We start from the raw sequence: 55,065 nt of genomic DNA on the forward strand, positions 1-55,065 counted from the left end.
GCAGCCGGTTCTTGTCGAGCTTGCGAAACACGCCGGCCTGGATCTGCGTGGCCATGAAGTCGTTGGTCGGCCACACGAGGTCGTAGCCGCTGTTGCCGGTCAGCAGCTTCGACTGCAGCGTCTCGTCGCTGTCGTATGCGTCGTAGCGCACCTTGATGCCGGTTTCCTTCTCGAAGCCGGCCAGCGTGTCGGGCGCGAAGTAATTGCTCCAGTTGTACAGGTTCAGCACCTTCTCTTCATCGGCGCGGGCCGTGCCGGCCAGCACGCACAGTGCGAGGCCCGGCACCGCGAAGCGCAACCATCCCTTCCGTTTCATCGGGCCTCCCTCATCGATAACAGGACGATACGCCGTCGCTGGTCAGCAGCGTGCGGTACATCTCCGGGCGGCGATCGCGGAAAAAGCCCCACGATTGCCGGTCGGCGCGGATCGCGTCGAGATCGAACGTGTGCACGAGCACGGCTTCGTCGGTTCGGTTCGCCTCGGCCCGCTTCTCGCCGGTGTGATCCGCGATGAAGCTCGACCCGTAGAACACGCCCGTGAGCCCCTGCTGCTGCGAATTGCCGTTGCCGAAGCCGACTTCGCGGCCGATCCGGTTCGCCGCCACCACCGGCACCATGTTGGCGGCCGCGTGCCCCTGCATCGTGCGCTGCCAGTGGCCGGACGAATCGAACGCACTGCTGAACGGCTCCGAGCCGATGATGGTCGGAAAGCACAGGATCTCGGCTCCCATCAGCGCAAGGCTGCGCGCCGTTTCCGGATACCACTGGTCCCAGCAGATGCCGATGCCGATCCGGCCGAAGCGCGTGTCCCACACCTTGAAGCCGGTGTCGCCCGGCGTGAAATAGAACTTCTCCGTATAGCCCGGCCCGTCCGGGATATGCGTCTTGCGATAGACGCCGAGCACGCAGCCGTCCGCGTCCGCCACGGCGATCGAGTTGTACGCGGCATTGCCCGCGCGCTCGAAGAAGCCGATCGGCAGCACGATGCCGAGTTCGCCGGCCAGCGCCGCGAAACGGGCGATCTGCGCGTTGCCCTCGAACGGCTGCGCGAGTTCGAGATGGCGCACGTTCTGGTCGAGGCAGAAGTACGGCATCGCGAACAGCTCCGGGCACAGCACGAGATTCGCGCCCTGTGCGGCGGCCGCACGGATCAGGCGCTCCGCGGTGGCCATGTTGTCTTCGAGATTCCAGTTGCCCGACGCCATCTGGACGGCGGCGACGGTGATGTGTTTGGACGGCATTGCGATTGCTCCTCGGTAGGGCCGGAAACCGCTGACGAAACGTCGCTCAGCGTGCGACGGACGGCTGCTGCTGCGTCGAACAGTGGATGCTGCCGCCACCCATCGACAGCGTCGGAATCGGCAGCATCTCCACGTTGCGCCCCGGGAACGCGCGACTGAATGCCTCGCGCGCGGCCTGATCCTGCTCGACGCCGAACGCGGACACGATCACCGCGCCGTTCACCAGAATGTAGTTCGCATAGCAATCGCAGTAGCGTTCGGAGCCGAAGCGTTCGGTCACGATCGGCGACGGCAGGTCGAGCAGCTCGAAGCGGCGCCCCGCCGCGTCGGTGGCGAGTTCCAGCGCGCGGCGGTTTTCCCGCATCACGTGGAAATAGTCGCCCTGCTCCGGCAGCGCGGTCTGGCACAGCATCCGGCCGGGTGCGATGAACGACGCGATGCCGTCCACGTGCCCGTTCGTCTCCACTTCGTCGGGATTGCCCGGCAGCCACACGATCTTCTCGACGCCCAGCATGCGGCGCAGCTCCGCCTCGATCTCCGCGCGGCTCAGGTGCGGATTGCGATTCGAATGCAGCAGACAGCTCTCGGTGGTGACCAGCGTGCCCTGCCCGTCGACGTAGAACGAGCCGCCCTCCAGCACCATGGGCGAATTGAAGATCTCCGCGCCGGCCGCGCGCGCAATGTCCTGCCCGGCCTGCTGGCAGCCGTCGTACGGCTGATACTTCTCGCCCCAGCAGTTGAAACGGAACACGGCCGCGCCCAGCCCGCGCTGTTCGCTCACGAGGAAGACCGGCCCGCAGTCGCGCAGCCAGTTGTCTTCGGCCGCGACCGGCAGCACGTCGACGCTCGCGCCGACCAGCTCGCGCGCGGCGTCGGCCTGGCTGTGGTGCGCAGCCACCACGCAGCGCTGGTAGCGGGCGATCGTCCGCGCGACCAGCGCGAATTCGCGGCACACCTGCGCGTAATGGCTCCCCCACAGATCCTCGCGATCGTGGAGAACCGGCCATCCGAGCCACGTGGCATCCATGGATTCCCATTCCGCGGGCATCCGGTAACCGCGCTGGCGAGCATCAAAGCGACCCATCGTTCAGCCTCCGTTGTGATTGATGGCCGATTGTGCGTCAGGTTAAACTTGATGAATATTGATATTTCTTGGCCAAATTAATCAATTCATCTCATACCTCGATGCAACGCGTTCCGTCCCTGAAACTGCTGACCGGCTTCGAAGCCGCGGCCCGATTGGGCAATTTCTCGCGCGCGGCCGACGAGTTGCACCTGTCGCAATCGGCGATCAGCCATCAGATCCAGCAGCTCGAAGCACAGCTCGGGCAGCCGCTGTTCCGCCGGCGCGGCCGCGGCGTCGAACTGACGATCGCCGGCGAGGTCCTGCAGCGCAGCGTGCAGCGCGCGATGGACACGTTGCGCGGCGGCCTCGACCGCATCGCGACCTACCTGAACCCGGGGCTCGTCGTGCTGGTGTGTCCCGCACCGTTGCTGCACGGCTGGCTGCAGCCGCGCCTCGAGCAATTGCAGCAGGTCCTGCCCGACCTGTGCCCGCTGCTGTCGACCGACGAAACCGCGCGCTACGTCGACGAGATCGACGTCGACATGACGATCGGCACGCGGCCGATGCTGCAGCCCGGCCTGCTCGATATCCCGTTCATGCGCGACGAATGGGTAACGGTGTGCGCCACGCCGCTGGCGGAGCAACTCGAACGCGTGCCGCGCGACGAACACCCGCGGCACGCGGGGGTCATCTGTCTCGAAGCCAGTCTGACCGACGAGCGCCTGGCGACCGTGTTCCGCGAGCGGCTGTCGGCGTTCCGGATGCATGCGATCTACGACGACCAGCGGCTCGTGCTGGACGCCGTGCTGCGCGGCCGCGGCATTGCCTGCCTGCCGCGCCTCGTCGCGCAGGCGGGCATCGACCAGCGCACGCTGACCGTGCTCGGCGGCTACCCGCGCCTGCCCGGCACCACGTGGTGGCTGTCGCGCATGGAAGGCCCGTCGCGCTCGCCGATCGTCGAGCGGATGTTCGAATGGCTGGTCGAGCAAGGCAGCCTGTCGAGTGCATCCGATCCGGCGCCCGACCAAGCGCCTCCGCCCACGTAATCGCACGCCGCAAAAAAAAAACGTCCCGCCGGCTGGCGGGACGTTCGTCATGAGGTGAGCGCACACGGCGCAGCCGATCACGGCTCGTGACGCAGATACCCTTCCTTGCTCGGGTCGCGCATCAGCCACGACACGATCAGCGAGATCCCGCACAGCACGGTCACGTACCAGTAGAAGGTTTCCTCGCTACCGATCGACTTGAACCACAGCGCGACGTACTCGGCCGAGCCGCCGAAGATCGCGTTCGCGACCGCGTACGACAGGCCGACACCCATCGCGCGCACTTCCGGCGGGAACATCTCGGCCTTGATCAGGCCGCTGATCGACGTGTAGAAGCTGACGATCGCGAGCGCGATCGTAATCAGCACGAACGCGGCCACCGGGCTCGTCACGTCCTTCAGCGCATGCATCAGCGGCACCGTGCCGATCACCGCGAATGCGCCGAACAGGATCATCGACGTGCGGCGGCCGATCCTGTCGGACAGCGCGCCGAACACCGGCTGCATCAGCATGTAGACGAGCAGCGCGACGGTCATCACGTTGCTGGCCGTCTTCGCATGCATGCCGGCCGTGTTCACGAGGTACTTCTGCATGTACGTCGTGAACGTGTAGAAGATCAGCGAGCCGCCGGCCGTGAAGCCGACCACCGTGAAGAACGCGCCCTTGTGCTGCCACACGCCGCGGATCGTGCCCGCGTCTTTCTTGTCGCGCGACGCGGTCGTCGACGTCTCGTCGAGCGATTTGCGCAGGTACAGCGAAATCAGCGCGGCCGCCGCGCCGACCACGAACGGAATGCGCCAGCCCCACGCCTTCAGTTCGTCGGCCGACAGCGTCTGCTGCAGGATCACGAGCACGAGCAGCGCGCACAGCTGGCCGCCGATCAGCGTCACATACTGGAACGACGCAAAAAAGCCGCGGCGGCCCTTCAGCGCCACCTCGCTCATGTAGGTCGCGCTCGTGCCGTATTCGCCGCCCACCGACAGCCCCTGGAACAGCCGCGCGACCAGCAGCAACGCCGGCGCGAGCGAACCGATCTGCGCATAGGTCGGCAGCACGGCGATCACGAGCGAGCCGCCGCACATCATCAGCACCGAGATCATCATCGCGTTGCGGCGGCCGTGGCGGTCGGCGATGCGGCCGAACAGCCAGCCGCCGATCGGACGCATCAGGAAGCCGGCCGCGAACACGCCCGCCGTGTTCAGCAGCTGCGTCGTCGTGTTGCCGCTCGGGAAGAACGCCGGCGCGAAGTACAGCGCGCAGAACGAGTAGATGTAGAAGTCGAACCACTCGACGAGGTTGCCCGACGAGGCGCCGACGATGGCGAACACGCGCCGCCGGGTGTCATGCGCGGACAGCGCAGCTTGGTCGGTCTGGACGTCCATGGATTGGTCAGTTCCTTTTAGTGCTTTCTGGGCGAGACGGCTGGGGGCCGCCGCGTGCGATCGCACGTGGCACCGGTTCCGGCGCACGGCGCTACGGGATTTTAGCGAAATGTAAAGTAACAGGCTCTCCGGGTTCGTCCGGATGTAGAAGATTTTTCTCCTGCCACGCGTTCGTCATATGAAAACGCCAGCCGCAAGGCTGGCGTCCGATGCAAACTTTCCGCCTGCGAGGTTCAGATCCGGACCTCCGGCGGCACGTAGCGGCACTCGTAGCGCTTGCGCACGGTGCCGGCTTCGTCGACGCTTTCCAGGAACACGTCGAACTGCCAGAGCCGCGCCATGTGCTTGAGTACCTCGTCGCTGTCGTTCGACAGGTGGCGGTTGTCGGTCATGAAGTGGCGCAGCGTGAGGCTGCGGTCGCCGCGCGTGTTCACCGCCCACACCTGGATGTTCGGCTCGCGGTGATGGATGTCGTACTGCCTCGACAGCGCCTGCCGCACGTACTGGTAGCCCGAATCGTCGTGGATCGCCGACACCTCGAGCGAATCGCGCATGTCGTCGTCGAGCACCGAGAACAGCCGCATGTCGCGGATCAGGCTCGGCGACAGGTACTGCGCGATGAAGCTCTCGTCCTTGAAGTTGCGCATCGCGTAGTGCATCGCCGGCAGCCACGGGGTGCCCGCGATCTCCGGAAACCACTTGTAGTCTTCTTCCGTCGGCGCTTCGCAGATCCGCCGGATGTCGCTCATCATCGAGAAACCGAGCGCATACGGGTTGATCCCGCTGTAGTACGGCTTCGTGACGGGCGGCTGATAGACCACGTTGCTGTGCGAATGCAGGAACTCCATCATGAAGCCGTCTTCCAGCTTCCCCTGGTTGTACAGCGTGTTCAGCAGCGTGTAGTGCCAGAACGTCGCCCAGCCTTCGTTCATCACCTGCGTCTGCCGCTGCGGGTAGAAATACTGGCCGATCTTGCGCACGATGCGGATCACTTCCCGCTCCCACGGCTCGAGCAGCGGCGCATTCTTCTCCGCGAAATACAGCAGGTTCTCCTGCGGCTCGGGCGGATAGCGGCCTTCCTGCTCTTCCATCTGCTCGGGCTTCTTGCCCGGCAGCGTGCGCCACAGTTCGTTGACCTGCGACTGCAGGTACGCCTCGCGCTCGCGCCGCAGCGCGGCTTCCTTCGACAGCGACGGCTTCTGCGGCCGCTTGTAGCGGTCGACGCCGTAGTTCATCAGCGCATGGCACGAATCGAGCAGTTCCTCGACGCGGTCGAGCCCGTAACGCTCCTCGCATTCCGCGACGTAGTTCTTCGCGTACACGAGATAGTCGATGATCGCGTGCGCGTCGGTCCACAGCCGGAACAGGTAGTTGCCCTTGAAGAACGAGTTGTGCCCGTACGCCGCGTGCGCGATGACGAGCGCCTGCATCGTCATCGTGTTCTCTTCCATCAGGTACGCGATGCACGGGTTCGAGTTGATGACGATTTCGTACGCGAGCCCCATCTGGCCGCGACGGTAGCTCTTCTCGGTCGACAGGAAGTGCTTGCCGAACGACCAGTGACGGTAGTTGACGGGCATCCCGACCGACGCATACGCGTCCATCATCTGTTCGGCGCTGATCAGTTCGAGCTGGATCGGGTAGATGTCGAGCTCGTATTGTTCGGCGACCTGCGAGATGTGCGTGTCGTATTCCTCGAGCAGTTCGAACGTCCAGTCGGACGGGCACGGCAGCGGCTTGCGTTCGGCAACGTTCATACGCGCTTCCTTTTGCCCTGGGCCGGGCAAGTCGGCGGCCGGCGGCGACGGTTCGGCCTGCCCGCGTTGCTGCGATGCGGCAGGGCCGGCCGGGTCGCCACCGGAGGGGCGCGGCGCATAGCCGCGCGACTCGTTGTGCAGATGGCGGGTCGTCATGACATTTCCACCTGCTTTTCGAACAATTCGCGAAACACCGGGTAAATGTCGGCAGCCGATTCCACTTTTTTCATCGCGAGATGCGGCTGAGACAGGGCCAGTTGCGCGTATTCCAGCCACAGGTTCTGCTCTTCCGGCGCGACCTGGATATACGCGAAGTAACGCGTCTTCGTGAGGATATCCTCTTCCAGGATTTTGCGACACTTGGGCGAATCGTCCGTCCAGTTGTCACCGTCGGACGCCTGCGCGCCGTAGATGTTCCACTCGGTCGGCGAGTAGCGCTCGTTCATCACCTTGCGCATCAGCTCGAGCGCGCTCGACACCACCGTGCCGCCGCTCTCGGTCGAATGGAAGAAGGTGTCTTCGTCGACTTCCTCAGCGCGCGTGTGGTGACGGATGAACACGACCTCGATGCGCTCGTAGTTCCGCTTGAGGAACAGGTAAAGCAGGATGAAGAAGCGCTTCGACAGATCCTTGCGCTGCTCGTCCATCGAGCCCGACACGTCCATCAGGCAGAACATCACGGCCTGGCTCGACGGTTGCGGCTGCTTCACGCGGTTGATGTAGCGCAGGTCGAACGGATCGATGAACGGAATCCGCCAGATGCGCCCCTTCAGGTGATGGATCTCGGCTTCGAGCACCGCGATCTCCGCGCGCCGGTCTTCCGGATCGCTCTTCATCGCCTCGAGCTGCGCCTCGAGTTCGCGCAACTCGTTGACGAGCGGCGAGCCGAGCGCGATGCGGCGACCGAGCGCGCTGCGCAGCGAACGCACGACGTCGATGTTGTTCGGCGTGCCTTCCGCCGACCAGCCCGCGCGTACGTTCTTCCAGCTCGGCACCGTCAGCAGGTGCGTCTTCACGAGGCGCGGCAGTTCGAGATCGTCGAAGAAGTACTGCATGAACTCGTCGCGCGACAACTCGAACACGAAGTCGTCCTGCCCTTCGCCCTCGTTGCTCGCCTGACTGCCTCCGCCGCCCGAGCCGCCCTGCGGACGCGGGATCTTGTCGCCGCGCACGTAGTCCTCGTTGCCGGGGTGCACGTATTCACGACGTCCGCCAGGGCCGTGCCGAAAATTCGGCTCCGCGATGTCCTTGCGCGGGATCGTGATGCTCTGCGTGCTCTGGATATCCTTGATGCTACGGTCGCGCACCGCGTCGGACACGGCACGACGAATGTAGTTCTTGACGCGACGCAGAAAGCGTTCGCGGTTGGCGATACTCTTGTTCTTGCCGGCCAGCCTGCGGTCGATGATTTGATGAAGCACTCCCGGTCTCCCGCTCGAAAGTCGATACGCCGGGACGCTCGCCGCACATGCCGTATCCCGTCATGCGGGCGGCGTCTCTGAAAACACCCGTACGGCGACGCCGTACGGGCGCGGTACCACGCGCGTCATGACGACTTGCGCACGCGCAGGTACCAGTCGCAAAGCAGCCTCACCTGCTTCGGCGTATAGCCCTTCGCGACCATCCGGTTCACAAAGTCCTCATGCTTGCGCTGTTCCTCCGCCGAACCCTTTGCGTTGAACGAAATCACCGGCAACAGTTCCTCGGTGTTCGAGAACATCTTCTTCTCGATCACGACGCGCAACTTCTCGTAGCTCGTCCACACGGGGTTCTTGCCGGCATTCGCCGCCCGTGCACGCAACACGAAGTTCACGATCTCGTTGCGGTAATCCTTCGGATTACTGATGCCGGCCGGCTTCTCGATCTTCTCCAGCTCCGCATTCAGCGCGGCGCGGTCGAAGCTCTCGCCCGTGTCGTGATCGCGGAATTCCTGATCCTGGATCCAGAAGTCCGCATACGTGACGTAGCGGTCGAAGATGTTCTGGCCGTACTCCGAATACGACTCGAGGTAGGCCGTCTGGATCTCCTTGCCGATGAATTCCGCGTAGCGCGACGCGAGCACGTCCTTCACGAAGGACAGGTACTTCTGCTCGGTTTCCGGCGGGAACTGCTCGCGCTCGATCTGCTGTTCGAGCACGTACATCAGGTGCACGGGGTTGGCCGCGACCTCGCTCGAATCGAAGTTGAACACGCGCGACAGGATCTTGAACGCGAAGCGTGTCGACACGCCCGTCATCCCTTCGTCCACGCCCGCGTAGTCGCGGTATTCCTGGTACGACTTCGCCTTAGGATCGGTGTCCTTGAGATTCTCGCCGTCATACACCTGCATCTTCGAGAACAGGCTCGAATTCTCCGGCTCGTGCAGGCGCGACAGCACCGAGAACTGCGACATCATCTTCAGCGTGCCCGGCGCGCACACGGCCTCGGCCAGCGACGAGTTGCGGATCAGCTTCTCGTAGATCTTGGTCTCTTCCGATACGCGCAGGCAGTACGGCACCTTCACGACGAAGATCCGGTCGAGCAGTGCCTCGTTGTTGCGGTTGTTGCGGAACGCCTTCCACTCCGACTCGTTCGAGTGCGCGAGGATGATCCCGTCGAACGGAATCGCGCCGAAGCCCTCTGTGCCCTTGAAGTTGCCTTCCTGCGTGGCGGTGAGCAGCGGGTGCAACACCTTGATCGGCGCCTTGAACATTTCGACGAACTCGAGCAGGCCCTGGTTCGCCAGGCACAGGCCACCGGAGTAGCTGTATGCGTCGGCGTCGTCCTGCGCGTACTGTTCGAGCTTGCGGATATCGACCTTGCCGACCAGCGACGAGATGTCCTGGTTGTTCTCGTCGCCCGGTTCCGTCTTCGCGATGCCGACCTGCCGCAGGATCGACGGATAGCGGCGCACCACGCGGAACTGGCGGATGTCGCCGTTGTATTCGTGCAGGCGCTTGACGGCCCACGGACTCAGGATGTTCTTCAGGTAGCGGCGCGGAATGCCGTACTGTTCCTCGAGGATCGGGCCGTCTTCGTCGTAGTCGAACAGCCCGAGCGGCGATTCGTTGACGGGCGAACCCTTCAGCGAATAGAACGGCACGCGCTCCATCAGTTGCTTCAGACGCTCGGCGATCGACGACTTGCCGCCGCCCACCGGGCCAAGCAGATAGAGGATCTGCTTCTTCTCTTCGAGCCCTTGCGCAGCGTGACGGAAATACGCGACCACTTGCTCGATCACTTCCTCCATTCCGTAGAACTCACGGAATGCCGGATAGACCTTGATGACCTTGTTCGCAAAGATCCGCGACAGGCGCGGCTCGTTGCGGGTATCGATGTGTTCAGGTTCCCCGATTGCTGCCAGCATGCGTTCACCAGCCGTCGCGTACGCGGATGGATCGTTCTTGCAGAGCGCGAGATACTCCTCCAGCGAGAGCTCTTCCTCTCGCGTTTTTTCGAAGCGGTTCGCGAAGCTGCTGTAAATATCCATGCTACCTCCCTCGCCTGAGTCTGAAGACGTGCCTGCCTTCGTACGACTGCGCAGAAGCAAGCGCGTTCGAATTCATCCTAAACCCTTTCTGTTTTTTTTTCACGAACTCTTCGTATGAAGTTCGTTATTCTCGACAACACCGCTTGGACAACACATTTCGTCGTTTTACAATCGATCTCCCGAGCCGCAGAAACTGCATCCGTCACGTCTCGTCGAACGACGGAACGTCTTGTGCGTTGGACACATCCGACGTTGTCACTTCTCCCCTTCATCTCTATACGTTCGAGCAGCCGTTTGCGACGACACGTTGCGCGCGCCGTTACAAATTTTTTTCGAAGCGCCCTTACGGAGATACCCGTACAACGGATGCGGGAACGTCACCTGTACCCACCTGTGCACGCATCCGTCGATGCAGGTCACGCGATGCGCGCGACGATGCACGATCGTCATTCATGCACATCGCGTGTCACATTTTTCCGCCGCAGAAACGACGACGCCCGCATGTCGCGGGCGTCGTTCGTCACCAAATGGGGATAGATGCGCGGCACGCGCGAATCAGAAGGTCTCCCAGTCGTCCGCGGTAGCGGCAGTCTGCGCGGACGCAGCAGAAGCAGCAGAAACAGCGACGGGCTTGCGCAGCGGCGCCACTGCGGCCGCGCGTTTCGGCGGCGCATCGCGATCATCGCGCGCAGCAGCCTGGACGGGCACGGCAACCGCCGCGGAGGGCGCACGCGGCGCGTGACGCACCGCAACCGGCGCCGCGGCGCCCGGGCGTGACGTGTCGCCGTCGAGCTGGAATACCGCTGCCGTTTCACGCAGGCGCCCGGCCTGTTCGTCGAGCGATTGCGCGGCGGCCGCGGCTTCCTCGACGAGCGCCGCATTCTGCTGCGTGACCTCGTCCATCTGCGCGACCGCGCGCGCCACCTGGTCGATCCCGCCGCTCTGTTCCTCGGACGCCGCCGCGATCTCGCCCATGATGTCCGTCACGCGCTGTACCGCACCGATCACGTCGCTCATCGTGCGACCCGCTTCGTCGACCAGCGTGGAACCCGACCGGATGCGCTCCACCGACGCATCGATCAGCACCTTGATCTCCTTGGCCGCAGCCGACGAACGCTGGGCCAGGCTGCGCACCTCGCCCGCGACGACCGCGAAACCGCGCCCTTCCTCGCCTGCCCGCGCGGCTTCGACCGCTGCATTCAGCGCAAGAATGTTGGTCTGGAACGCGATTCCCTCGATGATCGCAATGATGTCCGCGATCTTCGCCGAGCTGTCGTTGATCTCGCCCATCGTGCCGACCACCTGGCCGACCACCGTATTGCCCTTGTTTGCAATCTCCGACGCATTCGCGGCCAGCGAGCTGGCCTGGCGTGCATTGTCCGCGTTCTGTTTCACGGTGCCGGTCAGCTGTTCCATGCTCGACGCGGTTTCCTGCAGCGCCGCGGCCTGCTCCTCGGTGCGCGACGACAGGTCGATGTTGCCGGCCGCGATCTGGCGCGCCGCGGTCGCGATCGACTCGCTGCCGCCGCGCACGGTGCGCACCGTGTCGACGAGCCCGCGCTGCATCTTGCCCAGGCCCTCGAGAAGCTGGCCCATCTCGTCATGCCGGTCCACGACGATCGGCCGGCGCAGGTCGCCGGCGGCAATCGCGTCGAAATGCGCGAGCGCGTCGGCAATCGGGCGGCCGATCGCGCGGCTCAGCGTCAGCCACGACACTACCGCGGCGGCAAGGCCGGCCACCAGCGCGGCGATCGCCAGCACGCGCAGTGTGTCGTACGCCGATTCCGCGTGATCGAAGCCGGCTTGTGCATCGGTGAACTGGAAATTGCGCAGCGCCTCGCTCGCCGTCGACAGGTCGCTATAGCTCGCCTGGAGCTGCTTCGCGCCGTTGCCGATCTGGTCGGCCTGATTCGCTCCCACCACGTTCGCGAACGCGTCGCACACGCGCTGCAATGCCAACCGCTTCGCGGCGACGTCCTGGGCGAGCCGGTCTTCCTCCGGGCCGCGCGGCAACGCGAGATACTTCTGCCACCACGCGTCGGACTGCGTACGCATCGCGCGGCTTCGCGCGACGGCGTCCGCCGCATCGGGCGTGCCGGCCAGGAGCGCCGCCCGGTCGAGCGCCAGGCGTTCGCGCGCGGAGAATATCTCGGCCACCGATACATCGACCGCGCTTGGCATCTGGTTCGTGAAAATATCGCGCGTCGTATCGTTCGCGCGTGTCATACCGTACACGCCGAGCGCGCCGATCACCCCCAGGAGCACCGCCAGAAACGCCATCGTGAGACCGATGCGCGCACGAATCGTCAGGTTTTTGAACACCATCATCCTTCCTGTGTTGCGTCGTGATGGACGGGACAGGCCCGTCGCTTCGAAGCATTGCTTCACCCGGTGCATTTACGACCTTGCACCGCACAACTTGATGGTGATTCCGCTATTTTTTCGAATTATTTGTCTGTTTATTACAAATAGCTGAATGAAAAATGCGAGCTTCAGCGGGTGCTGGAAGCCAGACGATGGAAGGCGCTCCGCTGCCGGCGAGCGTCGGAGACTCGCGGCCGGCCGTCGTTGGCGACGAGCCGGCCGCGATGCGTGATCAGGCCCTATCCGGCCAGTTCGGCAAGCGTTGGAATCGACGGCTGCGCGCCCGCTCGCGTGACCGACAGTGCCGCTGCGCGTTGCGCGAAGCGGATGGCCGTGTCGACGTCCGCACCGGCCGCGAGCCGCGCGGAAAAGCCGCCGATGAAGGTATCGCCGGCCGCCGTCGTGTCGATGGCCTGCACGGCTGGCGCCGGATAGTGCCGTGCCGCGCCATCGGCCGTCAGCGCGAGCACGCCGCGCGCGCCCAGCGTGACCAGCACGTTGCGCGCGCCGCCTGCCTGCAGCACGCGCGCGGCGGCTTCCGCCTCCGCCGGGTCGCGCACAGGCAGCGCGGTCAGCGCGGCCGCCTCGACCTCGTTCGGGATCAGGTAATCGACGAGCGGCAGCCAGCCGTCCGGCAGCGGTGCGACGGCCGGGGCCGGATTGAGCACCACCGTGCGGCCGAGCCGACGCCCGGCCGACAGCGCCGCGAACACCGCGTCCGGCGGCGTCTCGAGCTGGCAGATCAGCACGTCGGCCGACGCCAGTGCGGCCTCGTGCCGTGCGACCGTATCGGTCGTGACCTCACCGTTGCCGCCCGCGACGATCACAATTGCATTCTGGCTCGCATCGTCGACGACGATCAGCGCAACGCCGGTCGATGCCGACGCGCTCGTCGCGAGCCCCGCGCAATCGATCCCCTCGGCTTCGAGGCCCGTGCGCAAGGCCGCGCCGTGCGCATCCGCGCCGACGCAGCCGATCATCGCGACCTGAGCGCCGAGCCGCGCGGCGGCGACGGCCTGGTTGCCGCCCTTGCCGCCCGCCGCCTGCGCGAACGCGTGACCGGCGAGCGTTTCGCCTGGCAACGGCAGACGCGGCGCACGCACGACGAGATCCATGTTGAGGCTGCCGACCACCGTCACGCGGCCGGTGCCTGCTGCGGGCGCCGTCATGCGCGCCCGCCGGAGGCCGGCGGCTCGCGGTAGACCGCAGTCGATTCGCGCAGCACGAGGCGCGGCGACACGACGCGGCGGCGGCTCGGCACGGCGGTCGAACCGCCGCCGATCCGCTCGATCAGCGTCTGCGCGGCCATTTCGCCGAGCGCGCGCACCGACTGGCCGACCGTCGACAGTGCCGGATACGTGTAGCGGGAGAATTCGATGTCGTCGAACCCGATGATCGAACAGTCGTCAGGCACGCGCATGCCGCGCTCGGCCGCCGCGCGCAGCGCGCCGACGCCCATCAGGTCGTTGCCTGCGAAGATCGCGCTCGGCCGCACCGATTCGAACAGCCGCGACGCCGCGTGATAGCCGCCGAGGCACGAGAAGTCGCTTTCCGCGATCGCGCCCGGCACGATGTCGACACCGCGCTCGGCCATCGCACGGATGAAGCCGTGCACGCGCATTGCGCTGACCGCCGTGTCGGTCGGCCCCGTGATGCAGCCGATCTTCGCGTGCCCGAGCTCGAGCAGGTGGCGCGTCGCCAGGTACGCGCCGCGCTCGTGGTCGATCTGCACGAGATCGGCCGCGAGCCCCTCGATGTTGCGGTCGACGACGACGAGCGGCGCGTGAATATCCGCAAGCGTCTGCGCGAGCACCGCATCCTCGCCCGCCGATGCGACGATCAGCCCGTCGATGCGCTTTTCCTGCAGCACGCGCAGGTAGTTGCGCTGCTTGACGGGATCGTCGTCCGAATTGCAGAAGAACACGCAATAGCCATTGGCCGCGCACTGATCCTCAATGCCGCGCGCAAGCTCCGCGAAGTACGGATTCGTGCTGTTCGGCACGACGAGGCCGATGGTCGCCGTCGAGCGTGCCTTCAGCGAGCGCGCCACAGCCGACGGCACGTAATTCAGCTCGCGGATCGCGCCCTCGACCTTCGCACGCACATCCGCGGACACCGGCCGCGAATTGTTCACCACATGCGAGACGGTCGTAAACGACACGCCCGCCATGGCTGCCACATCCTTGATCGTCGCCATTTCCCGTTTCTCTCTGCTCTCTGGTCTGTTTTGTGTGTTGCTTACCGCACGCGCATGCGCCGGCTGCGATACGTATCGAGCACGACCGCCACCACGATTACCGCGCCGGTGATGATCCGCTTCGTCGGTTCGTTCGCGCCGATCTGCGCAAGCCCCGCGGCCAGCACGGAGATGATCAACACGCCGAAGAACGTGCTGATCACCGAGCCGCGCCCACCCATCAGGCTCGTGCCGCCGATCACGACGGCCGCGATCACCTGCAGTTCGAGGCCCACGCCCGCATTCGGGTCGGCCGCCTCGAGCCGCGAAATCTGGAACAGCGACGCGAGCCCCGCGAGCGCGCCCATCAGTGCGAATACGAGAATTTTATACGGCCGGGGGTTAACCCCTGCAAGTCGGACGGCTTCTTCGTTCGTGCCGATCCCGACGAGATAGCGTCCGAACACGGTGCGCGTCAGTACGAACTGGGCCGCGATCATCACCGCGACCGCGATCAGGAATGCCGGCGAGATGCCGAGCGCGATCGGGTTCGACAGGAAATCGAACGCGTCGCCGATATAGGCCGTGCGCGAATTCGTCAGCTGGTACGCGAGGCCGCGCGCAGCTTCCAGCACGCCGAGCGATACGATGAACGACGGGATCCGCCAGCCGACCGTGACCGCGCCCGTCAGCGCGCCCGTGACGGTCGCGACCGCGATGCCGATCAGCGCGGCCGGCAGCGGGCCCCACTGCCATTTCAGCGCGGCGACGCTGACCATCGACGCGGCGAGCGCGAGCACCGAGCCGACCGACAGGTCGATCCCGGCGATGATCAGCACGAAGGTCATCCCGACCGACATCACGACGAGATCGGGAATCTGGTTCGCGATCGTGCTGAACGTGTCGTAGGTCAGGAAATGCGAGCTCAGCACCGAAAACAGCGCAATCATCGCGGCGAGCGCGCCGGCAAGCCCGAGGTAGTTGGACAGGCCCAGCCGCGTGCCGGACAGCGTGCGCGCACGGTGCCCCGTCACGTCCTGCTGCGCGCCTGCGTCGGTCGGGGTTACGGGAGGCTGGGTCATGGCTGTCGTCCTGTCGTCGAAGTGCCCGGCGCGGCGCCTGGCGCCTGCCCTGCGTCCGGATGCCGCACGCCGCCCGGCCGCGTCTCGCGGCCGAAGCCGGCGAACGCCGCGGCCAGCAGTGCATCCTGGGTCCAGTTGCCGCGCTCGAACACGGCGGTCATGCGGCCGGCCGACATCACGCCGATCCGGTCGCAGATCAGCATCAGCTCGCGCAGGTCGCTCGACACGACGACGAGCGCGCGGCCTTCGCGCGCGAGCGCGCCCATCAAAGTGTAGATCTCGAACTTTGCGCCGACGTCGATCCCGCGGGTCGGCTCGTCGAACAGCAGCACGCCCATGTCGCGCGCGAGCCAGCGGCCGATCACGACCTTCTGCTGATTGCCGCCCGACAGTTCGCCGACCGCCTGCGTCGCGCCGTGCATGCGGATCCGCAGCGCGTCTATCTGCTGCTCGGCGAGCGCCGTTTCGCGCGCGCTGTCGACGATGCCGCCGCGCGCGAGCCGGTCGAGCTGGCCGAGCGACACGTTCGCGGTGATCGACTGCGTCAGCAGCAGCCCTTCGCCCTTGCGATCCTCGGTGATCAGCGCGATGCCGTGCTTCACCGCGTCGACGGGCGAACCGATTCGCGCCGGCTTCAGCGGCTGGCCCACCGCGATCGTCCCCGCATCCGGCGTATCGGCGCCGTAGATCAGCCGCAGCAACTCGGTGCGCCCCGCACCGATCAGCCCGGAGATGCCGAAAATCTCGCCCGCGCGGACTTCGAGCGACACGTCGCGCACCGCCGTCCCACGGGTGAGACCCGACACGACGAGGCGCGGCGCGCCAAAATGGCGCTCGCCGAGATCGATGTGCTCGCCGACCTCGCGCCCGACCATCAGCGTGACGAGTCCGTCGGACGTCGTCGCCGCCATGTCGCCCGCATGGACGAGCCGGCCGTCGCGCAGCACCGCGACGCGCTCGGCGACGCGCGCGAGTTCCTCGAGCCGGTGCGAGATGTAGACGATCGCGACGCCGCGCGCCTTCAGCCGGTCGATCTGCTCGAACAGCAGCTCGACTTCGCGCGCGGTCAGCATCGCGGTCGGTTCGTCGAGAATCAGCACGCGGCAATCGCCGATCAGGTTACGCGCGATCTCGACCATCTGCTGGTGGCCGATGCCGAGCGCGCCCACCGGCGTATCGGGATCGACCGTGTCGAGCCCGACCTGTGCCATCGCGGCCCGCGCATCGTCGCGCAGCCGCGCGCGATCGATGATCCCGAAGCGCCGCGGCAGGCGATTCAGGAACAGGTTTTCGGCCACCGTCAGTGTCGGCAGCAGGTTCAGCTCCTGCATCACCATGCGCACGCCGAGCGCTTCGGCCTGGGTCCGGCTCGCCGGTGCATACGGCTGGCCGCCGAGCAGCATCGTGCCGGCGGTCGGTTCGACGAGCCCGCCGATGATCTTCGACAACGTGCTCTTGCCTGCGCCGTTCTCGCCCGTCAACGCAAGCGCGTGGCCCGGCTCGAGCGTCAGCGTGACGTCGGCGAGCACGGGTTCGGCATAGGTCTTGCCGATGCCGGATACGGACAGCACGGGAGGGGCTGCGCGGGAGGGTTGGAAGGTCGGGTCCATCGCGATCCTGGTTGCGGCCGCGCGCACGCGGCGCGCGGGTGTGACGCTCACAAGTGCATGTGCATGCAGTGGCCGTGATCGCGCTCACCCCGGATAACGGCCGCCGCGCCAAATTCTTGAGGGCGGCGGCCGCATCGGGGCCGCGTCACTTCGTCACGAGATCCACCGGCGTCTCGACCACGCCCGACATGTCGGCCTGCTTGCGATGCTCGGCGATCGCCTTGAGCGCCGTGTCGATGCCGAACACCGCCTGCTTCGCCGCGTACTGATCGGCGGTCGCGAGCACGCGGCCGTCCTTCAGCATCGGCTTGATCGCGTTGATGTTGTCGTAGCCGACCACGAGCACCTTGCCCTGCTTGCCAGCCGCACGCACGGCCGACACGGCGCCGATCGCCATGTTGTCGTTGCCGCACAGCAGCGCCTTCAGGTTCGGATATTCGTTGAGCATCGCGGCAGCGACCGCATTGCCCTTGTCGATTTCCCATTCGCCGGACTGCACCGACACGACCTTCATTCCGCCCGCCTTCATCGCGTCCTGGAAGCCGGCCGTGCGCTGCTGCGCGTTGGTCGTCGTCGACACGCCTTCGACGATGCCGACCTGGTCGCCCGCCTTCAGCCGCTTCGCGAGGTAATCGCCGATCTTGCGCGCGCCCTTGCGGTTGTCCGGCCCGACGAACGGCACGTTCAGGTTCTTCGACTTCAGCACGTCGGGGTCGAGCCGGTTGTCGATGTTCACGACGATGATGCCCGCGTCGACCGCCTTCTTCACGACTGGCACGAGCGCCTTCGAATCGGCCGGTGCGAGCACGATCGCGTCGACCTTCGACACGATCATCTGCTCGACGATGCGGATCTGGTTCGCGGTGTCGGTCTCGTCCTTGATGCCGTTGGTAATCAGGTCGAACTGGCTCGCGTTGTGTTTCTGGTATTCCTTCGCGCCCGTTTCCATCGTCAGGAAGAACTCGTTGGCGAGCGACTTCATCACGAGTGCGACCTTCGGCTTGGCCGTCGATTGCGCGTGGACGGCCGGTGCGGCGGCGACCGCGACGGCGGCGAGTGCGGCAGTCAGGAAGCGACGGCGAAAGAGGACATTCATACACATCTCCTGGCGACTGGCCCCAAGGGCCGGACGATTGTTTGACTGTTGTTTTAATGTGAGCAAACGTTTGCGCCACACTACCCGGACAACGGCCATCGATGCTGCTGTCGGTACCACGGAATGGAAGCGAGGCAGACGGCCGACTGCCTGACGCGTGCTGTCGATGACGCGCCGCCGCCGGCGGGACGCCGGCGGAGTGAAGGCTATGCTGTACCGATTCGTGTCGGCGCGCAACCTGTCTGATCAATATTTAAGGGTTTATTCGGAGCGCGCGTCACGCCGGGTCCTGCGGTGCCGGCTCGTCTTCATCAACCGACGGCGGCTCGCCGAACCGGTTCGCATCCGGCGTGCCGGCGATGAAGCCGTTCATCACGAACAACGCGAGCGCGCCAACGATCGGCACGAACAGCAACAGCATCCACCATCCCGACTTGTCGATGTCGTGCAGCCGCTTCACGCCCACCGCAATCGACGACCACACCGCGATGACCCCGATGGCGACGAGCACCGCCATCACCAGCGGCGGCAGATCGTCATTCGACGAACCGCGCGAACCCGCATCGAAAAACGCGCTGAGCAAAGCGTAAAACAGCGCGTAGATCCACCACGGCAGGCGCCCGATCCGGCCTTCGAAGGAAAAGAGAAACCATCTCAGATTCATTGTTTACCTCTTCGTCACGCGTGTTGCGTACTGCACAATATGTCGCGGAGTGTGTCGGAACCGGCGATCCGCGTGCGGGCTTCAGTGAATGCGAACCGACTGTCGGTCATGCGTCCCGCGGCTCGTTCCGGTGCTGTGCATTGCGCCGCTGTGTGGGCCTACCGGTCAGGTGGTGGTCGAAGGGCCGCGTCAACGCCCGCCCGCAGGCATTCACGCGCATTGAATCACATCGATGGGGAAACGGGTCGCCCGGTATGGCGGATGACGGCACCCGAAACGGGGTGCTCGCACGTGCTGCCTTGATGGTGTGCCGGCAGGCGACCGCATCGCGTTCGCCGCGTGTGGTGATGAATCGGACTGGAAACCGCGATGGCGGTCGATGATTCGGTGAATCGAACAACCTAGGCGGCGGCAGATCGCCTGCCGCCGCCCAATGCATGACAACCCCCGCGCAGGTACGTCGCGCCATCCGCTGCAATGGCGCGGACGGCGCGCGACGCGTTGTCGTCAGACGGCTTCGCGCAACAGCCCCGCGATTTCCGCTTCGTTCAGGTGCGGCGCGAACATCTCGATCAGCCGGTACGCATAGGCGCGCAGGAACGCGCCCTTGCGCAGCCCGACCCGCGTCGTGCTCGCTTCGAACAGGTGCTGCGTGTCGAGCGCGACGAGCCCCGTGTCGCGTTGCGGATCGTAGGCCATCGCCGCGACGACGCCGATCCCCATCCCGAGTTCGACGTAGGTCTTGATCACGTCCGCGTCGATCGCGGTCAGCACGACGTCGGGCACGGCACCCGCCTGCGTGAACGCCTGGTCGATGTGCGAGCGGCCCGTGAAGTCCTGGTCGTACGTGATGATCGGGTACTCGGCGATTTCCTCGAGCGTCAGGTTCTCGCGGCCGACGAGCGGATGGTCCTTCGGCACGACCACCGTGTGGTGCCACGAATAGCACGGGAACGTGACGATGTCCGGGTAGCGGTCGAGCGCCTCGGTCGAGATGCCGAGATCGGCCTCGCCGTTCAGGATCATCTGCGCGATCTGCTGCGGGCTGCCCTGGCGCAGCGCGAGGTGCACCTTCGGGAACACGTCGGTGAACTGCCGGATCACCTTGGGCAGCGCATAGCGCGCCTGCGTGTGGGTCGTTGCGACGACGAGGTGGCCGCTGTCCTGGTCGGCGAACTGGCGTGCGACACGGCGCAGGTTCTCGGCATCGAGCAGCATCCGCTCGATCAGCTGGTGCACGGCCTTGCCGGGCTCGGTGAGCCCCGTCAGCCGCTTGCCGCGGCGGATGAAGATGTCGACGCCGAGCTCGTCCTCGAGATCCTTGATCTGCTTCGACACGCCCGACTGCGACGTGTACAGCACGTTCGCGACTTCCGTCAGGTTCATGTTCTGGCGTACCGCTTCGCGCACGAAGCGCAGTTGCTGAAAATTCATGGGTATGCCTCTTAGGCTGTCGTTGTTTGCTTGTGTAATCGGAGCGGCACCCGCCCCCTCCTGCCCTGCACCCGCGCGTCAGCGCGCGGGGAATACGCGCACCGCGCGCGGCACGGCCGTCGCACCGTCGCCGACCTGCAGCGACAGCGCACGCCACGCGTCGCGGTCGAGTTCGGCTTCGAGCGCGCCGCCTGCGCGCGCCTCGAGCTCCACGCGCACCGAACCGCCGAGCGGAATCACGCGGCGCACGTCCACTGCGATGCCGTCGCGGTGCCCTTCGCCCGCCGGCCACAGCTGCAGGTCGTGCGGCCGCACGTACGCATTCGCGGGGCCCGCGAAATCGGCGTCGACCTCGATCGGCGCGGCCGCCCCCTCGGCGACGAAGCCGCGCCCGGCGACCGTGCCCGGCAACCGGTTGGCCGCGCCGAGGAACTCGTAGACGAACGCGCTCTGCGGATGATCGTAGACGTCCTGCGGGCTGCCGACCTGCTCGACGTGGCCGCGGTTCAGCACGACGATGCGGTCCGCGACTTCCAGCGCCTCCTCCTGGTCGTGCGTGACGAAGATCGTCGAAATGTGCAGGTCGTCGTGCAGACGACGCAGCCAGCCGCGCAGTTCCTTGCGGACTTTCGCGTCAAGTGCGCCGAACGGTTCGTCGAGCAGCAACACTTTCGGTTCGACCGCGAGCGCGCGGGCCAGCGCGATCCGCTGGCGCTGGCCGCCCGACAGCTCGGACGGATAGCGCTGCGAAAGCCAGTCGAGCTGCACGAGCTTCAGCAGCTCGTGCACCTTGTCGCGGATCACGCTTTCCGACGGCCGCTCGCGGCGCGGCTTCACGCGCAGCCCGAACGCGACGTTCTCGAATACCGTCATGTGGCGGAACAGCGCGTAGTGCTGGAACACGAAACCGACCTGGCGCTCGCGCGCGCCGACCGACGCGACGTCGAGCCCCTGCAGCACGACCTGCCCCGCATCCGCGTGCTCGAGGCCCGCGATCACGCGCAGCAGCGTGGTCTTGCCGCAGCCGGACGGCCCGAGCAGCGCGACGAGTTCGCCGGGCGGGAAGTCGAGCGATACGTTGTCGAGCGCAGTGAAATCGCCGAAGCGCTTCTGAAGGTGACGGACGGTGATACCCATTCTGGTTGCCTCTTTACGATTTCGACGAAACGGCGGCGACGGGGCCGGCATGTGCGGGAACGGCGTCGCGCGAGCCGGCCAGTTCGGCGGCCAGGTGGCGCTCGGCGAGCAGCTTCAGCGCGAGCGTGACGAGCGCGAGCAGCGCCAGCACCGACGCCACCGCGAACGCCGCCGCGAAGTTGTATTCGTTGTACAGGATCTCGACGTGCAGCGGCATCGTGTCGGTCACGCCGCGGATGTGGCCGGACACGACCGACACCGCGCCGAACTCGCCCATCGCGCGCGCGTTGCAGAGAATCACGCCGTACAGCAGGCCCCACTTCACGTTCGGCAGCGTCACGCGGCGGAAGATCTGCCAGCCGGACGCACCGAGCACGCGCGCGGCTTCTTCCTCGTCGGTGCCTTGCGCCTGCATCAGCGGAATCAGCTCGCGCGCGACGAACGGGAACGTGACGAAGACCGTCGCGAGCACGATGCCCGGCACCGCGAAGATGATCTGCACGTCGTGATCCTGCAACCACGGCCCGAACCAGCCCTGCGCGCCGAACAGCAGCACGTACACGAGGCCGGAGATCACCGGCGACACCGAGAACGGCAGGTCGATCAGCGTCGTCAGCAGCGCCTTGCCGCGGAATTCGAATTTCGCGATCGCCCACGATGCGCACACGCCGAACACGAGGTTCAGCGGCACGGCGATCGCGGCGACGGTCAACGTCAGCTTGATCGCCGACCACGCGTCGGGATCGGCGAGCGATTCGAGATAGAAGCCGACGCCCTTTCTCAACGCCTCGACGAACACCGCGGCAAGCGGCACGACGAGGAAGAATGCAAGAAACGCCAGCGCGATGCCCGTGAGCAGCCAGCGCACGACGCGCGACTCGCTGACGGGGTCGAGCCGCTTCGCGGCGCGCGCCTGCGCGGCGGACGGGTTTTTCAGCACGGCGGTAGCCTCCTGGCTCATTGCTGGCCTCCTGCTGCGACGGCGGTGACGGTGGCGGGCGCGGGGCCGCTCGCGCCCTTGCTGGTGCGGCGCTGCAGATACCACTGCAGCGTGTTGATCAGCAGCAGCATCAGGAACGACACGACGAGCATCACGACCGCGAGCGCGGTCGCGCCCGCGTAGTCGTACTGCTCGAGCTTGGTGATGATGAGCAGCGACGTGATCTCGGATTTCATCGGCACGTTGCCGGCGATGAAGATCACCGAGCCGTACTCGCCGAGCGCGCGCGCGAACGCAAGCGCGAAACCGGTGAGCAGCGCCGGCAGCACCGACGGCAGCACGACGCGGCGGAACGTCAGCCAGCGCGACGCGCCGAGGCACGCGGCGGCCTCTTCCTGCTCGCGCTCGAAATCCTCGAGCACCGGCTGCACGGTGCGCACCACGAACGGCAGCCCGATGAAGGTCAGCGCGACCAGCACGCCGGCCGGCGTGAACGCGATCTTGATGCCGAGCGGCGCAAGATACTGGCCGACCCAGCCGTTGGTCGCATAGACGGCCGCGAGCGAGATGCCGGCGACCGACGTCGGCAGCGCGAACGGCAGGTCGACGATCGCATCGACGAGGCGCTTGAACGGAAACGTGTAGCGCACGAGCACCCACGCGACGAGGAAGCCGAACACGGCGTTGATCAGCGCACCGCCGAGGGCGGACGCGAACGTCAGCCGGTACGACGCGAGCACGCGCGGCGACGTGACGGCAGTGACGAACTGGTCCCACGACAGCGTCGCGGTCTTCAGGAACGTGGCGGCGAGCGGTATCAGCACCACGAGGCTCAAATAGGCCACCGTGATGCCTAGCGTCACGCCGAAACCGGGCAGCGCGCTCGGCTTGCGAAAGGTGTACGTCGTCATCGGATGCTCTTGCTGGGTCGTTGCTGCTCATGGGTCCGACGCAAACGCCGGCGCGATGCATTGCGCCGGCGAGCCGTCGGGGATGCGGCGCGCTGTCGTGGCGCACCGCTGTCGTTATGGCGTTACTGCGGCTTGTAGATCGAATCGAACACGCCGCCGTCCGCGAAATGCGTCTTCTGCGCATTCGTCCAGCCGCCGAAGGTATCGTCGACCGTGTACAGCTTCAGCTTCGGGAACTGCTTCGTCAGCTCCGCCGGCACGTTCTTCGAACGCGGCCGGTAGTAGTTGCGCGCCGCGATCTCCTGGCCCTGCGGGCTATACAGGAAGTTCAGGTACGCGTCGGCCAGCTTGCGCGTGCCCTTCTTGTCGACCACCTTGTCGACCACCGCGACGGGCGGTTCGGCCAGGATGCTCACCGACGGCACGACGATCTCGAACTTGTCGGTGCCAAATTCCTTGACCGACAGGAACGCCTCGTTCTCCCATGCGATCAGCACGTCGCCGATCCCGCGCTGCACGAAGCTCGTCGTCGCGCCGCGCGCGCCCGAGTCGAGCACGCCCGCGTTCTTGTAGAGCTTCGTGACGAATTCCTTCGCCGTCTGCTCATTGCCGCCCGGCTTGTGCACCGCGTACGCCCAGGCGGCCAGGTAGTTCCAGCGCGCGCCACCGGACGTCTTCGGATTCGGCGTGACGATCGAGATGCCCGGCTTGGTCAGGTCGTCCCAGTCCTTGATCCCCTTCGGATTGCCCTTGCGCACCAGGAACACGATCGTCGACGTATACGGCGATGCGTTGTCGGGCAGGCGCTTCTGCCAGTCCTTGTTGACGAGCCCCTTGTTCGCGAGCGCGTCGATGTCGTACGCCAGCGCCAGCGTGACGACGTCGGCCTGCAGGCCGTCGAGCACCGAGCGCGCCTGCGCGCCCGAACCGCCGTGCGACTGCTTGAAGTTGACCGTCTCGCCCGTCTTGGCCTTCCACTCCTTGCCGAACGCCTGGTTGAAGTCCTGATACAGCTCGCGCGTCGGGTCGTACGACACGTTCAGGAAGGTCGTATCGGCCTGCGCGTGCGTCGCGACGCCCAGCGCCGCCGCCGCGCCCAGCGCGAGTGTTGCGATCAGGCGGCCCACTCCGCCCACCAGCCCCGTATTGCGCTTGCCCATCCTTGGTTCTCCAGTGTTGTCGGTATTGCGATGTCGGGCCAGTCTAACGAACGGGTTACATGATTAAAAATAATCGTTCCTCATTTTTTAATACCCAAAAGTGCTAACGCAGACGGGATGGACGGTTGCGGCAGATGAACCGGCGTCCGGACGCCGTGAAATCACGCCGGAACCGGCGCGATCGCGTCGAACCTCACGTAACACTTGAAATTCCCGAACTACTGTATAAAAATACAGCTCACTGTCTATCCATACAGTTCAGCCATGACCAAACTCACCGCCCGTCAGCAGCAAGTGTTCGACTTGATCCGCCGCGCGATCGAGCGCTCCGGATTCCCGCCCACCCGTGCCGAGATCGCGGCCGAACTGGGCTTCAGCTCGCCGAATGCGGCCGAGGAGCACCTGCGTGCGCTGGCACGCAAAGGCGTGATCGAGCTGGCCGCCGGCGCGTCGCGCGGCATCCGCCTGCTCGGCATCGAAGACGCCCCGTACCAGTTCACGCTGCCGCACGCCGGTCTGATGCAACTGTCGCTGCCACTCGTCGGCCGCGTCGCCGCCGGTAGCCCGATCCTCGCGCAGGAGCACATCTCGCAGCATTACGCATGCGATCCCGCGCTGTTCACCAGCAAGCCCGACTACCTGCTGAAAGTGCGCGGCCTGTCGATGCGCGACGCCGGCATTCTCGACGGCGACCTCCTCGCCGTGCAAAAGCGCACGGAAGCGAAGGACGGCCAGATCATCGTTGCGCGTCTCGGCGACGACGTCACGGTCAAGCGCCTGATGCGCCGGCCGGGCGGTCTCGAGCTGATCGCGGAGAACCCGGATTACGAAAACATCTTCGTCAAGGCCGGCAGCGCGGAATTCGCGCTGGAAGGCATCGCCGTCGGGCTGATCCGCTCGGGCGAACTCTGACATTCCGTCTCGCTGAGGAGAACATCATGGAACGCCTTGCCCGTCTGCTGCCTTTCCGTCAATTCGGTCGCCTGCGTCACCTGCGCGGCCGCACGCCCTGCGCACCGCTGTCCGCGGCGGCGCCTGTGCAAGAAGAAGTCGCAGTCGAACGGCAGGCGTCCCTGCTGCCGTCGGCGCTCCCCGCTTTCGCGCGGGTATCGCTGAACGCCGGCCTGAATCACGCAGAGCCCGCACGCCGCGCACCGGTGCGCGTCTATCACGGCCGTTCGCGCCTGATCATGGTCGGCACGATCGATGCCGTGTGCCGGATGATCGATCACTGCATCGCAGAGGAACGATCGGCCACGCCGGGCGGTCTCTGATTGCGGAACATCCCCGCACCGGAGGCAACGTGACCGGATCGTCGGGCCGCGCCTGGCGGCTCAAGCCCCTGCTGATCGTCGTGCTGGCCGTCGCCGTCGTTGCGGCGATCGGCTATGCCTACGCGTCGCCGTACGTCGCGCTCGGTCGCCTGAAATCGGCGATCGATGCGCGCGATGCGCAGGCCATCAGTGAATATGTCGATTTTCCGTCGCTGCGCATCAGCCTGAAGCAACAGGTCACGGAAGAGTTGATGCGTCGGATCGACGCGGTGAAGAAGAACAATCCGTTCGCGGTGATTGGCGCGCTGATCGGGTCTGCGCTGATCGGCCCGCTGGTCGATGCGTACGCGACCCCGGAGGGCGTGGCCGCGCTGATGAGCGGGCTGCCGCCGTATGGCAATCCGGGGGAGCGTCCACCGGAATGGTCGAATCTGCCGTCAGGCAGCAACGCACCGGGCAACACGCCAGCCGCACCGGCAGCCAATCCGGCACCGGCGAGCGCAGCGACTCCGGGCAGCAACGCGACCACGACAGTTGCGTCATCGCAACCACCCGCCGCTGCCGCACCGGCCGGCCCGGTCGATGCAACGCATTCGCCGCACCAGCAGCAAACCAGCGCCGGATACCGGAATATCGATGAATTCGTCGTGACCTATCAGCGCAGTGCCGATGGCACGCGCTACGCGGCGATATTCCACCGCTTCGGCCTGTTCTCGTGGAAGTTGTCCGCGATCGACCTGCACGCTTGACCAGTCTCGGCTGGCCACGGCCGGCGCCCGCGCCACTGACGTGGCACGACGCCTGACCGGCGCGATTCGCCGGTCAGGCAGTCATCGAATCATGGGATCATTTGCCGTTCGCCGTGGCCGCTTCACGCTCACGCGCGATTTCGGCTTTCTGCTCCTGCGCGGACGAACACGCAACCAGAATGCTGCAGTTCACGCGATCGAGCAGTTGTGTGTTGCCCGAGCCCATCCACCATCTCGACAGCCCGCTGCGGCACCGATGGCCGACAACAACCAGATCGGCCTGCAGTTCCGTCGCAAGATTCGCGATTTCGTCGATCGGATAACCGAACGCGAAATGGCCTTCGGCCTGCACGCCGCGCTCGCGTAGCCAGTTCACCCCTTCCTGCAGGATCTCACGCGCGGTTTCCTCGAACCGGCCACACGCGACGTCGGTCAGCAAACCCGCGCTCTGTGCAATGCTCGAGCGCATGTCGACGACCGACAGCAAATGCGTCTCGGCCTTCAGGTCCATCGCGAGATTGGCGCCGCAGCGCAATGCCTTGCGTCCTTCGAGCGTGCCGTCATAACACAAGAGAATCTTGTTGTAGCTAGCCATGGAACCTCCCTATCGCAACAACGAGCCTACGCATTCATCATGGTGCGCCGCAATTCAGGACGCAAGGGATGGAAAACGCTGATTCGCCCCGCTCGGCGCGTGCGCGATGATGCGGTGCACGATCGGTGCGCGCATGCATCGCACCGTGCAGGCATGCCCTGAAGAGACGCAGCCGATGCACTAGAATGGCCCGTTCGTACTCCAGCGGGCCATCAGGTGCCGGCGTCGTGCGCTTCGGTCATGCCCGTGTGACACGCAATCGTCCGATCGGTTCGCCAGCCGGCCACGCATCGGGCAGCGGAACGCTGCCGCGCCCGCTTACAACGACAACATGCCCATGTCCGTTGCACCGATCGATTTCCGGAGCGTCGAAAAGCGCTATGGCGACAAGCTCGTCGTCAACGGCCTGTCCTTCACCGTACAGGCCGGCGAATGCTACGGCCTGCTCGGGCCGAACGGCGCCGGCAAGACCACCACGCTGAAAATGCTGCTCGGCCTCACACATCCCGATGCAGGCACCATTTCGCTTTGCGGCGAACCGGTTCCATCGCGTGCGCGACATGCGCGCCAGCGCGTCGGGGTCGTCCCGCAGTTCGACAATCTCGACCCCGACTTCACCGTGCGCGAGAATCTGCTCGTGTTCAGCCGCTATTTCGGCATGTCGGCGCAGGCTGCGCGCGCGCTCGTGAAGCCGCTGCTCGAATTTGCGAAGCTCGAGAACAAGGCCGATGCGAAGGTCGGCGAGCTGTCGGGCGGCATGAAGCGCCGCCTGACGCTCGCCCGCGCGCTCGTCAACGATCCCGATGTACTGGTGCTCGACGAGCCGACGACGGGCCTCGACCCGCAGGCGCGTCACCTCATGTGGGAACGCCTGCGCTCGCTGCTCGCACGCGGCAAGACGATCCTGATCACCACCCACTTCATGGAAGAAGCCGAACGCCTGTGCGACCGCCTGTGCGTGATCGAGGAAGGCCGCAAGATCGCCGAAGGCGCGCCGCACGCGCTGATCGAATCGGAGATCGGCTGCGACGTGATCGAGATCTACGGGCCCGATCCGGCCACGCTGCGCGACGAGCTGGCGGCGTTCGCGAAGCACACCGAGATCAGCGGCGAGACGCTGTTCTGCTACGTGAGCGACCCGGAACCGCTCAGTGCGCGACTCAAGGGTCGCACGGGGTTGCGCTATCTGCATCGCCCGGCCAATCTTGAAGATGTGTTCCTGCGGCTCACGGGCCGCGAAATGCAGGACTGATCGATCATGGACGTCCGCAACTATTCCGCCGCCGCACCGTCGGCACCGCCGCGCGTGTCACGCTTCGCGATCGCGATGCCCGCCAACGCGACCAACTGGATCGCCGTCTGGCGGCGCAACTATCTCGTCTGGCGCAAGCTTGCGCTCGCGTCGATGTTCGGCAATCTTGCCGATCCGATGATCTATCTGTTCGGGTTGGGGTTCGGGCTCGGCCTGATGCTCGGCCATGTCGACGGCGTGTCGTATATCGCGTTCCTCGCGGCCGGCACGGTCGGATCGAGCGTGATGATGTCCGCGAGCTTCGAGTCGATGTATTCGGGCTTCTCGCGAATGCACGTGCAGCGCACGTGGGAAGCGATCATGCATACGCCGCTCGCGCTCGGCGACATCGTGCTCGGCGAGATCGTCTGGGGAGCCAGCAAGGCGATGCTGTCGGGGGCCGCGATCATGCTCGTCGCGGGGGCGCTCGGCTATGCGCAGTTTCCGTCGATGCTCGCGGCGCTGCCCGTGATCGCGCTCGCGGGCCTCGCGTTTGCAAGCATCGCGATGATCGTCACGGCGCTCGCGCCGTCCTACGATTTCTTCATGTTTTATCAGACGCTCGTGCTGACGCCGATGCTGCTGCTGTCGGGCGTGTTCTTCCCGACCACGCAGTTGCCGCCGATCGCGCAGCACGCGGCGCAGGCGCTGCCGCTCGCGAACGCGGTCGAGCTGATCCGGCCCGCGATGCTCGGCCGGCCGGCGACCGACGTCGCACTGCATGTCGCGGTGCTCGCCGGCTACGCGGTCGGCGGATTCCTGCTGTCCGCGTGGCTGTTCCGGCGGCGGATGATGCGCTGACGGCCGGCGCATCGCGCACCGGCTTCATGCGACGACGTCACTCGTCGTCGTCGCTCCACGGGATCTCGACGTCGGTCAGGAACGCGACGGTCGCGAGCGGGCCACCTTCCTGGCGGCCGAGCTTGCCGTCCGCGCGATGCCATTCGACGCGGAACTGCGTGCCCGGATCGTCGGCGACCAGATAGACCGAGCGCAATTCGTCCGCGTCGGCTTCGTCCACCGGGCCGTCGAACGACACCAGCATCTTCTGCGGCCACAGCCCGTTGACCGGATCGTAAATGCGGTCGCCCTGCGGAATGTCGATGCTGGCGTCGACGCCGATCGTTGCGGAAGCCTCGATGATCATCGTGCCGAGTGCGTTGAGCACGGCAGTCGCCCGCGCGGAATTGGCCTGGCGGATCGCGAGATCGCCGCGCGTCAGCGCCTTTTCGAGTCGAGGATGAATCTTCGGTTGGGTCATGCGTTTTCCTGTTTGCTTCTTGTAAATGGCGCCGCACGCGTGAAACGGCGGCGCCGGATGAATACGACGATTGCGCCCGGCTGGCGCACCGCTTGCGTGCGTCAGAACCCGAGCGCGACCGCGAGCAGGCCGCTCGCGATCCCGAATACGACGACGAGGATCGCAACGATGGCCAGCATGTAAGGCTTGAACGAACGCGCGAGCATCGCGAGCGACGGCACGCTGATCGGCGGCAGCGTCATCAGCAGCGCGGCGGCCGGGCCGACGCCCATGCCGAGCGACAGCATCGCCTGGATGATCGGCACCTCGCCGGCCGTCGGGATCACGAACAGCATGCCTGCCACCGCGAAGGCGACGATCCAGCCGAGATGATTGCCGATGTCCGGGCCGATATGCGGGAACAGCCATGCGCGCGCGGCGCCGAGCAGCAGCACGAGCACGATGTATTCGGGCACGAGTCGCACGGCCATGCGCGCAAGCAGCTTCATCCAGCGGACGAACGGATTGCCTGCCGCCGCCTGCTCGGCTGCCAGCGCGGCGATCTGTGCATCGTCGATGCGGGCATCTTCAGGGCCTGCGATCCGGTTCAGCAAATAACCGATCCCGAACACCATCGCGATACCGAGCACGAGGCGCAGTGCACTCCAGTGCCAGCCGAGCACGAAGCCCATGAACACCAGCGCCGCCGGGTTCAGCACCGTGTTGCCGAGCCAGAACGCGACCGCGCCGCCCGGCGATGCATGGCGCGCACGCAGTCCCGCGACGACCGGCGCCGCGCAGCACGTGCACATCATGCCGGGCAGCGACAGCAGGCCGCCCGCGGCGACGCTGCCGAAGCCGGTGCGGCCGAGCATGCGCGCGACCCAGTGTGCAGGCAGCAGCGCCTGCACGGCCGAACCGAGCAGCAGGCCGAGCACCATCGCCTGCCAGATCGCCTTGCCGTACGCCCACGCGTAGTCGAGCGCGGCCTTCAGCGACGGCTCGGGCGCGGCCGCCGACGTGCCCATCAGGATCGACTGGCCGATCGAATGATGCTCGGCGGCAACGAACGCCTTGTTGTAGTACGGAAACCATTTCACATAGAACAGCCCCGCGACCGCGATCAGCAGGAAGGTCATCCAGCCGAGGGCCGGACTGGGTTGGGTGCGTGTGGTCGTCATCGTGTGGTCGTCGATTGGTTTTGGTCGATTACAGCGCCCGCGCTTGCGGCAAGCGCAGGCGATGCGGGCAGCCCGGCTTGCGCGAGTTCGGCCAGCAGCGCACGCGCCTGATCGCGCACGTCGGCCGCGTTGGGCCGGAACGTGAACGTCAGCGCCCGGTTCGGCTTGTTGTACGTTGAGCGATAGGTGCGCGCATAGGCGGGATCGTAATGCTTGTCGATCAGCTCGGTGAACAGTTCGGCCCGCGCGTCCGCATCGATCAGCGCCTTCCAGTGCGTGACCTGTTCGCGGCTGTGCAGTTCGATCAGCCGATGGAGCTGCGCCTTGAACGCGTCCGGTTCGGCGAACAGGTGCGCGTAATCTTCGAGGAGGAACGCGATGCGCTCGTCGTGCGCCGCTTCGACCTGCACCCACGGCCCTGCGTGAAACGCTTCGATCAGTGCGATCGGCAACTGCACGAGCCCGATTCGGCGGCTTTCCGATTCGACGAACACCGGCCATTCGGGGTCGAAACGTCCAAGCGTTTCGACGAGCCCCGAATCGAACCCTTTCTGCGCCGGCTGCGGCTTGCCCGGCAGCGCGCCGAGCAGCGAGCCGCGATGGCACGCGAGCGCCTCGAGATCGAGCGTCTGCGCGCCCACGTCGCGCAGTGCGTTCAGCAGGCGCGTCTTGCCGCAGCCTGTATGGCCGACGAGCGCGATGTAGCGAAAACGTGTCGGCAGCGAGGCGAGCGTCGCGCACACCGACTGGCGGTATGCCTTGTAGCCGCCGTCGAGTTGGCGCGCCTTCCAGCCGATCAGGTTGAACCAGGTCGTCATCGAACCCGAGCGCTTGCCGCCGCGCCAGCAGTAGATCAGCGGCCGCCAGTTGCGCGGCCGGTCGGCGAACGTCGTGTCGAGATGGCGCGCGATGTTGCGCGCGACCATCGCCGCGCCGACGCGCGTCGCCTCGTACGGCGATACCTGGCGGTACATCGTACCCACGAGCACGCGCTCCTCGTTGCTGAGCACGGGCGCGTTCAATGCGCCGGGGATATGATCCTCGGCGAACTCGAGTGGCGTGCGCACGTCGATGATCTCGTCGAACTCGCCGGCGCGATCGAGGGTGACAATCAGGTTCTTCAATTTGGCGTCGAACAGGGGCGATACGGCTCGATGAGCCGCATGGACACGGAAGGCGGATTGACGATTATCTCACGGGCCGGCGTCTCGGGCCGCGCGCGGCAGTCGGCGGCGCCGATGCGGCCTGCATCGCGTCGATCAGATGGTCGCGGAACGCCCGTACCGACGCAGGCAGATCGCGCCCCGCCATCGTCTGCACCTGGATGCTGCGCTCGCGCAGCTGCGGGTTCGTCACGGGCACGACGACAAAGCCGTCCGCGGTGCAGCGGTCGCGCACCGACAGCAGCCCGGTGAACATCACCGCGCCCGTGCGCCGCGCGTAGCCGTACATCGCCGCCGTGTTGTTGCTCGTCAGTTCGGGCTCGAGCAGCAACCCGTCGAGCGCGCACGCGATGTCGATCAGCTGCCGTACCGTCGTGCCGGCCTCGGGCAGCACGTGCGGGTGACGCGCGACATCGGCGAGCGACACCGCGTCACGCGTCGCGAGCGGATGGTCGTGCCGCACAAGCGCGAAGATCGGCGCGCGCTCGGTATGCTCGACGCGCACGCCCTTCTCCGGCGCGAGGCTGAAGCTCAATGCGATGTCCACGTCGCCGTCGCGCACGCGCCGCGTCGCGTCCGCCGGCGACACCACCCACACGGAGAAATCGACGCCCGGATGGCGCGCCTTGAAGCTGGCGAGCGTGCCGGGCAGGAAATCGATCGCGAACCCTTCCGAGCACGCGATCTTCAGCAGGCTGCCGTGCAACGCATCGAGCCCGCCAATGTCCTTCATCACGTGCTCGGCCTCCAGCAGGCTGCGCTGTGCGAACGCCAGCAGCCGCTCGCCGGCCTCCGACAGTGCCATCCCGCGTGGCCGGCGCTCGAACAGCGGCGCACCGAGCTCGCTCTCGAGTTTCGCGATCTGGCGGCTGATCGCCGATACGGCCACGTGCAGCCGCGCGGACGCGTCGCTGATCGAGCCGGTGCGCGCCACTTCGACGAAATACCGCAACGCCAGGCCATGCAGGAAAGCCGCCATCGTTCTGTCTCCGCCCGGCCGCCGGCCGCACTGCTTTGCCTTTTCGGCAAAGAAAGGTTCGAAATTCGATCATTGTGACAAATAAAACGGCTTTCTAGAATCGATCGCACTTCACGCTGCATGCCCGATCCGCCGCGTGCAGCAAACCCGACAGAGGAGACACGACTTGAGCCGTACCGCCGCCATCCAGCACGCGCTGAACCAGTTCGAATCCGGTGCGTTCTTCACGACCCTGAGCCGCCGCGTCGGCCTGCGCACCGAGAGCCAGGAAAGCGGCAATGAAGCCGCACTGCGCGCCTACCTGACCGACGAGATCGCCCCCGAGGCCGCGCGCCTCGGCTTCACGTCGCGGATCGTCGACAATCCGGTCGACGGCGGCGGCCCGTTCCTGCTCGCCTCGCGCCACGAAGACGACGCGCTGCCGACCGTGCTGATCTACGGCCACGGCGACGTCGTGCGCGGCTACGACGCGCAGTGGCGCGCGCCGCTGTCGCCGTGGACGCTGACGGCCGACGGCGACCGCTGGTACGGCCGCGGCAGCGCCGACAACAAGGGCCAGCACACCATCAACCTGGCCGCGCTGGCGAGCGTGCTCGACGCGCGCGGCGGCCGGCTCGGCTTCAACGCGAAGCTGCTGATCGAGATGGGCGAGGAAACGGGTTCGCCGGGCCTCGACGCGGTGTGCCGCCAGGAGCGCGACGTGCTCGCGGCCGACGTGCTGATCGCGTCCGACGGCCCGCGCATCGCCGCCGCGCGCCCCACGGTCTTCCTCGGCTCGCGCGGCTCGGTCAATTTCAAGCTGAGCCTGCGGGCCCGTGACGGCGCGCATCACTCCGGCAACTGGGGCGGGCTGCTGCGCAATCCGGCGATCGTGCTCACCCATGCGCTCGCGAGCCTCGTCGACGCGCGCGGTGCGATACGCGTCGCGGGGCTGCGTCCGCCGCCGATCCCGGCCGCCGTGCGCGATGCGCTCGCCGATCTCGCCGTTGGCGGCGGCCCCGGCGATCCGGCGCTCGACGCCGACTGGGGCGAGCCCGGCCTCACCGCGGCCGAGCGCGTGTTCGGCTGGAACACGTTCGAGATCCTCGCGTTCAAGGCCGGCAACCCCGAGCACCCCGTCAATGCGATCCCGCCCGCCGCATATGCGCACTGCCAGTTGCGCTTCGTCGTCGGCACCGACTGGGAAGCGCTGCATGCGCATCTGCGCACGCACCTCGATGCGCACGGCTTCGCCGACATCGAGATCGACGTCGAACGCGGCGCACCGGCCACGCGCGTGCCGCCGGACGATCCGTGGGTGCGCTGGGCCGTCGCGTCGCTCGCGCGCACCACCGGCAAGAAGCCCGCGATCCTGCCGAATCTTGGCGGCACGCTGCCGAACGAAGTGTTTGCCGACACGCTCGGGCTGCCGACGCTGTGGGTGCCGCACTCGTACCCGGCGTGCTCGCAGCACGCGCCCGACGAGCATCTGCTCGCGAGCGTCGTCAGCGAGGGGCTGCAGATGATGGCCGGCCTCTTCTGGGATCTCGGCGACGACGCGCCGACCGTTCGCCGCGCGGCGCCCGCCGCGGCCGGCGCAGCCCTGTAACGCGCTTCGCCCCTTTCACGGGACCTGCATACACGATGAATACGACCACCCTGACCTCGCACGAAGCCGCCCGCCCCAGCGCCGCGAAGATTCGGCGCATCATCTTCGCGGCGTCGATCGGCAACGCGCTCGAATGGTTCGACCTGATCGTCTACGGCTTCTTCGCGGTGACGATCGCCAAGCTGTTCTTCCCCGCGACGAGCGAAGCGACATCGCTGATGCTCACGCTCGGCACGTTCGGGCTGTCCTACCTGATCCGGCCGATCGGCGGCTTCGTGCTCGGCGCATATGCCGATCGAGCTGGCCGCAAGGCGTCGCTGCTGCTGTCGATCGCGATGATGATGGCCGGCACGCTACTGATCGCGCTGATGCCGACCTACGCATCGATCGGCATACTCGCGCCACTCGGGATCATGCTGTCGCGGTTGATGCAGGGCTTTTCCGCGGGCGGCGAATTCGCGAGCTCGACCGCGTTCCTCGTCGAGCACGCGCCCCAGCGGCGTGGTTTCATGTCGAGCTGGCAGTTTGCGAGCCAGGGCCTCGCGACGCTGCTCGCATCGGGCTTCGGCGCGCTGCTGACATCCACGCTAACGCCCGCGCAACTCGAAAGCTGGGGCTGGCGCGTGCCGTTCCTGTTCGGGCTCGCGATCGGCCCGGTCGGGCTGTACATCCGCCGTTACGTCGACGAAGGCGTCGAGTTCAAGACGCAGGCACGCTCCGAAGCGCCGGTGCGCGAGCTGTTCGCGGAACAAAAGGTGCGGGTGCTGCTGTCGATCGGCGCGCTGGTGATCTCGACCGCGATCAACTACATGATCCTGTACATGCCGACTTACGCGATCAAGCAGCTCGGGCTGCCCGCATCGACGGGTTTCGCGGCGACGCTCGCGACCGGCTTCGTGCTCACGCTCGTCACGCCGATCGTCGGCCACCTGTCCGATCGCACCGGGCGGATCCGCATGATGGCGGTCGCGGCGGCCCTGATGCTCGTCACCGTGTACCCGACGTTCGCGTGGCTCACGCGTCACGCGTCGTTCGCGACGATGCTCGCCGCGCTGGTCTGGATCGGCGCACTGAAGGCGATGTACTGCGGCGCGCTGCCGGCGCTGATGGCCGAGCTGTTCCCGTCGCAGACGCGCGCAACGGGGCTCGCGGTCAGCTACAACACGGGTGTCACGCTGTTCGGCGGCTTCGCGCCGTTCGTCATCACCTGGCTGATCAGCGCGACAGGCAACCGGCTGTCGCCCGCGCTTTATCTGATGGGCTGCGCAGTGCTGAGCCTCGCCGCGTTGTTCGTCGCGCGCACGCGGCTCAAGATGCGATAACGCAAGAAACGACGGCGCAGCGATGCGCCGCCGGTGCGGCCCGCCGCGGCGTCGCTGCCGCGCGGGCCGTGCGCCATTTACGGCGCCGGGTTTGGCTGCAGTTCGTGCAGCGCGTCGATCTCGGCCAGGATCTCGTCGGACAGCTTCACGTCGATGCTGCCGATGTTCTCCTTCAACTGCTCGAGCGACGTCGCACCGATCAGGTTGCTGCGCGTGAACGGCCGGCTGTTGACGAACGCCAGCGCGAGCTGTGCGGGCGACAGCCCGTGACGCCGCGCGAGCGCGACATAGCGCGACGTCGCCTCGACGGCCTGCGGCTTGCTGTAGCGCTGGAAGCGTTCGAACAACGTGATGCGTGCGCCGGCCGGGCGCGCGCCGTTCTCGTACTTGCCGGACAGCCAGCCGAACGCGAGCGGCGAATACGCGAGCAGGCCGACACCATCGCGATGCGTGAATTCCGACAGCCCGTTCTCTAACGTGCGGTTCAGCAGGCTGTACGGATTCTGGATGCTCGCGATGCGCGGCAGCCCGAGCTTCTCGGCCGCGCGCAGGAACTGCCCGACGCCCCACGGCGTTTCGTTCGACACGCCAATCGCGCGCACTTTGCCGGCCTTCACGAATTCCGCGAGCACGCCGAGGGTTTCCTCGATCGGCACCGTATAGGCGTCGTCGACCCACGGATACGCGGGACGGCCGAACGTCGTCGTGCTGCGATCGGGCCAGTGCAGCTGGTAGAGATCGACGTAGTCGGTCTGCAGGCGCTTGAGGCTGCCGTCGAGCGCCTCGGTCAGGTTCTTGCGGTCGAACTGGTTGCCTTCGCCGCGAATATGGCGCGGATTGTGCGGCTGCCGCGCCGGCCCCGCGATTTTCGTCGCGAGCACGATGCGCTCGCGCTGCGCGCGATGCTGCGCGAGCCAGGTGCCGATGTACTGCTCGGTGCGCCCCTGCGTGTCGGGCTTCGGCGGCACCGGATACATCTCCGCGGCATCGATCAGCGTCACGCCCTGCCCGATCGCGTAGTCGATCTGCTCGTGCGCATCGCGCTCCGAATTCTGCTCGCCCCACGTCATCGTGCCGAGGCCGATCAGGCTGACCTCGATGCCCGAATCGCCAAGTGTGCGGTATTCCATGCTGGTCCTGTCGCGTCGGTGGAAAGCAGGAACGCTATCACATTGAAGCGGCCGCTTCAGACAGGCGCCGCGTACGCTTACAGGCGGCCTGCGGCGCCGGCGCGAAGCTTCACGCGCCGATCCGGACGATGGCGCTGCCGCCCGCCGTTACTGCGGCCGCTGGATGAAGCAGGTCGCCGACGCATGCGCGACGATCTTGTCGTCCGCCGTCTTCAGCGTGCCCTCGGCAACGCCCAGCGAACGCGACAGGTGAATCACGCGCCCTTCCGCCACCAGATCGACATCACGCGGCACGGGCCGCAGCATCTTCACGTGCAGGTCGACCGTGCCGTAGCCGACACCCGCATCGAGCATCGAATGCACCGCGCATCCCGTGACCGAATCGAGCACCGTCGCGGCGAACCCGCCGTGCACGCCGCCGAGCGGATTCAGGTGCCGGCCGTCCGCCCGCGCCGAAAACTTCACATAACCGAGCTCGACATCGAGCGGACGCATCGGGATCGTTTCGGAAATCGACGCGAGCGGCGCGTCTCCCGATACCGCGGCGCGCAGCAGATCGAGACCAGACAGGGGAAGCGGGTTCATCGGGTTGTCTCCGGGTTGAAAGCGCGTCGCCGCGCGAGTAAGTTCTAAATTGGAACTCATTATTGACAACGATGGCGGCCGTTGTCAACGCGGCCGGGCCCGTTGCAACCGAAGACGGGTTCTATAATCGAACCCGCTATTTCGCTGAACCGCCGCAAGGGATGCAAGAGACTCGACGATGAAATGGGATGACATCGGCACGCTGAACTGTTCGGTCGCACGTACGCTCGCCGTACTCGGCGACCGCTGGACCATGCTGATCCTGCGCAACGCGTTCCTCGGCTGCCGCCGTTTCGACGCGTTCCAGACCCAGCTTGGCCTCACGCGCCACGTGCTGGCCGAGCGGCTCGCGCGGCTCGTCGACGAGGGCGTGCTGGTCAAGCGCGCATATCAGGAGCGCCCGCCGCGTTTCGAATACCGGTTGACGGACAAGGGCCTCGACCTCTACCCGACCCTGCTCGCGCTGACGGCGTGGGGCGACCGCTGGAAAGACGACGGCAAGGGGCCGCCGGTGCAGTTGCGCCACCGCACTTGCGGCCATCTGATGCATGCGGTCACCGTATGCTCGGCGTGCGGTGAGCCGCTCGACGCACGCGACGTGCAGCCGGAGCGTGGCCCCGGGTGGATCGCGACCGAGGCAGCCGGAGCGCCCGCGGCCGAGGATTGACACATCGCACCCGCATGAGTCCGTGACCGCGTGACGCACACGGATCGTTCGTTGCGTTCGCACCGCTGTCGTGGGCCGCATCGAGCCCGCTCGGCTGCATGCGCGCATGGCTTGCACGCCGCTATCCCGCCGCCACCGCACGCGCATTCACACGCTGCTATCGCGTCCATGCGCCGATCAACCCGATCGCGCACACAGATCCCGCACAACGCAACTTTGCGTCACCACCTCTGCCATCACAGGCCATCGCGACGAGCCATCCCGCGTCATCCGCACGTGACCGGGCCGCCCCGTCTGCGTTACACTCACGGCCCGCTGTCTCGAAATTGTTCGCTGTCCAAGATGTTGTCGCGCAATCGCCTCGCCGCTGCCTGCCTCGCCGCTTCCCTGCTCGCCACACCGCTCGCCGCCTTCGGCAAGACGCAAAGTGAATCGCTGCTCCAGCAGGCGATCGACTTCGTGTCGCGATGGCTGCCGGCCCCTACCCACGAAGCCCCCGCGACACAGGTCGTCGAATCGGCGTTTTCGCCCGACGGCGGTGCGGAAGCGCTCGTGCTGAAAGCGATCGGCGCCGCGCGCAGCTCGATCCGCGTCGCCGCGTATTCGTTCACGTCGCCGCCCGTCACGCGCGCCTTGCTCGCCGCCAAGCGACGCGGCGTGAATGTCGCGGTGGTCGTCGACGACAAGGGCAACCGCGCAAAGAGCAGCAAGCAGGCGTTGAACCTGCTCGTCAACGCAGGAATCCCGACGCGCACGATCGATGCCTACGCGATCCATCACGACAAGTACCTCGTGATCGACGCCGAGCACGTCGAAACGGGCTCGTTCAACTACAGTGCGTCGGCGGCCAGCCGCAATTCCGAGAACGTCGTCGTGGTGTGGAACAACCCGCAACTCGCGTCGCGCTATCTCACGCACTGGCAAAGCCGCTTCGACCAGGGCACGCCGTACCGCTCCAGCTACTGACGCGCGCCGCGCGGCGCCCTGCCGCATTCGCTCGACCGTGTTTCAGATAATCGGCGAGCACGGCGCGAAGTTCAATTCAGCCGAATGGCCAGCACGCCGCGTCGCATCTCGCACGTCCGGCGCGACGCTGCCGCGCTCAGTGAATTTCGGGCGTCCGCCCCGTTGCAACGCCGGCTTGCGTCGTCGGCGCACAGCGATTCGCCTGTCCGCTCACACCGCTTGCCGAAGTCGTCGACAAGCCGCTGGCGCCGCCCGCCAGCGCGCTGCCCGCACATACGACGCCGAATGCCAGCGTGTTCTGAACCATCGGATAAAGGAGATACAGCGCAAACGCGAGATAGCCCGCGTACAGAATTCGAACCATGGTGCGATGGGAAGCGATGAACGATTGGTCTCGCCCTGTTTACGGCACTGCGCCGCTCACCTTGAGGCACCGTGCATCGCATTGCGCATCGGGGTAAAACGCGGGCTCACGGCGCCCGCTTCTCGGCGCATCTGCATCGATTCGGGCCGAGCGCCGGCGCATGCCGCCGCCCGGCCGTTCAACCGCGGCTGTGTGGCTGCGTCAGCTTCCGCACGGCGGCGCGCTGGCCATCGCCTCGGCGATCTGCTCGGGCGTCAGGTCGCGCTGGTGCGTCGCGAGCGACCAGCGATGCCCGAACGGATCCTCGACCTGTCCGTAGCGATCGCCCCAGAACATGTCGGCAGCGGGAATCGTGACCGTTGCGCCGGCCGCGACCGCCTTCGCGATCGCCGCATCGGTGTCCGGCACGTACAGGTGCAGGCAGACCGGCGTGCCTTTCAGGGCCTTCGGCCCGAGCGCGCCGTGATCGGGCATTTCATCCACCAGCATCAGTGTCGAATCGCCGATCACGAGGCACGCGTGCGCGAGCCGGCCGTCGGGCATCGTCAGGCGAAACTGTTCGCTCGCATTGAACGCACGCTTGTAGAAATCGATGGCTGCTGCTGCACCGGCGCAGATCAGGTGCGGCGTCAGCGTGCGCATCCCTTCCGGGATCGGTTTGACGGACGTGGACATGGGTATCGCTCCTTCGGTCGGTTGTCGTATCGGAATCGGGACGGACGCGCGATGCGCACGCCTCCGATGCTACGACGGACGAACCCCGTGGAAATCGACATGGCGCCCGACATTTTTTGTTTGCTCGGGTATCGGCGCGTGCGGGCTCCCCGTATCGGGCGTCATCGGCCCGTTCGGTCGACCTCGTTGTCCGGCACGCCGAACTGCCGGCGGCACGCCTCCAGCAATCCGGCCACGGCATCGAGCGGAAGATCGGCAAACCGGGCGATCGGCAGCATCACGCCACCCGGCACCCTGGTGCGCGACGAATGCGGCGAGAACTGGTAGCCGATGTAACGATTCCCGGCGACGCTGATGATCCGGAATTCGGTGACGTCGCGCCATGGCGTGACGGGTTGTTCGCGTACGGCCCCGATCAGCCTGAAGCCCGTCTCGTCGACCTGCAGCGCCATCCTGCGCCGCGACGACACGAAGAAGGCAGCCCCCGCCAGTGCCAGCAACCCGGCCAGCGCCGCCACCGGCCAGAGCGCCGGCGCGGCCGCATAGCCGCACAGGCCCGCCGCGGCCAGCAGCGCGCACGCGATCGCCCTTCTTTTCAGGCTCCGGCTGTCGACCGCCAGCGTCACCGGCAACTGGCCTGCGACCGTTCCCGCGACGGGATCGACGTGCCAGCCGGAATCGGCGGTTTCGCGTTCGTCGTTCATCACCCGATCGCTCACATCGACGGCAACCGGGACATCGAGATCGGACACCCTATCGACACGCCGAGACGGGCGGCTTGTCGCCACGCCGTGGTCGCGATCGAGGGCGATACGTATCGACGCACGGCAACACGCTTGCGTCCGTGCGGAACGGGCAGCGCTCCGGCGGCATCGGTCATGTTCAGTTGCACACCTTGACGGTGCCGTTGCTCGTGCATTGACCGGTGGCCCAATGACTCTGCCCTGCCAGATGAGGCGCGAGGCCGATACCGCGGATCGGTGCGGCCGGCGACGATGCCGGAACGGCTGCGGCTGTCGACGCGGTGTCGGGTGACGGCAGCAGAGGCGGCTCGGACGCGGTCTGGCAAGCCGACAGCGCCAGACAAAGTGCGGATGCCAACGGGGCGACAAGCGGTCTGGACATGGTCTGGTACGCGTGAGCGATATTCGCTTCCGGTAACGGGCTCGCTGAAGATTGCGTGGCCCGTCAAGCCGTTCGGCAAATCCGACAATGCAGCATGACGATCGTTCAATACTACTCCTCACGATCGACGTCATGCGAGCGGCCGTTCGGCCAGGTGCCGCCTGCCATGCGGCGGCACCCGCTATCGCCTGCGCGTGCCGCGCCGGTCAGATTTGCGGCAGATCGCGCAACGTGCGCGACTCGCTCGTTGCATCGATGTCGAGCTCGATGCCTTCCGATGCATCGCGATACTGCACGCGTTTGAGCCTGGGCCCGATCGCGGTGGCATCCGATGCCGAGAAGATTGCGCGGACATCGTTGCCGGACGCGAGCGCCCGCGCCACGTCCGCCACCGGCGCCTCGCTCGGCGTCGCCGCCCACGACCGGTCGGCCGGATTCACGGCCGCCCAGCGCACGTGCGTCACGCGCGCGCTGAGCGGATCGATTCGCACACCATTCACCGCAAACATCGACATCGGCATCTCCTTCGAATTTTTTTCGGCCCGCCATACCGATGCGGGTCACGGACAGCCCCAGATCTCGCAGACGTTGCCTGCCGGATCCGCCACGGAAATCGCGACCGTGCCGTCGCCGTAGTCCCACTCGTTCAGGATACGGACGCGGCACGACTCGAGCCGCGCGACGGCTTCCGAGACATGCGCCACTTCGATGGCCAGCGCAATGCCATGGCCGGTTGGCCGAAACTCCGGATACGGAAACGCGCCACCGCTGCCCGTGTGAACGGTCAGCGTCGCCCCGTCCACAACGAAGCGATGCCACGGATTCCCCGCCGCCGACACGCCATCGGAATGCACCGGCAGCGCAAGCGCCACACGATAGAAATCCACCACCGCCCGAAAGCGATCGTCTTCGACCGGCACCAGGATGCCCAGACTCGCGATCATGTGCGCTTCTCCGGCCAACGCGATTTTCGATGATACATTGGGACGCTTTGCAACCGTCAACAGACAATCGTGCACGGGAGAAACACATGACCGACGCCTGGGGAACCTTCCCTGCCAGAATGGGCGACCATCAGGCTTTCATCAGCTTCAACCACAGCTTTGCGGAAATCGCGGAAGGCGATCCGCGCACGTCGCTGCTCAGCTTGCGCGTCCCCTTTGCGCATCCGACGCCGGAAGGCCTGCCGACCGGCGACGAATTCGCCGCGCTCACGACGATCGAGGATCTCCTGGACGCCACGATCACCGCGAAAGGTGGCGTGCAGGTTGGCCGCATCACCGTCGACGGCCATCGGGATTTCCTCTTCTACGTGCCGTTCGACGACGAGGCAGCGGCGGAAATCGTCGACGCGCTGGCCGATCAGACGACCTACGCACTTCAGTACGCGCACCAGGGCGATCCGGACAAGGAAGCCTACTGGCAAACGCTCTACCCGACCGACGACGACTGGCAGATCATGCGCGACATGCGCGTGCTGGATGAATTGCGGAAGAAAGGCGATGCCAGCGACGTAAGCCGGCGCGTGATGCACTGGGCGTATTTCCCCGACCCGAGCGACGCGCATCAGTTCGCAGACTGGGCGGAAGCGAAAGGCTATCCGGTCGAATCGGTTGCGCCCACCGAAGACGGCAAGTCGGCCGTCCGGTTTTCGCACGAAGGCACCATGGCACTGGCCGACATCACGCGCCATACGGTCGCGATCAATCGCGAGGTACGTACGTTCGGAGGGGAATACGACGGCTGGGAAACCAGTGTCGAACAGGCGGGTTGAGCGGGATGACATGCCCGCTGCGCGCGACGTGATGCAACGCATCCGGCGCAAAAAACATCCCGGCGGCAAGGTTGCGCGCCGCCGGGACCAAGGCATCACCGGCCGAAACCGGCGATGGGCCTGAGGGTTCGCTCAGGCACGAGGAAAGCGATTCGTACGGATCAGGCGATCGGATGCCGGGGCGCGCAACCGATGCGATTACGCCGCCCGCCGAACGCCTGTCCGGTTCCGCCGACGCAGCCTTCCGGCGTCGGACGGGCAAAAAGCCCCCGCTCCTGCGCGAGCGAGCGGGGAAACGGTTGACCGGGCCGGGGAAGAACGGTCAACCGGCCAAATTGTGAGCGCGGGCCGCGCAACGATCTGTGCGCCAACTCACCCTTTGGTGACAAGGCCGCGGCAACCGGTACGCTCGCGTGCCGCGCGGATCGCGTCACGGTCCGAGTGCAACGCCCGCGACCGGCGCGAGCATCACCACGATGACGGGCGACAGCACCACTGCCCCGACCATCATCACTCCGTCGGCCGCGAGCGTGACGGGTGTCACGAGCAAGCGCACGGCCTTGCCTGCCGTCGTGATGCGATCGGTGACCTGGATCTTGTACGAATGCGCAAACGACGACCACGTCTTGCCTTGCGCAAATCCATCGGCCAGATAGCGCGACCCTTCCAGCGCACCTCCCATTTCCAGACCATCGCTTCCGCGTTTCGTGAAGCCGTCCTCCAGCGCGCGGTTCCAGTCGTCGTCGGCCATATTGGTGCGACTGAGCTGGAGCGAGAACTTGCCCGAGATCTTGCTGCCCTGCGCGACGAACCCATAGAGCGCCGCATTGATCGATTTGCGGTAAGGCGATGCCAGCACGGCGCCGAGATGCTCGGGCATATCGAAGATGTAGTGATATTTCTTGCCGAGCACGACGAATTTCTTGCCGTCCTCGCTGACGAGGAATCGGTCGACTGTCTCTTCATACCTGCCGTCTTCGAACAGCATGGCAGTGCAGCCTGTCAGGCGGGCAGCGACAATGATCGCGCCCGCCGTCAGTAGCGTTCTTCTTTTCATGTCCGGAATTTTATTTTGTTTTAATTCAAGCGAATGAATTCAGGCCCGGGCCCAGTTTCCGGTAAGTCGCGGGGGTTGTCAAAGCAGGATCATTCTATTTTTTCGAGCGGCACGATTCAGACTTCATTTTTCTCTACCGATTTTTCGAAACCGGGTTTCGCGAACACAAAAACTTGCGTCATGACAACCGGGTTTCGTCGTCGTGACAGTAAGCTGAAAAGCCATTCCGCAACCCGCTCGATCCAGTCGAGATCGCAGGCGACGTCAATGACGGTTTCACCGACGATTTCGGCGGTCGACTCGGTCGATGAGACCGATGTACCCGCCGCCACCGCCCCCGCGGCAACCGCGTTCGCCTTCGCTATTTCGACCGACGCGCCGGATCTCGGATCGGCCAGCCGCTCCAGCCAGTCGACGATATTGGCACGCGCCTCCTCTTCATCGGCGAAATCATGCCGCTCGAGAAAGCGGTCGAACACGCTCCACGCAAGTGTCTTGCTTCGCGAAGCGGATTCGAGATGCCAATCGACAACGCCTGTCCGACCGGACTCCCGGATTTCGAGCGTTGCGGTGAAACAGTAATCGAGATACTCGATCTCAAGTTTCGACGGCATGGTTTTCTCCGGTCAATCTGCCCTCTCTTTGCTTATGATGACTCGTGCATGCCGGGTTTCGCGACATCGTGCGAATCCCGAATGAAATTCGCGCGGCGCGTCATTCCTGCTGGCAGTATCGCGACATTCCCGTGACCTGTCGATATCGATCGCCGGCACATGACCCCATTCGATTTACCCCCTTCCTCTCTGCGCTTTCATTCGCGGTTCAGGTTCTGCTGCGGGTCACTCCGCTTTCCTGTTCCGGGTATTGCCCTGCTTCGCTGCAGCAATCGCGCTGCTAAACTCCAACAAAGACGACCGTTTGCAGCACCAGAGGAAGTAATGGCAATGGCACTCGCCCACGCACAACAGAATGGCGTAGAAGTCTGGATTATCCAGCTTCCCGGGCACGCCCCCTATGCCTATACGCACCTCAAGCGGGTATTCTCGTCCGACGATACGCGACACCGGGTCGTGACGATCGACCTGAAGAAACTGCTGACATGCGCCGACCGAGACACGACGGACTACGTGTTGCCGTCAGTGCTGTACTGGGCCCCCGGAAAGGCCGCGGGCATTCGCGAATTCCTCGATCCGGACCAGGACAGGATTCCCGACATGCCGTACATCACGTTTCGCGAGACGAGAACGCGCACGCTGCTCGGCATCCCCGGCCTGTCGAAAGTCGGCGTGGCGTCGTTCCGCAACGGCCAGCATCGCGCGCGCTATCTCGCCTATGCGGGCGCAACGACCCTGCCCGTCGAGGTGCATGAGACGGAAGCCGATTTGCTCGTGCGTTACTGCAGCGAGTAGCGTAGGAGTACGTTCGGCCTTCGCCCGGCGATGGCCGAACGTCATGCGACCGTTCGCTCGAATGTCGCCAGGCCGCTACGCCTGTATCGCGTAGATCCGGTCGGTGACCTCCGTCTGGCCGATGCGGCTCGTTTCGATACCCGCGAGTTGCCAGCCGTTGTGCTCATAGAAACCGATCGCCCGTTCGTTGCCCTCCAGCACCGTCAGGTGGACCTTGTCGACGCCGAGCGTGCGGGCCCACGCGCGAACCGCTTCGATCATGCGCTTGCCCGTGCCGCTTCCGTGATGCGAAGGATGGACGTGCAGGCAGTCGAGCAGCACGCCAAGCGCCGGATCGACGGGGCGCTCGGCACTGACGAAACCGACGGGCTCGCCGCCGGCCTCGGCGATCAGCACGAGGCCCCACTCTTTTTCATTGCGATCGAGATATTGCCGCCACCGGATCGCGTGTTCCGTCGGCACCTCGTCGGACAGGTAGGCCGCCGGCAGGATGTGGCTGTACGCGGTTTGCCAGCTCAATGTGTGCAGGCGAGCGATGTGGCTGGCATCTTGCGCTGTCGCGGCACGCAGCGTGGCCCGGGTTTCAGGCATCGGTGGTCACTCCTTCCGCTGGTTGTCTTGATCGGGACGTCTCGTCGCAAAATATACCGCGCGTTGCACGCATGCAAAACGCAATGTCGCCGCGCTCGACCCATACTGTGCCGGCCCGACCGGGGACGACGGGAACATGAACCTTGGGGAATTCAAACGATGCGACGTGTCTTGGGAACGATCGGATTTGCGATAGCGGGCGTCATCAGCGTGATCGCGTGGGCCACGATCGACAGCCGCCTGTGTATTGCGTTCGATCGGTTGTGCATACCGCCGCCCGGTACTTGCGGTGGCGGTGTAGATGCGTGCGCAGTAACCATGCACTCCACCGTCGACCTGTTCGCGTATCTGTTCGGCCCGCCCATCCTGTTTGCGGTGCTCGGAGCCAATCTGTTTTCACGGCGTCGCCCGCCCCACGTGATCGTCGCGTACCTTGCATGCGCCGTCGCCGCACACTGGCTCGTGACGTTCGTGGGCGTTCGCGTCCTTCACGTCTGACGCGATCGCGTCAGCGCCTGCCTGCCTGCCTGCCTGCCTGCCTGCCGGGCGTCGTTGCAACTCGTTGCCAGCGCAATGGGATGCAGGCAAAAAAAATCCCGACACCTTCATGGGTTGTCGGGATCGAACGGCCCTGCAAAGCATGAGGGCACGAGGAAGTCGATACATTACACCAATGTAAGACTGTTGCGCATTGTCGGTTCGCGCCAAGTCCCTGTCTCATTCGGCCATTCAGGCGATAAAGGGCAGCCATAAACGAAAAAAGCCTGCTCACGCGGAACGCGAGCAGGCAAGAAAACGGATCAGCATTCGAGGCACGAGGGCTGTCCAGGGAAGATAACGGCACGGAGAGCGAGAACCTTAGTCGGGAAAGGAAACTGCGCGACATCACGTCGACCGGATACGGCCATATGATCTCACGACGGAGATGATTTGATGGAGGCCCGCGACACGGTAACGATATCCTGTCGCTCCCAACCCTGCTTTCCGTCAATCGTTCGCAGTTCGACCCGGCTTGCGCGTAGCGGAGCACCCGTCCGTTTCATTGGCCATGTATGGCAAACTTCGGCTCCGAATCGACGCAGCGCGCACTCTTTATCACTGGGGAATCATGTACGTCCTGATCTATATCGCAGCGGTCGCTGTCGCTAACCTGATGGTCGCTCATTTCGGACCGGCGGCTACCCCGATCATCGCGTTCCTTCTGATCGGACTCGATCTCGCGATTCGAGATCGGCTCCACCTGGACTGGCGCGGCCGCGCGCTTTGGTCACGAATGTTTGCGTTGATCGCAGCCGCCGGCGTCGTCAGTTACGCGCTCAATCCCGCCGCCAAGGAAATCGCCCTCGCGTCTCTGGTGGCGTTCGGTTCGGCAGCCGTGGCGAGCGCGATCGTGTTTCAACTCGCACGTCGCTTCCCGATACTGGCGCGTGCCAATGGCGCGAATGTCGCGGGGGCGGCGGTCGACTCCATCATCTTTCCGCTGATTGCGTTCGGGACGGTGTTCCCGACGATCGCCGCATTGCAGTTCGTTGCGAAGGTGGCTGGCGGCGCTTTGTGGTCGTGGCTGGTTTTTCGAAACGCTCGGACGGTGCAGGCGGGGATCGCGAGCAATGTGGCGGATCGGTGAGGACGGGTTGGCTTTTGACCACCGGCCAAAGCCATCGGACCACTGCGATGCTGCCTCGATCGACTGAACCCGCTGGGGCAAGAAGAATGCCGTAGCACCGTATTCGATCGCCACGCGCCTGCCGTCCCGATATGGGCGACGACGGTTCAGTGGACGAGAGTCGACGCGCACGCAACAGCCCACGCCCGCTTGAGCGCGTGAGGCACCTGCCCGGGAAAGGGAAACAGCGCGCGACGATGTTGTGGAGAGAGCGATGCATCAGAACCTATCGCGCGAGAAGCCCGGCCAAGCGTCTTGCAAACAGTGCCGCAAGCGCTTCCAGTAGATAGACGATCGCCACAACGTTGCAAGCAATGATGGCAAAGTCGCCAAAATCCACTGGGTGCATGTGATAACCGATTCGGTGGTTATCGATGATTTTTTGCACCGAGGCAATGGCCGACGGCAAGCTGACGGCGCTCCCGCAGATCAAGAGAACGATGACTCCCGCAACATGTTTCATCCGTGCCTTTTGAGGCAAAACACAAGTTGCGAGAAGCAAGCCCGTGCTGCCCGCGTTAGACAAAAGAAAAGACCACGCTGTAGGCCAATCCACGTCCAAATTCAGCAAAGAGACGATAAACAGAAGCCACGACAAGATCAGCAGGGGTATCGCCGGAGCGACTCCGGCAAGCATGTAAAACGACGCCCTCGCCACCCTGAAAGTCGCCATAGCCATAACCTTGTGCGTTGAATCTGTTTGCCGTTCCATTGCCTTGGATCACGTGCCTATTCTTTCAACGCATGGATTGTTCGAAAAGGCTCGAATTCCAAACGTGTGGAACCCGTCAATTCACCGACGGACGCTGTGCCGCCATCTGCGCGCATTATTCCAGCACCGTCAGTTGATGGTCTCGCCGTCACTGCCGCTCACTACGGCTATGCGCCGTCGTTGAGTGCGCGAAACGGAACCGAAAAGTTGATCAGCTGCTCTTCTCGGCGCATTGGAACGGCTGCACTCGTTCGCGCAGATTTCTGACGCTACATTTTTCGACATTCGGAGGCACAGCATGCACCGAGAAGATGAGCGCGTTCCGATGCCGCTTCCGGATACCTCTGTTTGAAGCCGCTCGAAATACGCGATCGCCGCCCGGACAACACGCGGTATGGCTACGCGACAGCAATATGCCGCCGGCATGACACCGACCTTGTGCGCGATGCAACTCGAGCACAACGTCGTGACGGTCCTGACAATGTACGCGAAATGGATGGCGAGCAGAACGCTCTAGAGATGGCGAGGCTCGAATCGACGTTATCGTCCCCGAGTTGTCCCCCGCAAAGCAAAACAGGCGCCGAAGCGCCTGTTTTGTTAATGCATTCTTTGGGGTGGCTGATGGGACTCGAACCCACGACGACAGGAATCACAATCCTGGACTCTACCAACTGAGCTACAGCCACCACTGTTACTGCTTTTTGTTCTTCGCTGCTTTTGTGTTTCAGCAGCGAAGAACAAGATTATACGAACACTTTTGAATCTTGCAAAGCTTTTTTTTCAAAAATTTCTTCGGCCTCGTTCAGATGCGCGCGCGCCTCGTCGAACACGGCCAGATCGGCACGCGCAAGCTTCTTGTTGTCGGACAGCACACGACGCCAGCCGCGTGCGCCCGGCATGCCGCGATACAGTCCGAGTGCGTGCCGCACGATCGCGCCGAGGTAAGTCCCGCGCTTCAGTTCGGCCGCGCAGTATTCGATCAGCTTCGCCTCGGCCTCTTCGCGCGTCGGCACCGCTGCGGTCGATCCGTAGAAGCGCGCGTCGACCTCCGCGAGCACGTACGGGTTGTGATACGCCTCGCGGCCGAGCATCACGCCGTCGACATGCTCCAGATGCTGCGCAACCTCGTCGAGCGTCGTGATGCCGCCGTTGATGACGATCTCGAGCGACGGAAAATCGCGCTTCAACTGATACGCATAGTCGTACTTGAGCGGCGGGATCTCGCGATTCTCCTTCGGCGACAGCCCCTTCAGGATCGCATTGCGCGCATGCACGACGAACGTTTCGCAGCCAGCCTCGGCCACCGTCCCGACGAAGTCGCGCACGAACGCGTAGTCCTCCACCGCGTCGACACCGATCCGGTGCTTGACCGTGACCGGCACCGACACCGCATCGCGCATCGCCTTCACGCAGTCGGCGACGAGCGGCGGCTCGTTCATCAGGCACGCGCCGAACGCGCCGCGCTGCACGCGCTCGGACGGGCATCCGCAATTCAGGTTGATCTCGTCGTAGCCCCACTGCTCACCGAGCTTCGCGGCGCGCGCGAGGTCGTCGCGCTCGCTGCCGCCCAGTTGCAGTGCGACCGGCGATTCGTTCGGCGTGAACGCGAGATGCCGCTGGGCATCACCGAACAGCAGTGCGCCCGTCGTGATCATCTCCGTATACAGCCACGTGTCGCGCGTCAGCGTCCGGTGGAACGACCTGCAATGGCGGTCGGTCCAGTCGAGCATGGGCGCGACGGATACGCGGCGGGGAGGAAGCGAGGACGGTACGGACATGGATTTCGGGCAACTGGCCAGACGGCTCGGAAACAACCCGGCATTTTACCGCAAGACGGGCCGTGCCTGCCCGACACGCAGGCTACCCCTCGCCCAGCTCCGTATCGACCGCCCGCCGCGCCTCGTCGAGCACGCGCTCGATCACGCGTCGTTCGGTCAACAGAATCCCGTCGACCTTGACGAGCCGCCAGTCGATCCGCACGGCATCACCCTGCAGCACGCGGTAATGCGCATGCTCGCCGTCCCAGACCTGCTCGGTCTTCACCTCGATCTCGAAGCCGCGGTACGGCTCGCTGAAATCGCCGAGGTCGCTGCCTCTCGGTTCCATCGCACGCTCCGTGGCGACGCAGCGCCGGGCCGCCCGCGCGGCCGGCGCCGTGCGCTCAATCGTATTCGTCGGATAAAAAGGATTTGCCATCAGCCGTCAGGTCGACCCGGTCGGCCGCCGCCTGGTAGATCAGCCCCTCGTTCAGCAACGCGTAGACGACGTCGTCGAACACGGCGGGAACCGGCCGGCTTTCACCGAACTGGTCGATCCACTTCAGCGCCTCGATGGCTTCGGGCGAAAGGATGGGGGTCATGCGTTGGCCTCCGGCGTCGGTGTCGCTCCATCCTAGCACTTCGTCCGGACGTCGAATACCAAGGCAAACGCGCTACGGAAATGCCGGGCGCCGCCAACGGGCAATTTGCCCGCGGCGGCGCACCGGTGCAGGACCGCGTACTCAGAGGCGCGCGATCGATACCTCGGTCGATTTCACGAGCGCGACGACTTCCGCGCCGACCTTCAGTTCGAGTTCGTCGACCGAACGGGTCGTGATCACCGACGTGACGATGCCGAACGGCGTCTCGACGTCGACCTCGGAGACCACGGATCCGCGGATGATCTCCTTCACCTTGCCCTTGAACTGGTTACGTACGTTGATTGCAGTGATGCTCATCAGGTTGATCGCTCCGAAGAAAAAGATCTCATAACGGGCGGCCGCTGCCGCCCGGATTTAAACGGCCCAGCGGATCTGCCCGACCGGTCGAACGTTATCCGTCTCATGCGTCGCATCCTGGCTGGCCGCACCGGGCCCGCCGGCAAGCACGCGTTTCAGCACGCGATCCTCCAGCGCCGCAAACGCGGCCGATGCGCGGGCGCGCGGCCGGTCGAGCGGCACCGGCTGATCCAGCGCCACCCGTCCCTGCTCGATGAGCAGGATGCGGTCGCCGAGCGCGACGGCCTCCTGCACGTCGTGCGTGACGAGCAGCGCCGTGAACCGATGTTCGCGCCACAACCGCTCGATCAGCGCATGCATCTCGATGCGGGTCAGCGCGTCGAGCGCGCCGAGCGGCTCGTCGAGCAACAGCAATTGCGGCCGGTGCACGAGCGCGCGGGCCAGTGCGACACGCTGCCGCTGGCCGCCCGACAGTTGCGCGGGCCAGTCGTTCGCGCGCTCCAGCAGGCCGACTTCATCGAGCACCGCGCGTGCCTGGTCGCGCGCGCCGCGCCCGAGGCCCAGCATCACGTTCTGCAGCACGGTCTTCCATGGCAGCAGGCGCGCATCCTGGTACATGATCCGCGTATCGAGTTCGCCGCCACCCTCGCCGCGCGTCACGAGCGCACCGCTGCTCGGCTGCTCGAGTCCCGCGACGAGACGCAGCAGCGTCGATTTCCCGCAGCCGCTGCGACCGACGATCGCGACGAAGCTGCCACGCGCGATGCCGAGCTCGACGTTGTCGAGCACCGTACGCGCGCCAAAGCGCTTGCTGACGCCCGACAACGTCACCGCGTCGTCGGGTGCCGGGCTACCCGCCCGCCGCCGCGCGAGCGGAACGACGGACGCACTGCCGTCACGTTCGAGAATCGCCGCATCCCGCGCGTCACCGTCCGCGACGCGCGCCTGCGCCAGTTCGGCCTCGAGGTCTGCGCCGGCGAGCAGGCCGTAGGCGGCCGCCGAAGTCGTCGCATTCATGCCTTTGCTCCTGATTGATAAGCGGGGTGCCAGCGCAGCGTCACGCGCTCGAGCCATTTCGCCAGCACGTCGGCCAGCTTGCCGAGCACCGCGTACAGCAGGATGCCGACCACCACCACGTCGGTTTGCAGGAATTCACGCGCGTTCATCGTCATGTAGCCGATGCCCGACTGCGCTGAGATCGTTTCCGCGACGATCAGCATCACCCACATCAGCCCGAGCGCGAAGCGCACGCCGACGAGAATCGACGGCAACGCACCGGGCAGGATCACGTCGCGGTACAGCGCAAAGCCGCGCACGCCGTAGCTCTTCGCCATCTCGATCAGGTTCGCGTCGACCGAGCGGATCCCGTGGTACGTGTTGATGTAGACCGGGAAGAACACCCCGAGCGCAACGAGGAACAGCTTCGCCTTCTCGTCGATGCCGAACCACAGGATCACGAGCGGAATCATCGCGAGCGCCGGGATGTTGCGGATCATCTGGATCGACGAATCGAGCGCGACCTCAGCCGCCTTCGACAAGCCGGTCGCGAGCCCTAGCGCGAGGCCGACACCGCCGCCGATCGCGAAACCGAACAGCGCGCGCCAGGTGCTGACCTTCACGTTCGCCCACATTTCACCCGACGTCACGAGCGACCAGGCCGCCCGGACGACCGCCACGGGCTCGGGCAACACGCGGGTCGACAGCCAGCCGGTGCGCGCGCCGACTTCCCATGCCACCAGCAGCGCGAGCGGCACGAGCCACGGCGCGACGCCGCGCCATGCGCGGGCGGCCACGGCCGCGCCCGTCGTCGACGTTTTCGTTGTCATCGCAGGCCTCCTGTCGCTCAGCTCTGGGCCGCTTTCGGCAGATAGCTGTTGCCGACGATCTCGCCGAACGGGCCCGACAGCGGGCCGGTCGCCTTCGCCACGCCGTTGCCCTTGATCAGCGGGAACACGAGTTCCGCGAAACGGTACGACTCCTCGAGGTGCGGATAGCCGGACAGGATGAAGGTCTCGATGCCGAGATCCGCGTATTCGCGCATACGCTCCGCGACCTGCTCCGGATTGCCGACGAGCGCGGTGCCCGCGCCGCCGCGCACGAGGCCGACGCCGGCCCACAGGTTCGGATACACCTCGAGCGCCTCGCGGCCCCCGCGCTTGCCGCCGTGCAGCGCGGCCATCCGGCGCTGGCCTTCCGAGTCCATGTTCGCGAACGCCTTCTGCGCACGTGCGATGGTTTCGTCGTCGAGGCGGCTGATCAGGCGCTCGGCGTCACGCCATGCTTCGTCCTCGGTCTCGCGCACGATCACGTGCAGACGGATGCCGAACTTGATCTTGCGGCCGCGTGACTCCGCGCGAGCGCGAATATCGGCGATCTTCTTCGCGACGGCCTCGGGCGGCTCGCCCCAGGTCAGGTAGGTGTCGATGTGATCGGCCGCGATCTCGTGCGCGGCCGGCGACGAGCCACCGAACCACAGCGGCGGATGCGGACGCTGCACGGGCGGATACAGCGCCTTGCCGCCCTTCGACTGCAGATGCTTGCCGATGTAGTCGAACCCGCCGTTGTCGTGCGACGCGGACAACAGTCCGCGCCAGATGTTCAGGAAGTCGTCGGTGATTTCGTAGCGCGTGTCGTGATCCGCGAACAGGCCGTCGCCTTCGAGCTCGGCGGCATCGCCGCCCGTCACGACGTTGATCAGCAGACGGCCGCCCGACAGGCGGTCGAACGTCGCGGCCATCCGCGCCGACAGCCCCGGCGACGCGATGCCGGGACGAATCGCGACCAGGAACTTCAGGCGCTGCGTCGCCGGGATGAGGCTCGACGCAACGACCCACGCATCCTCGCAGGAACGGCCGGTCGGCAGCAGCACGCCGTCGTAGCCGAGCGTGTCGGCCGCCACCGCGACCTGCTTGAAGTAATCGTAGTCCGCGGCGCGCGCACCTTCGGCCGTACCGAGATAGCGGCTGTCGCCGTGCGTGGGGATAAACCAGAACACATTCATTTGCTGCTCCTGCTTGACTGTCCTTGCCGGAATTTGGAAAAAACACCGCCCTGCTCGCGTCGCGGATCAGCGGCGCATGCATGGTGTGCGTTCGAATCGGGATGGCTCGCCGGTCAGGCCGTGCAGCGGGCGAGGACGCGATTGCACGGCTGTTTCTGGGAAATCAGTCTAGGGATCGGTGCAGGGCTTTGGAACGATTTTTTTGAGCTTAGGTTTTCCGCTTTCGTGATTAGCACGACGCTGGAGCGAATATCGCAGCGGGCGGGCCCTATAATGACGCACCTATCCGAATAACTCCGCGCGGACGGCCCCGGCCGTGCGCGCCTGCGGTGCACTCATCGATGCAGAAAGTCATCCTGCCATTCCTGTCCGGCTTCCTGGCCGCCCTGTTCTTCCGCGAAGCCACGCTCGCACTCCTTCATACGGCCGACCTGATCGCCGCAACCGGCTTCTCCACGCAGCCGTTCGCGCCGCTCGGCATTCCTGAATTTGTCGCGAATGCGCTGATCAGCGCATGCTGTGCAGTCCCGATGGCGTGGCTGCTGCGCGTATCGCCGGAACGCGAGGCATCGTGGATCGGCGCCCTGGTGTTCGGCGGCATCGTGCTGACGGCCGCCCGCGTGTTCGCGATCGATCCGCTGCGCGGCATCTGGCCGTCGGGCAACATGATGCCCGTGCTCGCGGCCGGCTTCGCGGCGAACGCGGTCTGG

The 55,065-nt window shown here is 65.5% G+C and carries 58 protein-coding genes and 1 tRNA gene (2 of these 59 running past the window's edge); 15 read left to right on the top strand and 44 right to left on the bottom strand.

The window, feature by feature from the left end:
* The 3 genes in view from LGN19_RS12755 to LGN19_RS12765 are tightly spaced (at most 46 nt apart) and all read right to left on the bottom strand, a layout consistent with a single transcriptional unit that may run on beyond the window.
* Nucleotides 1–316, bottom strand: the 5' end (the start) of a protein-coding gene (locus LGN19_RS12755) for a polyamine ABC transporter substrate-binding protein (protein WP_226215007.1). 797 nt of this gene lie to the left of the window's left edge; the window shows 316 of its 1,113 coding nt (coding positions 1–316); the start codon lies at nt 314–316; the stop codon falls past the left edge of the window.
* 10 nt (nt 317–326) lie between these two features.
* Nucleotides 327–1,241: an N-carbamoylputrescine amidase gene (aguB, locus tag LGN19_RS12760; protein WP_226215008.1), complete on the bottom strand. Its 915-nt coding sequence runs from the start codon at nt 1,239–1,241 to the stop codon at nt 327–329.
* A 46-nt stretch (nt 1,242–1,287) separates the two neighbouring features.
* Nucleotides 1,288–2,325, bottom strand: a complete 1,038-nt coding sequence (locus LGN19_RS12765; RefSeq protein ID WP_226215010.1) for an agmatine/peptidylarginine deiminase — start codon at nt 2,323–2,325, stop codon at nt 1,288–1,290.
* 101 nt (nt 2,326–2,426) lie between these two features.
* On the opposite strand from LGN19_RS12765, the gene LGN19_RS12770 reads away from it, so the two are divergent.
* Nucleotides 2,427–3,353 carry a LysR family transcriptional regulator gene (locus LGN19_RS12770; RefSeq protein WP_226215012.1) on the top strand — a complete coding sequence of 309 codons (927 nt, stop codon included), beginning with the start codon at nt 2,427–2,429 and terminating at the stop codon, nt 3,351–3,353.
* Between the two features lie 77 nt (nt 3,354–3,430).
* On the opposite strand, the gene LGN19_RS12775 is transcribed toward LGN19_RS12770, so the two are convergent.
* The 16 genes from LGN19_RS12775 to LGN19_RS12850 all read right to left on the bottom strand — a co-directional run bounded on the left by LGN19_RS12775 (nt 3,431) and on the right by LGN19_RS12850 (nt 24,535).
* Nucleotides 3,431–4,735 carry an MFS family transporter gene (locus LGN19_RS12775; RefSeq protein WP_226215014.1) on the bottom strand — a complete coding sequence of 435 codons (1,305 nt, stop codon included), beginning with the start codon at nt 4,733–4,735 and terminating at the stop codon, nt 3,431–3,433.
* Between the two features lie 233 nt (nt 4,736–4,968).
* On the bottom strand, nt 4,969–6,648 hold the full coding sequence (locus LGN19_RS12780) for a SpoVR family protein (RefSeq protein ID WP_122945305.1): 1,680 nt from the start codon (nt 6,646–6,648) through the stop codon (nt 4,969–4,971).
* Complete coding sequence (locus tag LGN19_RS12785) at nt 6,645–7,913, bottom strand: YeaH/YhbH family protein (protein ID WP_011351906.1); 1,269 nt, start codon at nt 7,911–7,913, stop codon at nt 6,645–6,647. The genes LGN19_RS12780 and LGN19_RS12785 overlap by 4 nt, the downstream gene beginning before the upstream one ends.
* A 125-nt stretch (nt 7,914–8,038) precedes the next feature.
* The gene (locus LGN19_RS12790; RefSeq protein ID WP_043182748.1) at nt 8,039–9,961 is read right to left on the bottom strand and encodes a PrkA family serine protein kinase; all 1,923 of its coding nucleotides are present in this window, start codon (nt 9,959–9,961) and stop codon (nt 8,039–8,041) included.
* A gap of 555 nt (nt 9,962–10,516) precedes the next feature.
* On the bottom strand, nt 10,517–12,286 hold the full coding sequence (locus LGN19_RS12795; protein WP_226215016.1) for a methyl-accepting chemotaxis protein: 1,770 nt from the start codon (nt 12,284–12,286) through the stop codon (nt 10,517–10,519).
* A gap of 278 nt (nt 12,287–12,564) precedes the next feature.
* Nucleotides 12,565–13,494 (bottom strand): ribokinase, encoded by a 930-nt coding sequence (rbsK, locus tag LGN19_RS12800; protein WP_226215018.1) that lies wholly within the window; start codon nt 13,492–13,494, stop codon nt 12,565–12,567.
* Nucleotides 13,491–14,522 (bottom strand): LacI family DNA-binding transcriptional regulator, encoded by a 1,032-nt coding sequence (locus LGN19_RS12805; protein ID WP_174912368.1) that lies wholly within the window; start codon nt 14,520–14,522, stop codon nt 13,491–13,493. The genes rbsK and LGN19_RS12805 overlap by 4 nt, the downstream gene beginning before the upstream one ends.
* Nucleotides 14,523–14,563: 41 nt before the next feature.
* Nucleotides 14,564–15,583, bottom strand: a complete 1,020-nt coding sequence (locus LGN19_RS12810; protein WP_226215019.1) for an ABC transporter permease — start codon at nt 15,581–15,583, stop codon at nt 14,564–14,566.
* Nucleotides 15,580–17,193, bottom strand: coding sequence for a sugar ABC transporter ATP-binding protein (locus LGN19_RS12815; protein ID WP_226215021.1), 1,614 nt, complete (start codon nt 17,191–17,193; stop codon nt 15,580–15,582). The genes LGN19_RS12810 and LGN19_RS12815 overlap by 4 nt, the downstream gene beginning before the upstream one ends.
* A gap of 145 nt (nt 17,194–17,338) precedes the next feature.
* Complete coding sequence (locus tag LGN19_RS12820) at nt 17,339–18,289, bottom strand: sugar ABC transporter substrate-binding protein (protein ID WP_043182740.1); 951 nt, start codon at nt 18,287–18,289, stop codon at nt 17,339–17,341.
* A gap of 277 nt (nt 18,290–18,566) precedes the next feature.
* Nucleotides 18,567–18,953, bottom strand: a complete 387-nt coding sequence (locus LGN19_RS12825) for a DUF805 domain-containing protein (protein WP_122945300.1) — start codon at nt 18,951–18,953, stop codon at nt 18,567–18,569.
* 507 nt (nt 18,954–19,460) lie between these two features.
* Nucleotides 19,461–20,387: a CysB family HTH-type transcriptional regulator gene (locus LGN19_RS12830; protein ID WP_122945299.1), complete on the bottom strand. Its 927-nt coding sequence runs from the start codon at nt 20,385–20,387 to the stop codon at nt 19,461–19,463.
* 78 nt (nt 20,388–20,465) lie between these two features.
* Entirely contained in the window at nt 20,466–21,524 is a 1,059-nt protein-coding gene (locus tag LGN19_RS12835) for a sulfate/molybdate ABC transporter ATP-binding protein (protein WP_226215022.1), read from the bottom strand.
* 13 nt (nt 21,525–21,537) lie between these two features.
* On the bottom strand, nt 21,538–22,485 hold the full coding sequence (gene cysW / locus LGN19_RS12840; RefSeq protein ID WP_226215029.1) for a sulfate ABC transporter permease subunit CysW: 948 nt from the start codon (nt 22,483–22,485) through the stop codon (nt 21,538–21,540).
* On the bottom strand, nt 22,482–23,375 hold the full coding sequence (gene cysT / locus LGN19_RS12845) for a sulfate ABC transporter permease subunit CysT (protein WP_226215030.1): 894 nt from the start codon (nt 23,373–23,375) through the stop codon (nt 22,482–22,484). Before cysT ends, cysW begins: the two co-directional genes overlap by 4 nt.
* A gap of 122 nt (nt 23,376–23,497) precedes the next feature.
* On the bottom strand, nt 23,498–24,535 hold the full coding sequence (locus tag LGN19_RS12850; protein ID WP_011351893.1) for a sulfate ABC transporter substrate-binding protein: 1,038 nt from the start codon (nt 24,533–24,535) through the stop codon (nt 23,498–23,500).
* 264 nt (nt 24,536–24,799) lie between these two features.
* On the opposite strand from LGN19_RS12850, the gene lexA reads away from it, so the two are divergent.
* From lexA to LGN19_RS12865, 3 genes are read left to right on the top strand one after another with little or no spacing between them, the layout of a single operon-like run.
* On the top strand, nt 24,800–25,447 hold the full coding sequence (lexA, locus tag LGN19_RS12855) for a transcriptional repressor LexA (RefSeq protein WP_226215084.1): 648 nt from the start codon (nt 24,800–24,802) through the stop codon (nt 25,445–25,447).
* Between the two features lie 26 nt (nt 25,448–25,473).
* The gene (locus LGN19_RS12860; protein WP_011351892.1) at nt 25,474–25,809 is read left to right on the top strand and encodes a hypothetical protein; all 336 of its coding nucleotides are present in this window, start codon (nt 25,474–25,476) and stop codon (nt 25,807–25,809) included.
* Nucleotides 25,810–25,838: 29 nt separating this feature from the next.
* A complete protein-coding gene (locus LGN19_RS12865; RefSeq protein WP_226215031.1) occupies nt 25,839–26,558 on the top strand; it encodes a DUF2939 domain-containing protein in 720 nt (239 codons plus the stop codon).
* Nucleotides 26,559–26,655: 97 nt separating this feature from the next.
* Here LGN19_RS12865 and LGN19_RS12870 read toward each other — a convergent pair whose 3' ends face one another.
* Entirely contained in the window at nt 26,656–27,153 is a 498-nt protein-coding gene (locus LGN19_RS12870; protein ID WP_011351890.1) for a universal stress protein, read from the bottom strand.
* 337 nt (nt 27,154–27,490) lie between these two features.
* Between LGN19_RS12870 and nodI the strand changes: the two genes are divergently transcribed.
* Nucleotides 27,491–28,405 (top strand): nodulation factor ABC transporter ATP-binding protein NodI, encoded by a 915-nt coding sequence (nodI, locus tag LGN19_RS12875; protein ID WP_226215032.1) that lies wholly within the window; start codon nt 27,491–27,493, stop codon nt 28,403–28,405.
* 6 nt (nt 28,406–28,411) lie between these two features.
* Nucleotides 28,412–29,245 (top strand): ABC transporter permease, encoded by an 834-nt coding sequence (locus tag LGN19_RS12880; RefSeq protein ID WP_174950847.1) that lies wholly within the window; start codon nt 28,412–28,414, stop codon nt 29,243–29,245.
* 37 nt (nt 29,246–29,282) lie between these two features.
* On the opposite strand, the gene LGN19_RS12885 is transcribed toward LGN19_RS12880, so the two are convergent.
* The 4 genes from LGN19_RS12885 to LGN19_RS12900 all read right to left on the bottom strand — a co-directional run bounded on the left by LGN19_RS12885 (nt 29,283) and on the right by LGN19_RS12900 (nt 33,007).
* A complete protein-coding gene (locus LGN19_RS12885) occupies nt 29,283–29,705 on the bottom strand; it encodes a hypothetical protein (protein WP_164462574.1) in 423 nt (140 codons plus the stop codon).
* A 101-nt stretch (nt 29,706–29,806) separates the two neighbouring features.
* Nucleotides 29,807–30,865: a permease gene (locus LGN19_RS12890; RefSeq protein WP_226215034.1), complete on the bottom strand. Its 1,059-nt coding sequence runs from the start codon at nt 30,863–30,865 to the stop codon at nt 29,807–29,809.
* Nucleotides 30,862–31,989 (bottom strand): tRNA 2-selenouridine(34) synthase MnmH, encoded by a 1,128-nt coding sequence (mnmH, locus tag LGN19_RS12895; protein ID WP_226215036.1) that lies wholly within the window; start codon nt 31,987–31,989, stop codon nt 30,862–30,864. The genes LGN19_RS12890 and mnmH overlap by 4 nt, the downstream gene beginning before the upstream one ends.
* A 64-nt stretch (nt 31,990–32,053) precedes the next feature.
* A complete protein-coding gene (locus LGN19_RS12900; RefSeq protein ID WP_122945291.1) occupies nt 32,054–33,007 on the bottom strand; it encodes a LysR family transcriptional regulator in 954 nt (317 codons plus the stop codon).
* A 166-nt stretch (nt 33,008–33,173) separates the two neighbouring features.
* On the opposite strand from LGN19_RS12900, the gene LGN19_RS12905 reads away from it, so the two are divergent.
* Nucleotides 33,174–34,595 (top strand): M20 family metallopeptidase, encoded by a 1,422-nt coding sequence (locus LGN19_RS12905; protein WP_226215038.1) that lies wholly within the window; start codon nt 33,174–33,176, stop codon nt 34,593–34,595.
* Nucleotides 34,596–34,630: 35 nt separating this feature from the next.
* Nucleotides 34,631–35,917 carry an MFS transporter gene (locus LGN19_RS12910; RefSeq protein WP_226215040.1) on the top strand — a complete coding sequence of 429 codons (1,287 nt, stop codon included), beginning with the start codon at nt 34,631–34,633 and terminating at the stop codon, nt 35,915–35,917.
* A 77-nt stretch (nt 35,918–35,994) separates the two neighbouring features.
* Here the strand turns inward: LGN19_RS12910 and LGN19_RS12915 are convergent, their stop codons facing one another.
* Both LGN19_RS12915 and LGN19_RS12920 read right to left on the bottom strand, forming a co-directional pair.
* A complete protein-coding gene (locus tag LGN19_RS12915; RefSeq protein WP_226215046.1) occupies nt 35,995–37,047 on the bottom strand; it encodes an NADP(H)-dependent aldo-keto reductase in 1,053 nt (350 codons plus the stop codon).
* Between the two features lie 147 nt (nt 37,048–37,194).
* The gene (locus tag LGN19_RS12920; RefSeq protein ID WP_226215048.1) at nt 37,195–37,632 is read right to left on the bottom strand and encodes a PaaI family thioesterase; all 438 of its coding nucleotides are present in this window, start codon (nt 37,630–37,632) and stop codon (nt 37,195–37,197) included.
* 178 nt (nt 37,633–37,810) lie between these two features.
* Here LGN19_RS12920 and LGN19_RS12925 point away from each other — a divergent pair, with 178 nt between their 5' ends.
* A complete protein-coding gene (locus tag LGN19_RS12925) occupies nt 37,811–38,299 on the top strand; it encodes a winged helix-turn-helix transcriptional regulator (RefSeq protein ID WP_226215050.1) in 489 nt (162 codons plus the stop codon).
* A 342-nt stretch (nt 38,300–38,641) separates the two neighbouring features.
* Nucleotides 38,642–39,265 (top strand): phospholipase D family protein, encoded by a 624-nt coding sequence (locus tag LGN19_RS12930; RefSeq protein ID WP_319000647.1) that lies wholly within the window; start codon nt 38,642–38,644, stop codon nt 39,263–39,265.
* 136 nt (nt 39,266–39,401) lie between these two features.
* On the opposite strand, the gene LGN19_RS12935 is transcribed toward LGN19_RS12930, so the two are convergent.
* The 6 genes from LGN19_RS12935 to LGN19_RS12955 form a co-directional block, all read right to left on the bottom strand.
* A complete protein-coding gene (locus LGN19_RS12935) occupies nt 39,402–39,629 on the bottom strand; it encodes a hypothetical protein (RefSeq protein ID WP_122945285.1) in 228 nt (75 codons plus the stop codon).
* A 201-nt stretch (nt 39,630–39,830) separates the two neighbouring features.
* Nucleotides 39,831–40,304 (bottom strand): VOC family protein, encoded by a 474-nt coding sequence (locus LGN19_RS12940; protein ID WP_043182707.1) that lies wholly within the window; start codon nt 40,302–40,304, stop codon nt 39,831–39,833.
* A gap of 161 nt (nt 40,305–40,465) precedes the next feature.
* Complete coding sequence (locus tag LGN19_RS12945) at nt 40,466–41,008, bottom strand: aspartyl-tRNA synthetase (protein ID WP_226215053.1); 543 nt, start codon at nt 41,006–41,008, stop codon at nt 40,466–40,468.
* A gap of 178 nt (nt 41,009–41,186) precedes the next feature.
* Nucleotides 41,187–41,429 (bottom strand): hypothetical protein, encoded by a 243-nt coding sequence (locus tag LGN19_RS39785; RefSeq protein WP_122945282.1) that lies wholly within the window; start codon nt 41,427–41,429, stop codon nt 41,187–41,189.
* A gap of 206 nt (nt 41,430–41,635) precedes the next feature.
* Entirely contained in the window at nt 41,636–41,944 is a 309-nt protein-coding gene (locus LGN19_RS12950) for a phosphatidylserine/phosphatidylglycerophosphate/cardiolipin synthase (RefSeq protein ID WP_226215054.1), read from the bottom strand.
* A gap of 45 nt (nt 41,945–41,989) precedes the next feature.
* A complete protein-coding gene (locus tag LGN19_RS12955; RefSeq protein WP_226215055.1) occupies nt 41,990–42,373 on the bottom strand; it encodes a VOC family protein in 384 nt (127 codons plus the stop codon).
* Between the two features lie 86 nt (nt 42,374–42,459).
* Between LGN19_RS12955 and LGN19_RS12960 the strand changes: the two genes are divergently transcribed.
* Nucleotides 42,460–43,203: a DUF695 domain-containing protein gene (locus LGN19_RS12960; protein WP_226215056.1), complete on the top strand. Its 744-nt coding sequence runs from the start codon at nt 42,460–42,462 to the stop codon at nt 43,201–43,203.
* Between the two features lie 430 nt (nt 43,204–43,633).
* Here LGN19_RS12960 and LGN19_RS12965 read toward each other — a convergent pair whose 3' ends face one another.
* Together LGN19_RS12965 and LGN19_RS12970 are read right to left on the bottom strand one after the other, a co-directional pair.
* Nucleotides 43,634–44,191 carry a hypothetical protein gene (locus LGN19_RS12965; RefSeq protein ID WP_226215057.1) on the bottom strand — a complete coding sequence of 186 codons (558 nt, stop codon included), beginning with the start codon at nt 44,189–44,191 and terminating at the stop codon, nt 43,634–43,636.
* A 185-nt stretch (nt 44,192–44,376) separates the two neighbouring features.
* Nucleotides 44,377–44,874, bottom strand: a complete 498-nt coding sequence (locus tag LGN19_RS12970) for a hypothetical protein (protein ID WP_226215058.1) — start codon at nt 44,872–44,874, stop codon at nt 44,377–44,379.
* A gap of 330 nt (nt 44,875–45,204) precedes the next feature.
* Between LGN19_RS12970 and LGN19_RS12975 the strand changes: the two genes are divergently transcribed.
* Nucleotides 45,205–45,669, top strand: a complete 465-nt coding sequence (locus tag LGN19_RS12975) for a plasmid fertility inhibition factor family protein (protein WP_043182697.1) — start codon at nt 45,205–45,207, stop codon at nt 45,667–45,669.
* Nucleotides 45,670–45,744: 75 nt separating this feature from the next.
* On the opposite strand, the gene LGN19_RS12980 is transcribed toward LGN19_RS12975, so the two are convergent.
* Entirely contained in the window at nt 45,745–46,260 is a 516-nt protein-coding gene (locus tag LGN19_RS12980; protein WP_226215060.1) for a GNAT family N-acetyltransferase, read from the bottom strand.
* Between the two features lie 159 nt (nt 46,261–46,419).
* Here LGN19_RS12980 and LGN19_RS12985 point away from each other — a divergent pair, with 159 nt between their 5' ends.
* Both LGN19_RS12985 and LGN19_RS12990 read left to right on the top strand, forming a co-directional pair.
* Nucleotides 46,420–46,758 (top strand): hypothetical protein, encoded by a 339-nt coding sequence (locus LGN19_RS12985; RefSeq protein WP_122945276.1) that lies wholly within the window; start codon nt 46,420–46,422, stop codon nt 46,756–46,758.
* Nucleotides 46,759–47,368: 610 nt separating this feature from the next.
* Nucleotides 47,369–47,887: a VUT family protein gene (locus LGN19_RS12990; RefSeq protein WP_122945275.1), complete on the top strand. Its 519-nt coding sequence runs from the start codon at nt 47,369–47,371 to the stop codon at nt 47,885–47,887.
* A 265-nt stretch (nt 47,888–48,152) separates the two neighbouring features.
* Here the strand turns inward: LGN19_RS12990 and LGN19_RS12995 are convergent, their stop codons facing one another.
* The 9 genes from LGN19_RS12995 to ssuD form a co-directional block, all read right to left on the bottom strand.
* Nucleotides 48,153–48,638: a hypothetical protein gene (locus tag LGN19_RS12995; protein ID WP_226215062.1), complete on the bottom strand. Its 486-nt coding sequence runs from the start codon at nt 48,636–48,638 to the stop codon at nt 48,153–48,155.
* 610 nt (nt 48,639–49,248) lie between these two features.
* Nucleotides 49,249–49,324: transfer RNA gene (locus tag LGN19_RS13000), tRNA-His, on the bottom strand.
* Between the two features lie 57 nt (nt 49,325–49,381).
* Nucleotides 49,382–50,368, bottom strand: a complete 987-nt coding sequence (dusA, locus tag LGN19_RS13005; RefSeq protein WP_264173038.1) for a tRNA dihydrouridine(20/20a) synthase DusA — start codon at nt 50,366–50,368, stop codon at nt 49,382–49,384.
* Between the two features lie 130 nt (nt 50,369–50,498).
* The gene (locus LGN19_RS13010; protein ID WP_226215066.1) at nt 50,499–50,744 is read right to left on the bottom strand and encodes a hypothetical protein; all 246 of its coding nucleotides are present in this window, start codon (nt 50,742–50,744) and stop codon (nt 50,499–50,501) included.
* A 55-nt stretch (nt 50,745–50,799) separates the two neighbouring features.
* The gene (locus LGN19_RS13015) at nt 50,800–50,997 is read right to left on the bottom strand and encodes a hypothetical protein (protein ID WP_089425274.1); all 198 of its coding nucleotides are present in this window, start codon (nt 50,995–50,997) and stop codon (nt 50,800–50,802) included.
* A gap of 141 nt (nt 50,998–51,138) precedes the next feature.
* On the bottom strand, nt 51,139–51,354 hold the full coding sequence (locus LGN19_RS13020; RefSeq protein ID WP_006476104.1) for a TOBE domain-containing protein: 216 nt from the start codon (nt 51,352–51,354) through the stop codon (nt 51,139–51,141).
* A gap of 57 nt (nt 51,355–51,411) precedes the next feature.
* Nucleotides 51,412–52,371 carry an ATP-binding cassette domain-containing protein gene (locus tag LGN19_RS13025; protein WP_226215068.1) on the bottom strand — a complete coding sequence of 320 codons (960 nt, stop codon included), beginning with the start codon at nt 52,369–52,371 and terminating at the stop codon, nt 51,412–51,414.
* Nucleotides 52,368–53,180: an aliphatic sulfonate ABC transporter permease SsuC gene (gene ssuC / locus LGN19_RS13030; RefSeq protein WP_122945217.1), complete on the bottom strand. Its 813-nt coding sequence runs from the start codon at nt 53,178–53,180 to the stop codon at nt 52,368–52,370. Before ssuC ends, LGN19_RS13025 begins: the two co-directional genes overlap by 4 nt.
* 17 nt (nt 53,181–53,197) lie before the next feature.
* A complete protein-coding gene (gene ssuD / locus LGN19_RS13035; protein WP_226215069.1) occupies nt 53,198–54,355 on the bottom strand; it encodes an FMNH2-dependent alkanesulfonate monooxygenase in 1,158 nt (385 codons plus the stop codon).
* A gap of 341 nt (nt 54,356–54,696) precedes the next feature.
* Between ssuD and LGN19_RS13040 the strand changes: the two genes are divergently transcribed.
* On the top strand, nt 54,697–55,065 hold the 5' portion of the coding sequence (locus tag LGN19_RS13040; RefSeq protein ID WP_043182670.1) for a hypothetical protein. It continues 60 nt past the right edge of the window; 369 of the gene's 429 nt are visible here — the first part of the coding sequence; the start codon lies at nt 54,697–54,699; its stop codon lies off the right edge, out of view.

It is taken from the genome of Burkholderia sp. AU30198 (assembly GCF_020419825.1).
Lineage (GTDB): Bacteria > Pseudomonadota > Gammaproteobacteria > Burkholderiales > Burkholderiaceae > Burkholderia.

What these genes read in the sequence shown, in the direction of transcription:
- LGN19_RS12835 (WP_226215022.1), bottom strand. Translation starts at nt 21,524, where the DNA reads ATGGGTATCACCGTCCGTCACCTTCAGAAGCGCTTCGGCGATTTCACT.
- LGN19_RS12825 (WP_122945300.1), bottom strand. Translation starts at nt 18,953, where the DNA reads ATGAATCTGAGATGGTTTCTCTTTTCCTTCGAAGGCCGGATCGGGCGC.
- LGN19_RS12920 (WP_226215048.1), bottom strand. Translation starts at nt 37,632, where the DNA reads ATGAACCCGCTTCCCCTGTCTGGTCTCGATCTGCTGCGCGCCGCGGTA.
- cysW (WP_226215029.1), bottom strand. Translation starts at nt 22,485, where the DNA reads ATGAGCCAGGAGGCTACCGCCGTGCTGAAAAACCCGTCCGCCGCGCAG.
- LGN19_RS12820 (WP_043182740.1), bottom strand. Translation starts at nt 18,289, where the DNA reads ATGAATGTCCTCTTTCGCCGTCGCTTCCTGACTGCCGCACTCGCCGCC.
- LGN19_RS12940 (WP_043182707.1), bottom strand. Translation starts at nt 40,304, where the DNA reads ATGTCCACGTCCGTCAAACCGATCCCGGAAGGGATGCGCACGCTGACG.
- LGN19_RS12765 (WP_226215010.1), bottom strand. Translation starts at nt 2,325, where the DNA reads ATGGGTCGCTTTGATGCTCGCCAGCGCGGTTACCGGATGCCCGCGGAA.
- nodI (WP_226215032.1), top strand. Translation starts at nt 27,491, where the DNA reads ATGTCCGTTGCACCGATCGATTTCCGGAGCGTCGAAAAGCGCTATGGC.
- LGN19_RS12860 (WP_011351892.1), top strand. Translation starts at nt 25,474, where the DNA reads ATGGAACGCCTTGCCCGTCTGCTGCCTTTCCGTCAATTCGGTCGCCTG.
- cysT (WP_226215030.1), bottom strand. Translation starts at nt 23,375, where the DNA reads ATGACGACGTACACCTTTCGCAAGCCGAGCGCGCTGCCCGGTTTCGGC.
- LGN19_RS12955 (WP_226215055.1), bottom strand. Translation starts at nt 42,373, where the DNA reads ATGATCGCGAGTCTGGGCATCCTGGTGCCGGTCGAAGACGATCGCTTT.
- LGN19_RS12795 (WP_226215016.1), bottom strand. Translation starts at nt 12,286, where the DNA reads ATGGTGTTCAAAAACCTGACGATTCGTGCGCGCATCGGTCTCACGATG.
- LGN19_RS12910 (WP_226215040.1), top strand. Translation starts at nt 34,631, where the DNA reads ATGAATACGACCACCCTGACCTCGCACGAAGCCGCCCGCCCCAGCGCC.
- LGN19_RS12775 (WP_226215014.1), bottom strand. Translation starts at nt 4,735, where the DNA reads ATGGACGTCCAGACCGACCAAGCTGCGCTGTCCGCGCATGACACCCGG.
- LGN19_RS12900 (WP_122945291.1), bottom strand. Translation starts at nt 33,007, where the DNA reads ATGGCGGCTTTCCTGCATGGCCTGGCGTTGCGGTATTTCGTCGAAGTG.
- LGN19_RS12915 (WP_226215046.1), bottom strand. Translation starts at nt 37,047, where the DNA reads ATGGAATACCGCACACTTGGCGATTCGGGCATCGAGGTCAGCCTGATC.
- lexA (WP_226215084.1), top strand. Translation starts at nt 24,800, where the DNA reads ATGACCAAACTCACCGCCCGTCAGCAGCAAGTGTTCGACTTGATCCGC.
- LGN19_RS13020 (WP_006476104.1), bottom strand. Translation starts at nt 51,354, where the DNA reads ATGAGCATCACTGCAATCAACGTACGTAACCAGTTCAAGGGCAAGGTG.
- LGN19_RS12850 (WP_011351893.1), bottom strand. Translation starts at nt 24,535, where the DNA reads ATGGGCAAGCGCAATACGGGGCTGGTGGGCGGAGTGGGCCGCCTGATC.
- LGN19_RS12965 (WP_226215057.1), bottom strand. Translation starts at nt 44,191, where the DNA reads ATGCTGTTCGAAGACGGCAGGTATGAAGAGACAGTCGACCGATTCCTC.
- LGN19_RS12805 (WP_174912368.1), bottom strand. Translation starts at nt 14,522, where the DNA reads ATGGCGACGATCAAGGATGTGGCAGCCATGGCGGGCGTGTCGTTTACG.
- LGN19_RS12770 (WP_226215012.1), top strand. Translation starts at nt 2,427, where the DNA reads ATGCAACGCGTTCCGTCCCTGAAACTGCTGACCGGCTTCGAAGCCGCG.
- LGN19_RS12985 (WP_122945276.1), top strand. Translation starts at nt 46,420, where the DNA reads ATGCGACGTGTCTTGGGAACGATCGGATTTGCGATAGCGGGCGTCATC.
- dusA (WP_264173038.1), bottom strand. Translation starts at nt 50,368, where the DNA reads ATGCTCGACTGGACCGACCGCCATTGCAGGTCGTTCCACCGGACGCTG.
- LGN19_RS12880 (WP_174950847.1), top strand. Translation starts at nt 28,412, where the DNA reads ATGGACGTCCGCAACTATTCCGCCGCCGCACCGTCGGCACCGCCGCGC.
- ssuC (WP_122945217.1), bottom strand. Translation starts at nt 53,180, where the DNA reads ATGACAACGAAAACGTCGACGACGGGCGCGGCCGTGGCCGCCCGCGCA.
- LGN19_RS39785 (WP_122945282.1), bottom strand. Translation starts at nt 41,429, where the DNA reads ATGTCCAGACCGCTTGTCGCCCCGTTGGCATCCGCACTTTGTCTGGCG.
- LGN19_RS12810 (WP_226215019.1), bottom strand. Translation starts at nt 15,583, where the DNA reads ATGACCCAGCCTCCCGTAACCCCGACCGACGCAGGCGCGCAGCAGGAC.
- LGN19_RS12980 (WP_226215060.1), bottom strand. Translation starts at nt 46,260, where the DNA reads ATGCCTGAAACCCGGGCCACGCTGCGTGCCGCGACAGCGCAAGATGCC.
- LGN19_RS12885 (WP_164462574.1), bottom strand. Translation starts at nt 29,705, where the DNA reads ATGACCCAACCGAAGATTCATCCTCGACTCGAAAAGGCGCTGACGCGC.
- LGN19_RS12950 (WP_226215054.1), bottom strand. Translation starts at nt 41,944, where the DNA reads ATGTCGATGTTTGCGGTGAATGGTGTGCGAATCGATCCGCTCAGCGCG.
- LGN19_RS12930 (WP_319000647.1), top strand. Translation starts at nt 38,642, where the DNA reads ATGTTGTCGCGCAATCGCCTCGCCGCTGCCTGCCTCGCCGCTTCCCTG.
- aguB (WP_226215008.1), bottom strand. Translation starts at nt 1,241, where the DNA reads ATGCCGTCCAAACACATCACCGTCGCCGCCGTCCAGATGGCGTCGGGC.
- rbsK (WP_226215018.1), bottom strand. Translation starts at nt 13,494, where the DNA reads ATGACGGCGCCCGCAGCAGGCACCGGCCGCGTGACGGTGGTCGGCAGC.
- LGN19_RS12945 (WP_226215053.1), bottom strand. Translation starts at nt 41,008, where the DNA reads ATGAACGACGAACGCGAAACCGCCGATTCCGGCTGGCACGTCGATCCC.
- LGN19_RS12960 (WP_226215056.1), top strand. Translation starts at nt 42,460, where the DNA reads ATGACCGACGCCTGGGGAACCTTCCCTGCCAGAATGGGCGACCATCAG.
- LGN19_RS13015 (WP_089425274.1), bottom strand. Translation starts at nt 50,997, where the DNA reads ATGACCCCCATCCTTTCGCCCGAAGCCATCGAGGCGCTGAAGTGGATC.
- LGN19_RS12970 (WP_226215058.1), bottom strand. Translation starts at nt 44,874, where the DNA reads ATGCCGTCGAAACTTGAGATCGAGTATCTCGATTACTGTTTCACCGCA.
- LGN19_RS12995 (WP_226215062.1), bottom strand. Translation starts at nt 48,638, where the DNA reads ATGGAACGGCAAACAGATTCAACGCACAAGGTTATGGCTATGGCGACT.
- LGN19_RS12935 (WP_122945285.1), bottom strand. Translation starts at nt 39,629, where the DNA reads ATGGTTCGAATTCTGTACGCGGGCTATCTCGCGTTTGCGCTGTATCTC.
- LGN19_RS12890 (WP_226215034.1), bottom strand. Translation starts at nt 30,865, where the DNA reads ATGACGACCACACGCACCCAACCCAGTCCGGCCCTCGGCTGGATGACC.
- ssuD (WP_226215069.1), bottom strand. Translation starts at nt 54,355, where the DNA reads ATGAATGTGTTCTGGTTTATCCCCACGCACGGCGACAGCCGCTATCTC.
- LGN19_RS12790 (WP_043182748.1), bottom strand. Translation starts at nt 9,961, where the DNA reads ATGGATATTTACAGCAGCTTCGCGAACCGCTTCGAAAAAACGCGAGAG.
- LGN19_RS12870 (WP_011351890.1), bottom strand. Translation starts at nt 27,153, where the DNA reads ATGGCTAGCTACAACAAGATTCTCTTGTGTTATGACGGCACGCTCGAA.
- LGN19_RS12975 (WP_043182697.1), top strand. Translation starts at nt 45,205, where the DNA reads ATGGCACTCGCCCACGCACAACAGAATGGCGTAGAAGTCTGGATTATC.
- LGN19_RS12780 (WP_122945305.1), bottom strand. Translation starts at nt 6,648, where the DNA reads ATGACGACCCGCCATCTGCACAACGAGTCGCGCGGCTATGCGCCGCGC.
- LGN19_RS13010 (WP_226215066.1), bottom strand. Translation starts at nt 50,744, where the DNA reads ATGGAACCGAGAGGCAGCGACCTCGGCGATTTCAGCGAGCCGTACCGC.
- LGN19_RS12990 (WP_122945275.1), top strand. Translation starts at nt 47,369, where the DNA reads ATGTACGTCCTGATCTATATCGCAGCGGTCGCTGTCGCTAACCTGATG.
- LGN19_RS13025 (WP_226215068.1), bottom strand. Translation starts at nt 52,371, where the DNA reads ATGAATGCGACGACTTCGGCGGCCGCCTACGGCCTGCTCGCCGGCGCA.
- LGN19_RS12830 (WP_122945299.1), bottom strand. Translation starts at nt 20,387, where the DNA reads ATGAATTTTCAGCAACTGCGCTTCGTGCGCGAAGCGGTACGCCAGAAC.
- LGN19_RS12925 (WP_226215050.1), top strand. Translation starts at nt 37,811, where the DNA reads ATGAAATGGGATGACATCGGCACGCTGAACTGTTCGGTCGCACGTACG.
- LGN19_RS12815 (WP_226215021.1), bottom strand. Translation starts at nt 17,193, where the DNA reads ATGGACCCGACCTTCCAACCCTCCCGCGCAGCCCCTCCCGTGCTGTCC.